We start from the raw sequence: 57,671 nt of genomic DNA on the forward strand, positions 1-57,671 counted from the left end.
GATTGCCATAGAAAGCTTGGATGGCATAATTCTAACAGGTGGTACTGGGATTGCTAAAAGAGATGTATCTATCGAAGTCGTAGCTTCGTTATGTCAAAAAGAAATTCTCGGCTTTGGTGAATTATTTAGGTATCTTAGTTATACCGAAGACATTGGAACGCGCGCTATCGCTTCGAGGGCTATGGCGGGTGTTTGTGATAATGTATTATTATTTTCTTTGCCTGGTTCCGTAGGTGCTGTTACTCTCGGTGTTAATCGATTAGTATTACCTGAAATACGTCATTTAGTGTATGAAATCAATAAATAGTAACGTTAATAGATGGTAGTTAACAATATGTATTAAATTTACACAATATATAATGTACTCATATAAGAATATGCTTTTTGCATACAAGGAACAATAGAAAATAGGTATTTGATGTGCTATAATTAGAACGTGCGTTTATTGTAATTCGTTAATTATTAACGAATCCATCACGAGTTATGGAGGATATTATGGCTTTTAATTTAAAAAGCAAGGAAGAAAAATTTTTCAATATCTTGAACAATCATGTTGAGCTATGCCATGACGCATCCATTCTTATGGAACAGGCGTTTAAAGGTGAAGTAGAAAAAGAGGAAGCACTACGATTAATCGATCAAAAAGAAAAAGAAGCTGATGAATTAGTCAATCAGACTATCGAACGTTTACGTTCAACCTTCATTACTCCTATGGATCGTGAAGATATTCAATTGCTTATTGAGCAATTAGACACGACCATTGATAGCATGAAAGACATTATGGATAAGATGTGTATGTACAATGTGGGTGAACCAACAAAAGGGGCCATTCGTTTAATTGAAATTGTACAAAAATGCTTGAAACATATTACTAAATCTATTTCCTATATGAATAGTTTAAAGAAAAATCATGTGAAAGTTGAAGGCCGTGTGTTAGAAGTTCTTCGGTTAGAAGAAGAAGCTGATGCTGTATATCATGAAGAAATGGCCGTATTATTTAGAGATTGTAAAGATCCTATTGAAATTATCAAGTGGAAGGAAATTCTCAACTCCATGGAAGATGTAATTGATGGCTGTGAGGATTTGGTTGGTACATTCCGCCGGGTTGTTCTGAAGTATGCTTGATCATTGGTTTGTCTGGCTAGTAGTATTTTTAGCCTTAGCATTTGATTATATTAATGGGTTCCATGATACGGCTAATGCCATTGCCACATCTGTATCGACACGGGCTATAGATCCTAAGAAGGCAGTAATGATGACAGCTGTTCTTAACTTTATAGGGGCTCTTGTTAGTACTGGGGTTGCTAAAACTATTGGTGGTGATTTAGTCACTTCGGCTAGTTTAATTAATGCAGAAGTTATTAGTGCAGCTTTATTAGGTGCTATTATATGGAATCTAGTTACTTGGTGGTATGGTATTCCTAGTTCCTCATCACATGCTTTAATTGGTGGTGTTATTGGTGCCGTTATGGTATCAGTTGGTTATGAAGCCTTAAACTTTACAGGGATTGGCCGTATTTTCTTATCCTTAGTATTATCGCCTATCGTTGCTATGATTTTAGGCTATATTATTATGCATATTTTATTGCTATTATTTGGTCATTTTTCACCGATTACACTTAATGATCGATTCCGTAATATGCAATTATTATCTGCTACCTTAATGGCTTTTTCTCATGGGTCAAATGATGCGCAAAAAGCGATGGGGATTATTACACTTACCTTGTTAAGTGGTGGTTATATTGATACATTAGATGTACCAACTTGGGTAAAAATAGCCTGTGCTTCTGCGATGGCATTAGGTACTGCAGCTGGTGGTTGGCGTATTATTAGTACCATGGGGACTAAAATTTTTAAATTAGAAACAATTAATGGCTTTGCTGCCGATTTAAATTCAGCGATTACTATTTTTACAGCAACCTTCTTACATTTACCTGTATCAACTACACATGTAGTGAGTGGTTCGATTATGGGGGTAGGGACAGCTAAGCGTGTTAAAGCGGTTAACTGGGGTGTAGCGCGCTCTATGGTTCTTGCTTGGTTTGTAACAATTCCATTAAGTGCTATTATGTCGGGGATTGCGTACTTAATTATTGATGGTATGCGGGGTATTTTATAAAATCTCTAAAGTAGCGCATAATAAACATATTTAATAAAAATTCTCAATATATAAATATATCATCTACAAAACTAATAAGGAAAGATAAAGACTATCGTTATGGTAGGAATTGTAGTGCTGTTTAGGCATAAGTATCTTTAGCAAAATTAGTAATATGTTGTTGCAATTCCTGCAACTATTGACTATAATGTAGATAAACAGAAAAATGCTCAGGTTACGAGCATTTTTTTATGACTGCAAAGTATACTAAGATTGTGATGTTCAATGAAACATTTATAAAATCGAATTATTTCGAAATGGTTTATATTAGGTATTAGGGGGCAGTTATGAAACTTAACCAAGCAACTGATTATGCATTCCGTATGGTATTGCATATGTCACTCTTACCGAATGGGACTAAAATAACCGGTGGTGAGTTGGCAAAAGCTCAGAAAATTCCAGATCGTTTTTTATTAAAAATTATGCGTAATTTAATCTCTGGAAATATTATGCAATCCTTCCGCGGAGTAGATGGTGGATTTGCGTTAGCACGTAGACCTAAAGACATTACTTTGTTGGATGTTATTGAAGCTGTTGAAGGGGCAACGTATTTACAACGTTGCTTATACGATAATGAAACCTGTTCCCGTGGTTGTCACGGTAATTGTTCCGTCCAAGAACGATTTGGTCAAATTCAACATAATTTGATTAAAGAATTGAAGGCGGTAGATTTTGAATCCTTGGCTAAGCGTGAACGAGAAATTCATTTGCAGAGAGTCTGTCCATCTAAAGCGCAAGCGCGCGATTAATAAGTGAGGAGGTTTTAAGTATGATGGAAGCATTACTGTTAGCTCGATGGCAATTCGCCTTGACATCGATCTATCACTGGCTGTTTGTTCCTGTAACCCTAGGGATGACAGTTGTCGTAGCAATTTTAGAAATTACCTACGTAAGTACAAACAATGAAGTGTACAAAAAAATGGCAAAGTTCTGGGGGAAATTATTTTTAATCAATTTTGCCATGGGCGTTGTAACTGGTATCGTACAGGAGTTCCACTTCGGTATGAACTGGGCTGAATATTCCCGTTTTATGGGGGATATCTTTGGTGCTCCTTTAGCACTAGAAGCGTTAACAGCGTTCTTCCTTGAATCCACATTTATGGGTGCTTGGATTTTTGGTTGGGACAAGTTGTCTGCTAAAGCTCATGCTGTAGTAGCTGTATTAGTAGCAATTGGTACTAACTTATCTGCTTTCTGGATTTTGGTAGCAAGTTCCTTTATGCAACATCCAGTTGGCTATGTGATTCGTAATGGTCGTGCTGAAATGGAAGATTTCGGAGTTATTTTATCTAATGGGTACGTACCAGGACAATTTGCTCACATTTTCTTTGATGGTCTAATGACCGCTGGTGTTATTATTGCAGCCGTTAGTGCTTGGCACTTACTTCGTAATAATGCGGTGGATTTCTATAAACGTTCCATTAAATGGGGCTTAGTATTCACTATTATTGGTGGCGTGTTAGTAATGGGTGCTGGTCACTTACATGGCCAATACGTAACTAAAGTACAGCCTATGAAGATTGCTTCTGTAGAAGGTCTTTGGGAAACAACTAAAGGGGCTCTATTCAGCTTGTTTGCTTCTATCGATGAAAAAAATCAAACAACTAATAGTGCTATTGAAATTCCAGGTTTGTTAAGCTTTGTAGCTATGGATGATTTCAATGGTGAAATGAAAGGTATGAAAGACCTTCAAAAAGCAGATGAAGAAAAATATGGCCCTGGCGATTATGTACCACATGTAACATCTATGTACTGGTCTTTCCGTGCTATGGTATTCTCTGGTGTATTAATGTTCTTAGTGGCTATCGTAGCATTCGCTATGAATCGCGCTGGTAAATTGGAAACATCTCGTGGTATGCTAAATACTGTATTCTGGATGTTACCATTTGCTTACATTGCCAATGCAACTGGTTGGTATGTAGCTGAAATGGGTCGTCAACCATGGATTGTTTATGGTTTACAAAAAACAGCTGATGGTGTATCTAGCACGGTAACAGCTGGTGAAGTTTGGACGACAATTATTGGTTTCTCTGCCGTATATATTTTAGCGGCTATTGCTGCTTTATATTTAGCTGTGAAACATATTAAAAAAGGTCCAGAAGGCAATCCATCTCAGGATATTAGAGAGGAGGCAGCATTATGGAAGTAATTTTACAGAATTTAGACGTAGTGTGGTTCATCCTCGTATGTGTATTATTTGCAGGGTTCTTCACACTTGAAGGCTTTGATTATGGTGTGGGTATTTTGCTTCCATTCTTAGGTAAAACTGATGTAGAACGTCGTCAGATGATTAACACAGTAGGTCCTGTATGGGATGGTAACCAAGTTTGGATGATTACGGCTGGTGGTGCTACTTTTGCATCGTTCCCACATGTATATGCTACTTTATTTAGTGGTTTTTATTTAGCTTTATTCTTAATGCTAGCAGCTTTAATTGCTCGTGGTGTTGCTTTTGAATTCCGCAGTAAAGATAAATCGTTAGCTTGGCGTAAAACTTTTGACTATTGTATTTTCTTTGGATCTTTGATTCCAGCACTCCTTTGGGGCGTTACTGTTGGTAACTTAATTCAAGGTACACCAATTGATGGTCAGATGAACTTTGTAGGTGGCTTCTTTGATTTACTTAGCCCTTATACAATTCTTTGTGGGTTAGCATTTATCTTAGTATTTGTTTACCATGGTGCTTTGTATACAGCTATTAAGACTGTTGGGCCTATCGCTGAACGTGCTCGTGCTACCGCTTTAGTAGAAGGTGTAATTACGGCAGTTGGTGCTCTTGTATTAGTCGGTGCTACTTATTACTACACTGATTTATTCAATAGTATGATTGCTACTGTAGCATTTGCACTTTGCATTGTGTTTTTCCTTCTTTCCTGGGGCTTTACTCGTGTACGTCGCCCAGGTGTAGGTTTTACATTTAGTTGCTTAAGCATTATCTCTGTAACAGCTGCTTACTTTGCTGGTTTATTCCCACGTATTATGGTTTCCAGCTTGGATCCAGCTTGGAGCTTAACTATTAAAAATGCATCGTCCTCTGAATATACCTTAACATTAATGACGATTGTAGCGCTTATCTTTGTGCCAATCGTATTAATTTACCAAGGTTGGACGTATTGGACATTCCGTCATCGCATTGGTCCAGATGATTTGCATTACTAATTAAATAAGCCTGTATATGCTAATTTAGCAATTACAGATGTAAAAAGCGTGCTTTCGGGCACGCTTTTTATAATGCTCTTACAGGGGTCAGTTTTTTATGGTATGATAAAAAAAGAAGTTATAATTTACAAACTGTGGAGCTTCATTTTAATTAAAAAGATGATTAATTTTGAAATGATTAGTTGCAGAGTGGATTCTATTGTTGAGAGTTTGAGAGGAGTGGCCAATATGAGTACCTATAAAAGTATTGCCTTTGCTAATGACAATCGTGATCGCTTTATAACGTTGCGTCGTGATTTACATCAACATCCTGAACCAGGCTGGTTGGAATATCGGACAGCAGCGATAGCAGCTGATCGATTAACAGAACTTGGTTATGATCTAAAAGTAGGTAAAGAGGTTATTCATGCTGAATCTCGTATGGGATTACCTAGCGAAGAAGCTATGAAGCAAGCTATGGAGCGAGCGATTAGTGAAGGGGCTAATCCTAAATGGGTAGAGGCTATGGGGTATGGCTTTACTGGTATGGTCGCTACTTTGCATATTGATGACCAAGGGCCCGTTGTGGCTTTTCGTGCGGATATTGACTCCAATGATGTAGTGGAAGCACAGACAGACGATCATTTACCAGCGAAAGAAGGATTTTCTTCGAAGCATGATAGAGCGATGCATGCGTGTGGACATGATGCTCATTTAACAATGGCACTAGGGCTTGCCGAGTATATTATAAGCCATAAAGAGGCGTTACATGGCACGTTTAAATTGATTTTACAGCCCGCTGAAGAAGGTGTTCGCGGGGCTAAAGCAATGCGTGATGCTGGCGTAGTTGATGACGTGGATTATTTCTTTGGCATGCATATTGGCATTAATAAGGCTATTGCTAATTGTTTAGCTTGTATGAATTTTGGGTTTTTAGCAACTACCAAATTAGACGTAGAATTTAAAGGATATTCTTCGCATGCAGGCGCATCTCCTGAATTAGGTAAAAATGCGTTATTAGCAGCTTGTACAGCAGCGTTAAATCTTCAAGCTATATCACGCCATTCGAAGGGTAATTCCTGCATTAATGTGGGCGTATTAAATGCAGGTACAGGCCGTAATGTCATTCCTGATACTGCATATTTGCAAATTGAAACCCGTGGTGAGACAGGTGACGTTAATGAATATATCCGTAAACGTGCTTATGAAGTGTTACAGGGTGCGGCGGCTATGTATGATAATGAAGTTATTATTAGAGAGATGGGCAGTGCACCGGCTTGCGTGAATTCTGAAGCATTAGCTAAAGAAGTACAAGTCTTAGCAAAAGATATGGGTTTATTCCGTGATGTGCCATTGACTAATACGGGTGGTGGCAGTGAAGACTGTGCCTACTTTTTAGAGCGAGTTATTGAACATGGTGGTCAAGCAACGTACATGATTCTTGGCTCTGATATTAAAGCGCCACATCATAATCCACGCTTTGATATTGATGAAGCCGATATGATTAATGGCATTGCTGTAGCTGGGGCTATTGTTGAAACGTATTTAAATAAAACTAAATAAGTTCTTATAGTGATACAAGGAGAGTTAACATCTCTTTAAGTGTTTAAGTATTGAGCTACTAGATAAAAACACCTCAATTAGGTTAAAACCTAATTGAGGTTGTTTTTTGGGCATATTAGGTGATATAGCCGGTTATTGAAAGCGCTTAGATTGTAAATACATAACACGCCAAATATATAATACACCAGCTAAACCAACGCCACCAAGTAAACCTAGCCATACACTATATGGCCCTAGATCTGTTAGATACATGAATCCTAGGGCAATAGGGATGCAAGCGCCCCAGTAGGTAGCTATCGCAATTTTAGAGATGATAGCTACATCTTTATAAGCACGTAAAATACCTTGTACAGGTGTTCCGAAGGCATCAATGATAATGAAGAAAGCCGCGTAACTCATAAAAGAGGCTATAATATTAACCATGTCAGGATCGTTCGTATAGAAGCTAGCGAAAAGAGGTAAATTGGTGAAAATAATAATACTCATCAGAGCGGCTATGGTAATTGCGGTTCCTCTTGCAATATAAGACATATGGGTAGCTTCTTTATAGTGCTTAGCTCCTATTTGGTATCCGACGACAATAGTACTAGCCATGCTAATACTAAGTGGAATCCCATAGAATAAATTAACAAAACTAATGGCCGCTTGATGAGCTGCAATGACTTGGGTGCCATAATAGGTAATAGCAAGTCCTGCTAAACTGAAAATACTACTTTCACAAAAAACAGCAATGCCAATAGGGATCCCAATTCGTAATTGCTCGCGTAATGGTGTCCAGTGAATTTTGAAAGATTGTTTACTGATTTGATAGTGTGAAAAAGGTTTTTTATAGAGGAGTACGCCTAAATAGGCTAAACAGTTAAACCAATAAGCAATAGCTGTGGCAATGCCAGCCCCAAGACCACCTAAGGCGGGACAGCCAAAATGACCAAGGATTAAGGCATAATTTAAGGTCACATGAATCAGTAAACCAATACTCATAATTATCATGGAATAACGAGTGTAGCCATGGCAGTCAACAGTATTACGCAATGTACAGGTGAGGATAAGTGGTGGTAAGGCAAAGGCAATAGCCGTCATATATTGAAGACAGATTTCATAAGCGGCAGGCTCTAAGGCAAGATAGTGAAGGAGCGGTTTTAGAAATATTAGACCACTAAAGATAAGGAGTGCACTAAAGAAGAGGGCCAACCATACACCATGGATAATGACGGTAGGAATATCCTCTGTCTTATGTGCTCCCAGTAATTGAGCGATAATGGGGGCAATGCCTAGGAGAATACCAAGTACGCCATAATAGCAAGCAATCCAAATATTGAAACCCACAGAAATACCAGCTACATCAGTCGTACTATATTGACCGGTCATAACAACAGAGAAAAAAGATCCGCCTGTTAATGCAAATTGTGTAATAATAATAGGAATGGTTAATTGAATAAATTGTTTTATTTTACCCATTAAGGATGGCGCTGTATTTGTCATAAAAACTCCTTTCTTAATAAAAAAACATCAAACACTCTACCTTCAATGGCCTACGATAGAGTATTTGATGTTCTTTCTTTTATCCGGCGACAAAAGTCATCAGCATATAAAATTATAAAGCGATAATATAGAGTTTAAAAAGTCTATATTAGTGTTACATTAGCGTTACATTAGCAATCAATTTTTTGACTGATATGTATTCTAACATTATACATAATGCCTGTCAAGTTTTCTAATTATAGAGTCTGGTATTGTTTAAAGGTTTTATGTTGAATATACCAGACCCGCCAGGTAAAGAGTAAGGCAGCAATTAAGGTGCTACCTAAGAGGCCAATCCAAATAGCATAAGGGCCATAATTAAAGAGAAAAGTGAAGATTGCTGCAATAGGAATGCTAGTACCACAGAAGCTTGATAAGGCGATAATGGAAATAATACGCACATCTTTATAGCCTCTTAGAATGCCTTGGATGGGCGTACCCAACGCATCAATGACTGTAAAGAAGACGGCATAACTTAAGAAGCTTCCAATTAAATCAACCATATTAGGGTCGTTTGTATAATAACCAGCAATGGTAGGCAGATGGGTAAAGGTATAAAGGCAGATCGTCATAGCAAGAACAACGGCTAATCCACGAGCAATATAAGAGTATATTTTAGCTTCATGGAGGTCCTTAGCACCAACAGCATAGCCCACAGTAATAGTGGCAGCAATACCAATACTTAAGGGGACCCCATAAAAGAGGGAGGTGAAACTTAAGGCCGCTTGATGGGCGGCAATAATACTTGTACCATAGGCCGTGGCAGCGATGCCTGCGAGACTAAAGATACTACTTTCAGCAAAGATAGCGAGACCAATGGGAATACCTAGTCGCAATTGCTCCTGAATATAGGTGAAGTCAAAGGTAAAACAACGGCGGAACAAGTGATAGCTTTTGAAGGGCTTGCCTAGTACTAATACTAATAAAAAAGCTAGAAAGTTAAACCAATAGGCAATGGCAGTAGCAATGCCGGCCCCTAAACCGCCGAGTGGGGGAAAGCCAAAATGACCTAGAATGAGCGCATAGTTTAAAAAAATATGGAGGCCTAACCCGCAGAGGATAATATACATAGTGTAGTGTGTATAGCCGTGACAGTCTAAGGTATTGCGTAATACACAAGTTAGAATCAGTGGTAATAATCCAACTGCGATAGCTTTTAAGTATTGCCAACATATTTCATAAGCAGCTGGCTCTAATTGTAAATGTGTTAAAATGGGATCTAAAAGTGTAACGCCTAGTAGCAACATTAGCAGAAAGAAACAAAGAGATAAAATGAGACCATGATAGATAATGGTTGGAATGTTATCTTTCTCGTTTGCGCCCAGTAATTGAGCAATAATTGGTGAAATGCCTAGATGAATCCCAATGATACCATAATAACAGGCCGTCCATAGATTAAAGCCTACCGAAATTCCGGCTAAATCCACTGTGCTGTATTGCCCGGTTAATACAACTGAGACAAAGGAACCGCCTGTAATGGCAAATTGTGTCAAGATGATTGGTATTGTTAAGGCGATAAAATGTTTAATTCTACTAAGCGTACTCATTTGACGTATTGTATTCATATATGTTACCTCAAAAAAAGCACCAAATTATCTATCTTCTAAGACCTGCGATAGACTCTTTGATGCTACATACCTATATCCGGTGACCTAGGTATGGCTTTCTTGTTAAATGTAATTAATAAATAATATATTTTTACTGTAACATAGAACATGAGAAAAGTCCATATAGTATAGCTATATGGCATATGATAACCATGAAAAGACGATATTAAAAGTCAATAGGAAAAGATAGTATTAAAAGCGATGGTATTAAAAACGACCTGCCATTGGCAGGTCGTTTTAGTTATATGTGATTAATTATAAGCCATTATTGTTTAGCGGCTTCAATAATAATTTGAGTCGCTAAGCGTGCTGAATTATATAAATCTTCTTCTAATAAACATTCATCTTTGGTATGTACATTCGTCATGCCCACACCAAGAACGGCTGTTGGTACACCATAGGCATTGAAGAAGCTAGCATCACTACCGCCACCAGATTCCACTACGTTTACAGGGAAACCTAATTCTTCTGCTGCTTTACTAGCTAATTTAATCGTTTCAGAATCAACAGCTAAATCAAATGGATCATAAGCAGGTAATACTTTTACATCGACCGTTGTATTTGTCTCTGTAGCACCGGCTTCGAAAATCGCTACTACATCAGCTGTTAATTTGTCGAGTTTCGCTTTATTGCGGCTACGGGTTTCTAAAAGAATGGTGGCTTCATCAGCTACGATATTTGTGGCACGACCACCGCTAATAGTACCAATATTGCAAGTTGTTTCTTCATCAAGACGACCTTGTGGTAATTTAGTTAACATATGGCCCGCGGCTACAATAGCATTAATCCCTTTTTCAGGAGCATTGCCTGCATGAGCAGCTTTACCTGTAATAACGGCGCGGACTTTGTTTTGGCCTGGTGCTTTGTGTACAATACGACCTGGGGCACCAGAGGTATCAAAGGTAAACCCTAATTTAGCTTTTAACAAGGAGGAATCCATATTTTTGGAGCCATTAACGCCACCTTCTTCAGCGATAGTAAATACAACTTGAATATCGCCATGAGGTAAATTTTCCTCTTTGACAACGCGTAATGCTTCTAAAATAGCGACTACACCGGCTTTATCGTCGCCACCCAACACAGTGGTACCATCTGATGTAATGAGACCATCTTTAAGTTGAGGTTTAATATTTGCACAAGGTTCTACGCAGTCCATGTGAGCTGTTAACATAATCATAGGTGCTTCTGGAACGGTACCTTTACGAGTAGCTACTAAGTTGCCTGTATTACCGCCTAGTTTTTCACCAGCATTGTCTTCTTCTACTGTGAATCCTAAATCTTCTAGTCGTTTGGTAAGTAGATCAGCTACTACCCGTTCGTTTAATGTGGAGCAAGGAATCTGAACAAGCTCAAAGAATTCGTCAAGGACACGCTTTTCTTGAATCATGAGAACCTCCTTAAGAAAATAGAAATATATAAATTAAAATATATAAAATGGAACTACTTAGTACCTAGTGTATATAGTAATTGTAAAACTATAAAGTCTGTTAATAGATTCTTTATAGTGCGGTTAGGAACAGACATTAGAATAGAATTAAGAATGTAATAACACCGGCCAACATAGGAATAATGTTGCGTTTGGCTAATTCCATAGGGCTTACTTTAGCGAGGGTTGCACAGATAATGGCAGCGCCTGCTACAGGGGACGTGGAACGACCAATCGCCCCAGAAATTTGAGCTAAGGAACCAAGATCGACCATGTTCATACCAAAGGTAGCTGCATGTGGTGTAATGGCACCGTTGAATGCCAAAGCCGCTGCATCACCAGAACCACAGAGAATAGCAATGATGAAAGGTCCAAAGCTACCTGCGATTTTAGCAATTGATTCGGAGTCTTTCATATAAGTAAGTAAAGCATCTGTAAGGCCCATGGCTTGCATACCTTGGGTAAATACGGCCGCTGCAATGATAAGGCCAATAATACTACCATAGGCTTCGCCCATACCTTTGAAGAAATTTTTAGTAACTTCTTGTGGGTTAGCGCGTGCAATGAGTAAAGCGATAACACAGCCAATAATCATGGCTGCTGGTACACTGACTTTAGAAATGCCCATAGCCTTAATCATAGGCAAGTTTAAGTTGGTAACAACTAGAATGACTAATGGAATAATAGGAGCTAATGCTTTTAATGGATTTACTTTTAATTTAGCTGTTAAAGAAGCATCGCCTTCGGATTCTAAAGCTTGTTGACGTGCTTTAGAAGGGCCTTCTTTTTTTACGGCAGCTACTAATGTAAGAGCAATAGCTACGACGAAAGAAGCAATAATAGCTGGAACAGCTGTTTCGAGTACAACGTACATTACATCAACACTAGCCATTTTGGAAATAAAAGCCACATGCGTGTTACCAGGGCTAATTGTACTGCCCCAAGTACCCGCCAATATAGCGGCTCCAGCCATTGCTGGATGCACGCCTGCTGCGATTAATGCTGGAATTAAAATACTGCCAATGGCAGCTGCAGCACCAGCAGCACTGGTTACGGCAATGTTAAGCCACCAAGTGACTAACATAGCTAACGGAATAATTACAGCATGGCTTTTGGAGATAAGTCCAGATAAGGCATGTACCAAATGCTGATCACATTCAGTGTGTTTCATAACGAAGGCAAAGCCCATAACGGTACAGATGGTAGGTACTAATGAGCCATGAATCATGGTTTTAACAAAGGAATCCATAAATTGGCCCATCACACCGCCGATTAAGCACATTAAAGCCCCTGCGATGAGTAAAACTGTACGTGTTTCATACTTGCGAATGATGGCGGCAAAGGCGACAATAACGATTACCCCGCCTAGTAGTTGCATCATAGGTAAATACCTCCTTGAAAATAAAACCGCTTACTATATAACATGGTATAATACTAATATATGCGAAATTCAGAAAAAATACCATGGATTTATGTAAAATAATTAATTTTATTATATCAATTTGACATACTACATGATTTTTGTAATAGGAGAAGACATATGAATGAACAGGTAGGACAATGCATTTGGGCCAGTCGTAATGAACTAGAACAAATTTATCATGATACCGAATGGGGCGTGCCACTCCACGATGATAATAAATTATTCGAAATGTTAATTTTGGAAGGGATGCAAGCTGGTTTAAGTTGGACAATTATTATGAAACGACGTGAAGCTATGCGTGAGGCTTTTGATGGATTTAATATAGCTACTTTAGCACAATATACGCCTGAAAAAGAAGCAACCTTATTAGAAAATCCTAATATTATTCGTCATCGTCTTAAAATAGCAGCGTTACGAAAAAATGCACAAGCTTTTCAGAGAGTGCAAGCTGAATTTGGGTCGTTTGATGCGTATATTTGGCAATTTACTGAAGGGAAATCAATAGTTGGGCATTGGCAACGTCAAGAAGATGTGCCGGCTACAATTCCTTTAGCAGAGAAGATTAGTAAAGATTTGAAGAAACGCGGTTTTACTTTTGTAGGGCCTACCATAGTATATTCATTCATGCAGGCAATTGGGATTGTGAATGATCATATTGTGACCTGTCCTTGTTATAAACGGTTGCTTACTATGACTGACAGTGTTGAATAAAGCGGGGCAGTATTTGTTAAGAGTCAATATAAAAATGTGTATGTCAACAGGTAGGAGGTACTATGGATTTTTTTAACTATGCTTATGACCATGGACATATTCAATTTAGTCAGTATATATATCGCATTGGTACCTATCACTATAATTGGCACCCTGAAATTGAAATACTAGTGGTGCTTCAAGGGCGTGTTGAAGTATGTCATGATAGTGAATATACTAACTTAGGAGTGAACGATATTATTATATTACCGCCACAATGTGGTCACGCTACGTTGGCTTTGGAACCAGATACAATGGCAATGGTCTTGCATTTACATCCAAGTATATTGGCTCAATATGATAGGGTATTTCGTCAATCTACTTTCTTTGTAACAACAGATGAAGGCACTCAAAATTTGCCACTATACGTAGCGTTGCGTGAGCAATTAGGCCGTTTGATTTTATTGTTAGCCAAGGTGCAAGAGGATCAATTTGATATGGCGAGTTTAAATAAGTCTAATAATCGTTCTTTTAATGCTACTACATTAATTGATATACCTAATTTAAGTATTGAGCATCTGTTTTTGCAAGTATTAGAAACATTGACTGCTATATTATTGCCTCATACACATGAGCCACAAGGGAATCCTGTAGCAATACAACAGGAAGCGACTTTTGAAAAAATGATTACTTATATAGATAAGCATTATAAAGAATCCATTACTTTAGGAGATATAGCCTCTATTGGGGGTTATACTGAGAGTTATGCGTCTCAATTTTTTAAGCGTCAATTAGGTATATCTTTTAAAACGTATCTGTTACGTATGCGACTGCGTGATGCGGCGGTGCAATTAGTAAATACAAAGCAACAAGTGGTAGATATAGCCAATCAATGTGGTTTTTCTGATGTGAAATCCTTTAATACGGCGTTTCGAAAACATTTTCATACAACGCCTTCTGAGTATCGACGAATTGCTACAAAAGTAGAGCGACAAACGATGATGGATAATTGGAAGGAGTATATTGCTTCTGATGATGTAAGTATTAATCAATGTTTACAGCTGTATATAGCCCCTATCGAAGTTGATAAAACGGAGCGTATATCTGAGCACGATTTATCTTTGGCAACGGTTCAGCAGATTAAAAGTCAATTAGAAGATACCTTGAAGCAGTTAGATATGGCTTTAAATTCAAATAAGGGATAGTTTTAATGCTATCTAATAAAAAGAGAATTAGGTATTTTTTTAGATTAAAATTAACATATTAAAAAGATAAAATATTATGAATTCTATAAATGACTAGCTTTTTATAAATTGTGGCTAGTCATTTTTTTATATGAAAATAAGAGTAAACATAAATAATATAGTAGAAAATCAAATAAATGAAAATTGTTTTCATAGCATAAATTGGATAGCTGATTTTCTACATATGCGTATAATGAAACTATCGAATGCATTCACAGTATCACCAACGTGTATAAGTTAACGAGAGGAGTTCTTTATGGATGGTGTTATTGTAACGTTAGTTTTATTAGTTTTTGCCATTGTTATGTTTGTTTGGGAAAAAATTCCCCTTTCAATTACAGCTATGACTGTGGCAGTTTGTTTAACCTTGACGGGTGTATTAACCCCAAAAGAAGCCTTTTTAGGCTTTGTCGATTCTAATGTGTTATTATTTATGGCTATGTTCATTGTGGGAGCAGCTTTTTTTGAAACAGGTGTAGCTCATGCTGTAGGGGGCTTAGTTAATCGTTTTGCCAAGACAGAACGGCATGTTATTATTGCAGTTATGGTAATTACAGGGACTATGTCAACGTTTTTATCTAATACGGGTACAACGGCTGTGTTAATTCCCGTAGCTATGGGCCTAGTACAGCGAACCGGTATTAAAGCTACTAGATTATTAATGCCTTTAGCTATTGCTGCTTCAGCTGGTGGTAATGTAAGTTTGATTGGTTCCCCAGGCAATATGATTGCTCAGTCAGGTTTAGCACAACAGAATTTAGCTTTTGCATTTTTCGACTATGCGCTGGTAGGACTACCAGTATTATTAGTAGGAATTGCGTACTTTGCATTGATTGGACATAAACTTTTGCCAGAAACACCGACTCATCAAGTGGATACTGAATATAATACTGAGGCTGATTATAGTAAGGTAGCTATGTGGCGTAAAGTGATTGCTGCAGCAACTTTAGTAGGTACTGTGCTAGGTATGATTTTTGAATCACAATTGGGTATTAAACTGCATGTGATTGCTTGGATTGGAGCTCTGATTCTTGTTGCGACGCGTACGATTTCTGAAAAAGTAGCAGTTAATGCTATTGATATGAAAACAATCTTATTATTTGTAGGCTCTTTAGCGCTTGCCAAAGCATTGGTTAAGACGGGGGCTGGTGTGATGATTGCCGATACAATTATTAAAAGTTTAGGGGATAATCCATCACCATTTATGTTATTAGCGGTTGTGTTTATTATTGCAGCGGTACTTACACAGTTTATGTCGAATACAGCAACGACGGCTTTATTAGTGCCTATCGGACTGGCATTAGCACAGCAAGTAGGAGCTGATCCTAAAGCCGTATTGATGGCTACCGTAATCGGTGGTTCAGTAGCGTTTGCTACACCTATAGGCTGTCCACCAAATACGATGGTATACAATGTAGCTGGCTATAGTTTTATGGATTATGTAAAAGTGGGTGGACCATATTTAATTCTATCCGCCATTACATCGTTAATTTTATTACCAATTTTTTTCCCATTCTATCCGTAAGTAAGGACATTTTTTAAGGAGGCCATTATGGAACAGGTTACTCAGAGTCAAGAAATGACTCGCATTATTGCAGATTTTGTAGGCTATATGTCGAAAGTATTGCCTGATGATGTAGATGCAAAAATTAAGGAACTCGCAGCTGACGAAAAGAATCCACTAGCTAAAACGATTTATGACACAATGCATACGAATATGGAATTAGCTAAAGAACTAAGTCGTCCTTCTTGTCAGGATACAGGGGTTTTACAGTACTGGGTAAAATGTGGTGCTAAATTCCCACTAATTGGTGAATTGGAAAGCATTTTGCGCGAAGCAACTTTAAAAGCGACGCAAGAAACACCATTACGTCATAATAGCGTTGAAACATTTGACGAATTTAATACAAAGAAAAATATTGGGTTAACAGCGCCTTATGTATTCTGGGATATTGTACCAGATCGTGATGATGTTGAAATTTTCCCATACATGGCAGGTGGCGGTTGCTCCTTACCTGGTAGTGGTAAAACTTTGATGCCTGGTGAAGGGTATGAAGGGGTTGCTAAATTTGTGCTTGATTTGATGACGTCTTATGGCTTAAATGCATGTCCTCCATTGTTAGTTGGGGTTGGTATTGCTACCTCTATTGATACAGCGGCTTTATACTCTAAAAAAGCACTTATGCGTCCAGTAAGTTCTAAAAATCCAAATGAAAAAGCAGCTTATATGGAACAATTATTAGAAGATGGCATTAATTCTCTTCATTTAGGACCACAAGGTATGGGTGGTGATAAATCGGTAATGGGTGTAAATATTGAAAATGGTACCCGTCATCCATCTGTATTGAGTGTAGCTGTTAATGTAGGCTGCTGGAATCATCGTCGTGGTCATTTAGTATTTACTAAAGATGGTAAATGTACTGTATTATCTCATAGTGGGGTGGCATACTAATGGAAAAGAAAATTTTAACAACACCAATTTCAGCAAAAGATCTTGAAGGCATTAAAGCAGGCGATATTATTTATTTAACTGGTCATATTACAACTTGTCGTGATGTAGCACATCGTCGCTTGATTGAATATGGTCGTGAACTTCCTGTTGATGTACGTGATGGCGCTATCTTGCATGCTGGGCCAATCGTAAAAGCTGTTGATGAAGCTAATGATAAATATGAAATGATTTCAGTAGGGCCGACTACAAGTATGCGTATGGAAAAATTCGAATACGACTTTGTTAAACATACTGGCGTACGCCTTATTGTAGGTAAGGGCGGGATGGGCCCTGGCACACAAAAAGCATGCCAAGAATTTAAAGCATTGCATTTAGTATTCCCTGCTGGTAATGCAGTATTAGCGGCTACAGAAGTAGAAGAAATTGAACAAGCTAATTGGAAAGAATTAGGTATGCCTGAAACATTATGGACTTGCCGTGTTAAAGAATTCGGTCCTCTTATCGTGTCCATTGATACCTACGGCAATAACTGGTTTGAACAGAAAAAAGTTGAATATAACGAAAATAAAGAAAAAGCATTAGAAGAAATTAATAAACATGTAAGCTTTATTAAATAAGATGTTGTAATCATAGAGGACTCGCTATATGGAGAGCAATAAAAAACCACTTGTTATTGTAGCTGGCAAAGTTCGGGTTGATGGGTTGGCTAAATTAGCTGAAGGCGCTACGATTAGACAATGGCAAGAATCTACACCTATGCCACGTGAAACACTAAAAGAATGGCTTCGTGATGCGGTAGGGCTGTGGAGTAGTAAACATATTAAAGTCGATGCCGATTTATTAGCTAGTGCGCCTAATTTAAAAGTCGTTGCTCAAGATTCGGTAGGGTATGATAATATTGTCATTTCCGATCTCACCGCTAAAGGAATTCCCCATGGTAATACACCGCATGTACTTACTGATACGGTAGCGGAATTAGCTTTTACCTTACTGGCCGCAGCTAGTCGGCGGATAGTAGAAAATGTGGAATTTGTTAAACAAGGATTATGGACTAAGCAAAGACCAATTCACATAGGACGAGATTTAAAAGGAACTACATTAGGTATTATAGGATTAGGTGAAATTGGTTTAGCGATTGCCAAGCGAGCACAAGCCTTTGGCATGCATATTTTGTATCATAATCGGACACGACGTAAGGATGACGTAACGCAAAATTTAACATATTGCACTAAAGAGGAACTATTGGCTAAAAGCGATACCGTATTAGTTATGACCCCTTTAACGGATGCCACACGAGGGATGATTGGTAGTGCAGAGTTTGCGTTGATGAAATCAGAGGCTTTATTTGTAAATGTAGGGCGTGGTGCTGTTGTTGATACATCAGCGCTAGTCACTGCGCTTGAAACAGGGCAAATTGCTTATGCTGCGCTTGATGTAGTTGATCCAGAGCCATTGCCTAAAGAACATCCTTTATTAGCAACGGGTAAAGTAATGATAGTGCCTCATATTGGTTCGTTTACGAATGAAACACGGCATGAAATGGCCTTATTAACAGCTAATAATTTAATGGCAGGAATTCATGAAGAGCCACTACCTGCTTGTGTTAATGAAGAAGTGAATTATAAATAAACACTGATAATAAATGTTACGATTAATAGTTTTATGGCTTACTTGAATATAGTATACTAAATATATAATTAAAACAGAGTTATGGTATTTATTTAGGAGGACTATATGAGTATTCAAGTTGGCTTGCGGGGCGAAGCTGTTGTGACGGTGACGGAAGCAAATATAGCTAAAACGATGAAAAGTGGCGCGTTACCAGTGTTTGCAACACCGGCTATGTGTGCTTTAATGGAAGAAGCGGCTGTAACGGCTGTAGCGAATACATTGAGTGAAGGGGATGGTACCGTAGGTATTTCATTGAATATTACGCATGATAAACCGTCGCCAGTAGGGGCTACTATTCGTGCAGAAGCTGAAGTAATCGCTGTAGAGGGGCGTAAAATTTCCTATCGAATAGCAGCTTATGAAGGGGAAGCTTGTATTGGTCAGGGGACTCATGAGCGCTTCGTGATTAATAACGAAAAGTTTATGAGTAAGCTAAAATAAAATTGAATGATTTTCTCAAAATAATTGTTCGAATGAAGATTTTTGTGACTGAGGCTACCGTTTTTTTAGAGGATGAGGTATACAATAAAGATACCCCATCCTCTTTGTATTATATGAGAATACTAAGGTGACAAGGATATCGAAAAGTATCGTTTGAGTAGGTGGTATATAGGATTTGTTAAAATATCATAAATGAAAATAATTGTCATTTATATTGACAGATACCTACTTTGATTGTATGATGAATGAAGAAGATAGTTAGCTTAATTATTTTTCGCCAAGTAGATAGTAGCTTGGTTGGAAGCTACTATTTATTAAATCCGGATTTACTAGTATGACAGCCTTGAGAGCAAGTGTTCTCCTGAAAACAATGAGAGGCAGGGTAAACTATGGTAAGCGAGATAGATTCTATTATCGGTTATCATTGTGCGCCGGCAATACGGGGCATCAAGGTGGCGAATCTTGTGGCGATTCCACGGGATAAGGATATACATTTGACAACGGCTTTGTCGGCGTATAATGAGATGTTTAACGATCGTGGCTTATTCTTTTATGAATTATGTCACTGCGACCAACGAAGATTGTTGTTAGTGTTCCGCAAACGGATGTTAGAGGACTATTTACGGCGACCAGAGCATCAGAACTTTTTAAGAATGTATGGCTATTTGCCAACGGAGTCACTAGATGTTTGGTTTGAACGCCTAAAACGTCGTTTAGAAGAACGACAAGATTTTCCTCATGAAATAGGTCTGTTTTTGGGCTATCCCATCCACGATGTACGTTCTTTCATTCGGTTGAAAGGTAGCGGGTATAAACTTTGTGGCGAATGGAAAGTGTATGGTAATCCTATGTCTGCCATGCATTCGTTTCACTGTTTTCGGGCATGCAGAAATTACTGTCATACCCAGCTTTTAAATGGTAAACAATTAGAGTCTTTAGTAGCCGTAACGGCATGCTAGTAGGAGGTAATCACATGATTGGTGTAATTTATTGGTCTGGTACAGGTAACACAGCAGCTATGGCAGAAGCGATTGGTAAAGGTATTGCTGATGCAGGTCAAGAAGTAGTAGTAAAATCCGTTTCTGAAATTACGGCTGATGAAGCAGCTGCTTTTGACAAATTAGCTTTGGGTTGCGCTGATATGGGTGCAGAGCAGTTGGAAGAAATGGAATTTGAACCATTCTATACAGCCTTAGAAGGTAAATTGTCTGGTAAACAAGTTATTCTTTTCGGCTCCTATGGTTGGGGTGGTACTTGGCTTGATGATTGGGCAGAACGTGTAAAAGCGGCTGGTGCCAACATTGTAGCAGATAACCTTCCTGTATTTGGTGCGCCTGATGATGCAGCTATTGCTGATTGTGAAGCGCGTGGCAAAGCATTGGCTGAAGCTTAATCGATAAAGATACATAAAAGATATATAAAAGGGACTGTAGCCTGAATGACGATGAGTCATAGGGTTACAGTCCCTTTTGGATTAGTTATAGGGTTTATAATTTTTAAAATGGGGATAGGAAGATTTATTTTACCCTATAGTTCTATATAGTTCTATTTTTTCAAAGTTTCTATAAAACGTTCAATTCGTATTAATGCTTCCTGAATTGTTTCACGCGAAGAGGCGTAGGAGCAACGGATACGACCTTTACCACATTCGCCAAAGGCAGATCCGGGCACAACGGCTACATGTTCTTGTTGCAATAATTGTACAGCAAAATCAAAGTCATTTAAGCCACAGCTAGAAATGTCAGGGAATACGTAAAACGCTCCTTCTGGTACAGCAATAGGCAAGCCCATTTTTTGAAAACCGGCGACAATAAGGTCACGACGTGCTTGATATTCCTCACGCATAGCAATAACACTTTCATCACACTCATTGAGGGCTACAATAGATGCATGTTGGATTGGCGTAGCTGGAGCGACAATGCTATATTGGTGAATTTTAATGGCTTGGGCAATTACTTCTTCTGGCGCTAATAGGAAGCCAATACGGAGCCCAGTCATTGCATAAGCTTTTGAAAAACCATTTAAAATAAGTGTACGTTCTTTCATGCCTGGTAAGGATGCAATGCTAGTATGTGTTTGTCCATAGGTTAATTCAGAGTAAATTTCATCACTGACTACGATAAGGTCATGTTTAATAGCAAATTCTGCTATGCCTTTTAAATCAGCTTGGTTTAAAATAGCCCCAGTGGGGTTACTGGGATAGCCCATGAGTAATACTTTTGTTTTAGGCGTTACTGCTTTTTCAAGTTCAGTAGGCGTGATTTTAAAGCCTTCCTCTAGCCGTGTTGGTACCATAATAGGGGTGCCATGATTTAATTTAACTTCTGCAGCATAGGCCACGTAGGAAGGATCTGGAATGAGGACTTCATCGCCTTCGTTAAGGAGTACGCGCATAGCAAGGTCAATGGCTTCACTGGCACCAACAGTGAGCATCATTTGGTCTTCTGTATAGTCTACGCCATAGCGTTTGTTATACCAATTGCGAATCGCGGTACGCAAAGGCAATAAACCCGCATTACTTGTATAGTTTGTTTCTTTGTTTTCAAGACTTTTAATGGCTGCTTGCAACACTTTTTCAGGTGGCGCATAGTCCGGTTCACCTACACCGAGGGATAAGACATTATCCATAGCTAATGCCATTTCCCAAATTTTACGAATCCCTGAGGCAGGGAGTTCTTGTGATGTTCTTGAAATGTAATTGTTCCAGTTCATACTCTCTCTCCTTTGCACATTAAGTGCTTTTAGTTTAATAGTTATAAAGGCACCTTATGTATAGTCTATCTGTGTTTAGTGTATCACAAACAGCTTAATACTTATAGTTAAATTTTAACTCTAAGAGAAGGGACTATAAAGCTTAATAATAAAACTTATTACAATTTACGAGTCCTTGAAAAAGATTGTTCGCAAACTTACTGGCATTGCGTTAAAGTATCTTTGTGCTATGACTTCAGCTGATGTGTTTTTATCGAATAGGAGCCATTCTCGAGATATACCTACACAGCCATAACAGTAGAAACGGATATCAAATTGTAGTTCTTGATTTAAGTTTGAAGTAGCAAGTAATTCTTGGGCTTTTTGGGTATATTTAGCAACAAAATAATCAAACATATACTTCCATAGGGGTGTTTGAGAAGTATCTTCATAGGCTCTTTTATAAAATAAAAAATCTTGTTTCATAGTTGCTAAATTTTTGGCAATTGACTCAGTAGATAAAATGTTTGTATTTGTAATTGTATTGAAAAAAATCCAAGATACAAGGTCATATTTATCTTTAAAATGATAATAAAAAGTAGGGCGCTCGATATTTGCAATTTGGCAAATTTCAGTAACTCGAATTTTATCTAGTGATTTTTGAGTCATTAATTGGCGCATGGCCTCTGCAATCCACAATTTTGTTCTGTTTGACATAGAGAACTCCTTTTACAAAAATATAATTTTGTAATATATTTTTACAGTATTATACTTTTGTAAGTATGAAAAAGCAAGAGAATTTTGTAAAATAATCTCATAAAATTAATTGTGGAAAATTTAATTTGTGACAATTTTATTATTGGATTAATGGCATAAATTAAATATGTAGTGTATAAAGGAGTTATATTGTTTATGAAACGTAAAATAAAAGAAATTTTAGGAATAGATAAACCAATTATTCAAGGCCCGTTAAATTGGTTGACTGATGCTCATTATGTAAGTGCTGTTAGTAATGCCGGTGGTTTAGGAGTGTTAGGCTTAAACGCGGGGGAGAGAGAGTCTGCCAAAAATATGGAAGAACGTATTAATAATATGCGTCGTGAAATCCGTAGAGTACGAACTATGACTGATAAACCATTTGGGCTTAATGTAGCGCCTCAATCTAATGATCCAGCGTTGGACAAATATACAGAAGCTTGGTTGCAATTAATGGTGGAAGAGGAGGTCAAGATTGTTATTTTAGTTGGTGATTTAGCTCCTTATTGGATAGGTAGATTTAAAGATCATGGTATAGTTGTAGTTTTTAGAGCATTACAACCAACAGTGGATAATACTAAGGCGGCTATAGATGCTGGGGCAGATATTATTGTTGCTACTGGCTTTGATGAAGGGGGTACCGTGCCATATCAGGGAATCGGAACTTTTTCTATTGTACCATTAATTGTAGATGCCGCTGAAGGAAGAGTCCCTGTATTTGCAGCAGGAGGCATAGCCGATGCTAGAACAGCTAAAGCTGCATTTGCCCTAGGGGCTGATGGTTTATACGTAGGGACAGCGTTCATGATGGCTATAGAATCACCATTAGCGCATGGGATTAAAGTATTAGCTGTAGAAGCTAATGCTAATGATTTAGTTATGTATCGTACGGTGCCTGCTTTTTATCGGTCTTTACCAGGGGAGTTACCTAATAAATTATTGGCGATGAGTAAAGCGGGGGCTACTGAAGAGGAACTCTTTGAGGCGCAAAATACGTATGTTGGTATGAGAGATGGTATGCTTTTTGGCGATCTATCCAAAGGATATGCGTCTTTTGGTTTAGGGATTTCTGTAATTCATAGTATTAGACCCGTAGCAGAGATTATTGATGAATTAATGAAGGGGGTTCCTGCATAAGTAGGGTATGTCTAAATGAGATAAAAGATAGCTACTTTGTGTAGCCACTATTATAGAAAAAGAGTATATTACACATATAAAGAATACAACGATAGAGAATAGGCGAGTCTTATCGTTGTATTTTTTTATGGGGCTATAAAGCCGCTATACTATTAGTGGTAATTTGCCAATGAAGTTATATGTTTTATTCAATTATGAGTAACTTTCTTATAATTATTACTAATTTAGGTACAATTAATACGCAATTTATAGTAAAATAATGACTTGTAAGATATGTGTAAAAGGAGGCACTGATGAAGAACTTATGTAATGAACGGTTCGTAGTGACCTATCAAATAGAGGCCCCTACGTATGAAGAAGCAAAAGGGATTGCTTGGGGCATACAAGTGGAACAGACCATTGAATTTCCCTATGATTTTTTACAGGATGAGGATATTAAGCGCGATATTGTAGGCCACTTAGAGTCGTTAGAACCAGCTAATGATGGTGTGCATTTTATAGCTAAGATTTCATATGGTGTGGAATGTACCGCTTTAGAAGCAACCCAATTCTTAAATGTTGTGTTTGGAAATTCATCTTTGCAACCGCATATTTGGGTGGTAGATATTGAAATTTCACCGACATTGGCCACTACTTTTAAAGGCCCTCGTTTTGGGCTGGATGGGGTAAGAGCACTGACTGGAACAATGAGTCGAGCATTTATTCAAGCGGTTATTAAACCTATGGGGACATCGGCAACTACCTTAGCTAATATGTGTCGTGCTTACGTATTGGGGGGCGCTGATGTTATTAAAGATGATCATGGCATTACGAATCAGTTTTTTTCACCCTTTGAAGAGCGTGTGAAACGTTGCGCTGAAGCAGTAGCAGAGGCTAATGCGCAATCTGGGCATCATACGCTTTATGCGGCCAATGTGTCGGCTGATAGCGAAGCGCTCTTAGAACGGGCTTATATGGCTAAAGAAGCAGGTGCTACCGCTCTTATGGTGGCCCCGGCCTTAGTTGGTTATGGATGGCTTAATCGTTTGGCAAAGGACGAAAATTTAGGGCTACCTATTATTTCTCACCCAGCTATGATGGGCGGTTTTGCGTTACCTGGTGTATCAGGAATTGCCGATTATTTATGGATGGGCCTTTTGCCTCGCTTATTTGGTGCTGATATGTCTATCTTTGTGTCGTATGGTGGTCGTTTTACGTTTACGGCTGACCAATGTAAACGAATTCATCAGTATTGTACGAAACCTGTAGATGGAATTAAGGCAACGTGTCCATCGCCTGGTGGCGGTGTAACAGAACTTCGTTTACCTGAGTTACTTGACTTATATGGTAAAGATACGATGTTTTTAGTGGGGGGCGACATGTTCCGTCGCGGCCCTGATTTGGCAGCGAATATGAAAGTGTTCGTGGACATTACTAAACAATATAGTTATCGTAATTGAAGGTATTTAACTTACTATGTTTTAAAAAGAGAAATTGCTAAAAGAGAAATTTGCGAAAAGAAAAATATTGTGAAAAGAGAAAAGAGACGGATATTATGTTAAGTACAGACTTACAAACAAAATTAGAGAATTTAGAGGCTACTTTACAGCAAATGGGGAGTGCTGTTGTAGCTTTTTCTGGTGGGGTAGATAGTACCTTTTTGGCTGCTGTAGCTCATAAAGTATTAGGTAGTAAGGCACAGGCCTTTACGGTTAGCTCACCAACCTTGCCTGCTGAAGAAATTGAAGATGCCAAGCGCTTTGCTAAAGCTATTGGCATTACTCATACTATTGTAGAAATCAATGAATTAGAAATGGAAGATTTTACTCGTAATGACCCAGACCGTTGTTATTATTGTAAAAAAAATCGCTTTCAGAAGTTGATAGATTGGGCCGCAGCTAAGGGGATTCAAGGTGTGCTTGATGGGGGGAATTTGGACGATAAGAAAGATTATCGTCCTGGCATGCGCGCTTTAGAAGAACTGGGAACGGTGCGTAGTCCTTTATTGGAAAATGGCTTTACCAAAGAGGATATTCGTGCGGTGGCGAAAGAATGGGACCTTGAAGTGTGGGATAAGCCAAGTTCGCCATGTTTAGCGACCCGCGTACCCTATAATCATGTGATCACAGGTGAAGCCTTGACTATGATTGAAAAGGGTGAGAAATATTTACATCAATTCATTGACGGCCCTTTGCGCGTGCGTTACCATGAAGGTATGGCTCGCATTGAAGTGAGTGAGTCTGATTTTCAAATTTTTGCTGATGCCAAACGTCGGGCTATGATTTGCAACGCCTTTGAAGAGTTTGGTTTTACCTATGTGAGTGTAGATTTGCAGAGTTTTAAAAGCGGTAATTTAAACCGTGAAGTGAAATAGAAGGAGTTTTTATTGAGACAACGTGCCATAGAAGAAGCAGTGAATAAATTACAAATGAATATAACTCAGTTGGCACCGAGTGAAACTTCTGCGCCTAGTGCTGATGGAACCGCCTTAGCGGCTCATGTACTGGCGAGTGGGAGTCAAGGCAACGCCACTTTAATTACTTATAAAGATACCTGTATTTTAGTAGATGCGGGGATTAGTGCCCGGCGTATTACACAGGGCCTTAAAGAGTTGGGGCTAGGACTTGACCAGTTGGCTGGAATTTGCATTACTCATGAACATACAGATCATATGGCTGGTTTGCCACAATTACTGAAACAGTGTGCTGTACCTGTGTATACACGAGCGGGGACGATGCGTGAGATTGTAAAACGCAAAGGGTTAGATACAAAAGCATTTACAGTGATTACTAAGAGTAGTTTTACTTTGGGTGATTTGCAAGTGGATACCTTCCGTACGAGTCATGATGCGGCTGATCCTATGGGACTTTGCTGTTATGGTGGGGCACATAAAGTTACTTTTATGACGGATACAGGTGTCGTAGATGATACGATGTTAAAACACATGGACGATAGTCATTTGCTTGTGTTAGAGGCAAATTATGATCCTCAGATGTTGAAATATGGCCCCTATCCTTATGATTTGAAGCAACGGGTGGCTAGTCCCTATGGTCATTTAGGCAATGAGCAGGCGGCGCAAGCGCTACTTATGATGAAGCGGCCAGATCATTTACAAGTGATTTTAGCTCATCGCTCGGAAAAAAATAATGCACAACCAGTCGTAGCTGATACAGTTATGACCGCATTACAAGCAGAAGGGCTACGAGTGAGCGAAGATATTTGCTTATATCATGGACAGCCTAAGGAAAAAGTATCTATTCATGCATAACTGAGGTATTCGTTAGGAGGTTTTACGATGGATAGTAAAAAACGTGGCTTATTTATTATATTAGCCATTGTATTGATTATTGTTGGGGCTGTTGGAGGCTATGTAACTAATGATTTTTATAGCAATACCAAGCGCACTACTACAGAAACAACAGCTCTAACGAGTGAAGGAACCAAGAAAAACATACCTTTATCAGATAATCGGAATACCGCTATTGTAGAAGCGGTGAAGAAGGCAGGCCCTGCGATTGTAGGAATTACAACAAAGGTATATGATCGCAATATCTTTGACCAACAAGTTTTAGTTGGTGAAGGGGTGGGCTCGGGTGTTATTATTGATAAAGAGGGCTATATTGTAACGAACTATCACGTAGTCGCACAGGCTAGTAATAAGAAAGTTACCGTTTCTTTGAGTGATGGTTCTTCGCAAGAAGGGACTGTAGTAGGTATAGATCCATTAACTGATTTAGCAGTTGTTAAAATTACGCCACCTGATACTATGCCCGTGGCTACACTCGGTGATTCAGACCAGTTACAGGTCGGCGAGCCCGCTATTGCTATTGGTAATCCTTTAGGCTTAGAATTCCAAGGGTCTGTTACAACCGGTGTTATCAGTGCCTTGCATCGTACGGTGAATATGGAATCACAACGATTTCCTCTCATTCAAACAGATGCCGCCATTAATCCAGGTAATTCTGGTGGTGCTTTAGTCAATGCTGATGGTGATGTTATTGGTATTAATAGTGAAAAAATTGCTCATACCGGCATCGAAGGTATGGGATTCTCTATTCCAATTAATGAAGTTAAACCAATTGTAAAAGAATTGATTGAAAAAGGTAGAGTGGTTCGCGCCTATTTAGGTCTTGGACTATTAGATAAGTCAACGGCGGCTAAATATGGATTACAACTTAAAAAAGATGGTTTATTAGTAGCGCGTGTCTATAGTGATGGACCAGCAGCTAATAGTGATATTAGCGAAGGGGATTTGATTACAGCTGTTGGAGAAAAATCAATTACAAATTTAATAGAATTAAAACAAATTTTAGATGCGCATAAACCAGGTGAATCGTTAGAACTGACCGTGCTTAGTAATGGGGCGGAACGAACGGTTACATTGGAATTAGGTACCATGCCAGAAGCAACTAATTAATCAATGGATTGGAAGTTGTTATAAATTGATAGGTTGGCTGTAGTATAGCTATACAGTTACTATACTTCGGCCTGATGGATATGTAATGTGTTAGGAGGTTGAAGTGTTACGTAATGAAGTTTACTATATTGGCTATAGGCAAATTAAAAACAGCGTATTTGCGTGAAGGCGTTGCAGAATTTGTGAAACGACTCACCGTATATGGGGGCGTTACGATTACAGAACTGGCCGAAAGCAAATTACCTAGTGCGGATGATAGTAAGCGTCAAGCGATTGTAGCTGAAGAAGGGGACCGACTTCTGAAACAAGTGAATCCTAAAAGCTATGTAGTTCTGTTAGATGTAAAAGGAAAATCCTTATCTTCAGAAGGTTTGGCTGAAAAGATTGCTGATTTAGAAGTGCAGGGAATCAGTGAAATGACCTTTATTATTGGTGGTGCTTTTGGTGTTTCAGAAGCATTACGAAAGCGTGCAGATTTTCGATTATCGTTTAGTCCGATGACATTTACCCATCAAATGGTTCGTTTGCTATTAGTGGAGCAAATTTATAGAGCTTGTAAAATTAATCGTCATGAACCGTATCATTGGTAATTAAGTGTATAGAGTGGTGTAAAAAGAATAAATGGAGGTAGTAAGGTGACAACAAATGCAACCAATTTTACTGGTTTGCCGAGTCTTGAAGCGTTGTGGCAAGTACAACAGCAACAGGGGAGTGATGGCTTCTATGGAGTATATGGGGAAGCTACGGATACGGCGCAAACAGTAATTCAAGGTAATTTAGATTTATTGACGGCTCAAATTAATCAATTAAAGGAGTTAGTAGAACCTTTTGATGATGCGGATACATTGGTTAATCAGTTGCGTGAACGTGTGACATTTTTAGATAAGACCTTGGGTGAAATTAGTAATACGACTCGTATTGTGAATTCAACCTTAGGTGCTTATGGCGATGCCTCTAAAATGGTGCAAACCTTAGAAAAAGGCGGCTTTGCTCAAGATTATATTGTACATCGTAAAGAAGAACTGGGGCTGCAGAATAAAGAGTTAAATACTTTGTTGATTGAGTTTAGTCGTTATGCACAAACTTTATTAGATGCGCTTAATAATGAAACAAAGACAGCTCAGCGTTTACAGGCCGAGGAAGCCATTACTGATGTGAATCACAGCGTGTTAATGGCGTTATATCAATCATGGTTAGAGCGAAGTTTTGCCGTAAATAAACTATTAGAAGCACGATTAGTGTTTATCAGTGGTTTATTAGAGTCATTGCGTAAGGACTTAACAAGTCTACAAGTGCATAAGATGGAGCAAGATGTACAAGAACGTGCTCGGCAAGTGGCTGCTCGTCGTTATAAAGCAAAAGTAGAAGACGTGACTGACTATGATGATTTAGAAGGTCAGTATCGTCATCGTTATGATGAAGAAGGCAATTTAATTGGCATTGAAGAAGGTGGCCAAGGTGGCAATCGTCGCGGTTGGCAAGTTGTGATTGTTAGCGCTATTATTGTGGCAGCTATTATTGCCTATTTTGTTTTAAAAGGGTAAAAAACTATAAAATAAGCAGGAGTTTCAAGACTCTTTGTCTAACATATACTATATAACAGAGTAGAGAATACAATTGGCAAAGAAAGTATATACGAAGATGAAGCTTACTATTCTCTTTGTCATTTGTATAGGGACGTAGTAAAAGCACTGTTTAGATAGTGTGTAAAAGGAGGTAATCCTATGTTAATTGCTGAAGCTATGAATAAGTATCCTGTAACTGTTACTAAAGATACATCTATTAATGAAGCAGCTAAGCTATTAGTAAAATACAAAGTGGCTGCTCTTATAGTCGTTAATGAAGAAAATAAATTAGAAGGTATTATTACGGAAGGCGATTTATTATATAAAAAAGTACGCCCTCATGCACCTCATTATGTCAATGTACTAGGCGCTAGTATTTATTACAGTGGCATTGGTGAATATAATGCACAATTTAAAAAATTATTAGCAGTTCATGTAGAAGAACTTATGACTAAAGAAGTGATTACTTGCGGGCCTAAAGAAGAAGTAGAACCAGTGGTAGCCACTATGTTAGAAAAGCATTTAAAAACCATGCCTGTATTGGACGACAATGACACTGTGATTGGTGTATTTAGCCGTCGTGATGTAGTGGAATTAATTGCTAAAGAAAGTTAATAGCATAATATATTGAAAAAATTTAGAAGAAAATGACTTACTTTATCATATAAAATTGCATACATTCAAATTTTATGATAAGATAAGGAATGCAATATTAAAAAACAGAAATTTTGGGCATTTAGCCCTCAAGGAGGACATATTTTCATGAATGCAACTGTAACCCCTGTTGATCAACATAAGGTAACCTTAACTATTGAAGTTCCAGCAAAAGACGTAACGAAAGGTATTCAGCAAGCTGTAAAACGCATTGCTGGTCAGGTAAACATTCCTGGTTTCCGTAAAGGTAAAGCACCTCGTCGTATTTTAGAAATGAACTTCGGCAAAGAAGCTATTTTAGAAGAAGCATTTGAAACAATCGCTGGTCGTGCGTATCAGGAAGCTCTTGTAGCTAATGAAATCGTACCTGTAAGCGAACCAGAAATCGAACGCGTAACGTTTGAAGAAGGCAAAGATTTAGTGTTTAAAGCAACTCTTACTAAACGCCCAGAAGTAACACTTGGCGATTATAAAGGCTTAGAAGCTGAAAAACAAGAAGCTAAGGTAACTGATGAACAGATTCAGGAACAGTTAGACAATATTCGCAATCAGCAAGCTAAAATGGTAGTTGCTGATAAAGATGCAAAATTACAGAAAGATGACTTTGCTGTTATCGATTTTGCTGGCTCTATCGATGGTAAACCATTTGATGGTGGCGAAGGCAAATCCTACCCACTTCAAATCGGTTCCGGTAGCTTTATCCCAGGTTTTGAAGATCAATTAATTGGTCATGCTGCTGGTGATGATGTAGAAGTAAAAGTAACCTTCCCTGAAGATTACTTTGTAAAAGAATTAGCTAATAAAGAAGCTGTTTTCAAAACTCATATTCATGACATTAAACGTAAAGAATTGCCTGAATTGAATGATGAATTTGCTAAAGAAGCTAGCTCTTATGAAACAATTGAAGAATTAAAAGCAGATCTTCGCAAACAAATGGAAGAAGATGCTACTCGTCGTGCTATTGATGCATATAATGCGGAACTTATTGAAACGGCCGTTAAAAATGCAACAGTAGAAATCCCAGAAGTTATGGTAGAAGACCGTGTAGAACAGATGATTCAAGAAATGGCTATGAATTTAGAAAGCCGTGGTTTGAAATTAGAAGACTACTTGAAATTCTCCAACAAAACAATGGACGGCTTAAAAGAAGAATACCATGCAAATGCGGCTGAAAATGTACGTGCTGATTTGGTATTAGAAGCAGTGGCTAAAGCTGAAAACATCGAAGTAACCCCAGAAGATATGAATATCGAAATTTACACGATGGCTCAGCAATTTGGCGCCGATCCAAAAGAAGTTATGAATATTATTGTTAAAGAAGGCCGTGTAGCTATGTTGAGAAATTCTGTAGCTCGTAAAAAAGCAGCTCGTTTAATTATTGAGCAAGCTAAAGGCGCAGAATCCCAGGAAAAATAATCCACGGGCTATATAGGTACATGGACATGAGGTGTAGTTTATGTATGTACCAGTAGTAGTAGAACAAAGTGGACGTGGTGAGCGTTCCTATGATATTTACTCTCGTTTATTAAAAGATAGAATTGTGTTCTTAGGTGGCCCTATTAATGATGATGTGGCTAATCTTGTAATTGCACAATTACTATTCTTAGAAGCAGAAGATCCTGATAAAGATATTCATTTGTATATTAATAGCCCAGGCGGTGTTGTTACTGCTGGTATGGCCATTTATGATACGATGCAATATATCAAACCAGATGTGTCTACTATTTGTGTAGGCTCTGCAGCTAGTATGGGGGCAGTGCTCCTTACGGCTGGTGCTAAGGGCAAACGTTATGCGTTGCCTCATGCACGGGTTATGATTCACCAACCATTAGGTGGTGTACAAGGTCAGGCTTCTGAAATTGAAATTCATGCACGTGAAATTTTACGTATGCGTGAAGAATTAAATGGCTTACTTGCTTCTCATAGTGGTCAACCAATTGATGTTATTGCTCGCGATACAGATCGTGATAATTTCATGAGTGCGCAAGATGCTGTTACCTATGGTTTAATTGATGAGGTATTGACTAGACCTGTAGTAACTAGTAAATAATTAGGAGGACTAAGCTTGAAGAAAGACGAGAAAGAAACGTTGCGTTGTAGTTTTTGTGGACGCACCGGTGAGGAAGTTCGCAAGCTAGTGGCAGGTCCTAATGTATATATTTGTGATGAATGTGTAGAAGTTTGTCAAAATATTATTGATGAGGAACTCGGTCAAAGTGATGAAGTAGGTTTTGCTTTAAAGCATGTGCCTACACCTCACGAAATTAAAGAATATTTAGATGAATACGTAATCGGTCAAGAGGAGGCGAAAGTCTCCTTGGCCGTTGCTGTATATAATCATTACAAGCGTTTGCAAGTAAATAATACTGTGGATGATGTAGAATTGCAGAAAGCCAATGTATTATTTATTGGCCCTACGGGGAGCGGTAAGACATTACTTGCTCAAACCTTGGCCAAAATGTTAGAAGTGCCGTTTGCTATTGCAGATGCCACTAGTTTGACAGAAGCTGGTTATGTTGGGGAAGATGTGGAAAATATCTTGCTTAAACTTATCCAAGCAGCTGATTATGATGTAACAAAAGCAGAACGTGGTATTGTCTATATTGATGAAATCGATAAGATTGCCCGCAAGTCGGAAAATCCATCGATTACACGTGATGTATCTGGTGAAGGTGTGCAACAAGCACTTTTAAAAATCTTAGAAGGGACTGTTGCTTCCGTACCTCCGCAAGGGGGGCGTAAACACCCGCACCAAGAATTAATTCAAATTGATACAACCAATATTTTGTTTATTTGTGGCGGTGCCTTTGACGGTCTAGAAAAAGTGATTTCTAAGCGCACAGCGAAGAAAACTTTAGGCTTCGGGGCGGATATTCAAAAGCAAGAAGAAAAAGATGTGTCTGCTATTTTGAAGGAAGTTGTGCCTGAAGATTTACAAAAATTTGGCCTCATTCCTGAATTCATTGGTCGTTTGCCAGTTATGGTAACTTTGGATCCATTGGATAAGGAAGGGTTAATTCGCATATTAACAGAACCTCGTAATGCATTGACTAAACAATATGAAAAAATGTTGTCCTTAGAAGATGTAACATTGACATTTGAGAAAGAAGCATTAGAGGAAATAGCATCGGAAGCTATGAAACGAAATACGGGAGCTCGTGGATTACGATCCATCATTGAAAAAGTAATGAAGCAGGTTATGTATGATATTCCATCTCAGGAAGGGGTTACAGACTGCATTATTACACGTGATGCTGTGAAAGGCACAGCAGAACCGATACTCAAGAATGAGTCTACCGTTACAGGTAAGAATTAATTGTAAGTCTAAGAAACTCATTTCCTTTGGAATGAGTTTCTTTTTATAAATATAAACTTGAAAAGGAGCCTATATGAGTGAAACGAATTTTTCGTTGCCCTTAGTGCCACTTCGGGGCATGGTAGTATTTCCTAAAGTAGAAGTACGACTCGATATTGGTCGTGATAAATCCATTCGCGCTGTTGAAGAAGCTATGGCTAATGAACGTTTATTGGCCGTTTCTGCACAGTTAGATGATGAAGTGGAAAATCCAACGCAGCAAGATATTGCTGAAGTGGGAACGATTGTTAAAATTAAACAGATGCTTCGTTTGCCAGGTGGGCTGGTACGAATTTTAGTAGAAGGGATTACCCGTGCTAAAGTAGTGGATATTGACGAAAGTGGTACCTACTATCGTGCTACGATGGAAACGTTAGTTTCACAATATGATGATCAAGTGGAAACAGAAGCTTATCGTCGTTTAGCACAATCTAACTTTTTGAAATGGGCAGAAGAAACGAAGATGGTTACTGACGATGAAATTCGTCGCGTTATGGAACGTACAGAGCCATCGGAAACGGCTGACCAGATTGTACAATTTTTACAAACAGAATTAGTAACGCGTCAGAGTTTTTTAAGTGAACTTAACGTATTACGTCGTTTAAATATGGTAGTAGGCGCGCTAAATATGGAGTTACAAATCTCTGATTTGGAAAATTCTATCAATAATCAGGTGCGCCAGCAAATGGAAAAAGCACAGAAAGAATACTTTTTGCGTGAAAAAATTCGCGTGATTCACAATGAATTAGGGGATAAATCAGACCCTGATGAAGAAGCAGAAGAATTACGTGAACAGCTTAAGAAGCTCAAAGTATCAGACGAAGTACGGGAACGAATTGAGAAAGAAATCAGTCGTTATAGCCGTATGCCGGCTATGATGCCAGAAGCCAACATTTTGCGTAATTACTTAGATTGGGTACTTTCCTTACCATGGGATAAAGAAAGTGAAGACCGTCTTGATATTGCGGAAGCGGCTAACATTCTTGATGCAGATCACTATGGTCTTAAAAAAGTAAAGGAACGTATTTTGGAATTCTTAGCTGTTCGTAAATTATCGAATGCGCAAAGTGGATCTATTCTTTGTTTAGTAGGACCACCGGGGGTTGGTAAAACATCCTTAGCGACTTCAATTGCTAAAGCAATGAATCGTAAATTTATCCGTGCTTCACTTGGTGGCGTTCGCGACGAAGCTGAGATTCGCGGTCATCGTCGTACCTATATTGGTGCGTTGCCAGGACGTATGATTCAAGGGCTTAAGAATGCTGGTACTCGTAACCCTGTATTCTTGCTTGATGAAATTGATAAATTAGCCTCTGATTATAAAGGGGATCCATCCTCTGCCTTATTAGAAGTGCTAGATCCTGAGCAAAATTCTACGTTTAGTGATCATTTTATTGAAATTCCATTTGATTTCTCTGACGTATTTTGGATTACAACAGCTAATGTACCTGGTAATATTCCAGCGCCCTTAATGGATCGTATGGAAGTTATTGAACTTACCAGCTATATGGAAGATGAGAAATTAGAAATTGCTAAACGTTATTTAGTACCTAAACAAATTAAAAAACATGGCTTAACAGGTCATTCTGTTAAATTGTCTGATGCAGTGCTACGTAAAATTATTAGCGAATATACTCGAGAAGCGGGTGTTCGTCGTTTGGAAAAAACGATTGCTAAAGTATTCCGTAAATTGGCCTTTGAAATTATTGGTGGTTCTGAAGCAACACCTAAAGTAACGGTTAAGAATTTGTCTAATTATTTAGGGGCCCCTATTTATTTAGAACAAGAACGTGAAAAAAATGCACAAGTCGGTCTTGTTTGTGGTCTTGCGTGGACTTCTGTAGGTGGTGTAGTATTACCTTGTGAAGCAACAACTATGGCAGGGACTGGCAAATTATCCTTAACTGGTAGCTTAGGTAAAGTTATGCAAGAATCGGGTCAAGCAGCCTTGTCCTATATTCGTCATAATGCTAAAGAATTAAAAATTCCGGAAGATTTCCATAAGACGATGGATCTTCATGTGCATTTACCAGAAGGTGCGACACCTAAAGATGGTCCTTCGGCCGGTATTACTATGACATTGGCTATTGTATCAGCTTTGACAGGCCGTAAAGTACGTTCTGATTTGGCTATGACTGGTGAAATTACCTTACGTGGTCGTGTATTACCGATTGGTGGCTTAAAAGAAAAATTATTGGCTGCTTTACGTTATGGCATTAAAGAAGTTTTAATTCCCCATGGTAATATTAAAGACCTTGAAGAAATGCCAACCTCTGTCATTGAAGGGTTAACAATTACGCCAGTTAAAACGATGGATGAAGTATTAGCTAGAGCATTTGTGAAATGATGAAACAGAAGAAGAAATCAGTTAAAAAACCACAACCTATATATACGCGCAAAGAACCAAAGGGGCCACGTATTATTGCATCTAATTACGTGGCATCAGCGGTGCGTCCTGACCAGTATCCTGAAGGGGATACAGTAGAAGTTGCTTTTTTAGGACGTTCTAATGTAGGCAAATCATCCCTTATTAATTCCTTGTGTAATCATCGTGGCTTGGCCTTAGTAAGTGGTCAGCCAGGTAAAACTAAGACGATTAACTTCTTTACGATTACGTCTAAAGAAGATCTTAGCGAAACTGAAGAACGTCGCTATGAATGGTTCTTAGTTGATTTACCTGGGTATGGCTATGCTAAGACAGATAAAAGTAATCGCAATATTTGGTCATCTTTTATTGCCGATTATATTTTAAATTCAGAGCGATTAATGTTGCTCTGTTTATTAGTAGATGGTCGCCATCCTGAATTGCCGATTGATCAAGAAGCTTTTAATTGGTTACGTCAGGCAGGGGTGCCATTGCAGATTGTAGTAACTAAAATTGACAAATTAAACAGCAAAGAACGGCAACAAAATATGCGTTTTATTAAAGAGAATTTCCCTTGTGAAACGCCAGCCATTCCGTATAGTTCGTTAAAACATACAGGCCGTGAGTTGCTATTGAGTCGTATTAATCAAGTGATTGTAGGGGGCGAAGAATGAGTTTGATGAGAGAGATGGCGTTAATTGAACAAGTAAAAGCTGACCTCATTAAGGTGGAAGCCTATTTGGCGGACTCCTTAAACACAGGCTCAGAAGATTTTAATCAATTAATTCGCCCCATATCAGCAGCGGGTGGTAAGCGTTTACGGGCACGCCTATGCTTATTGATTGCGGGATCAGGTAATGCACCGGAAGAAAAACGAATTCCCATTGCAGCGGCTGTGGAAATGCTACATTTAGCGACATTAATTCACGATGATGTACTCGATCAAGCGGCTGTCCGTCGTGGTGCACCAGCTATTCATTGTAGTAAAGGCAATAAAGTAGCCATTTTAAGTGGTGACTATTTATTTGCCAAAGCCTTTGATGTAGTGGCACAGATTGAATCCGTAGCGTGTTTAAGGGTATTCTCCTTTATTATTTCTGCATTAGTAGAAGGGGAATTTATGCAAATGGAAGATGTATTTTGCATTACCCAAGGGACAGAGCGCTATTTAACTAAGACACAAAAGAAAACTGCTGACTTTATTGAAGCTTGTCTAGAATTAGGCGGTATTTTGGGTGATTGGACGTCCGAAGAAACCACATTGTTGAAACAATATGGTCATGGTCTTGGTATGGCATTCCAGATTACCGATGACATTATGGATTACTGTGCGACATCGGATACCACGGGTAAACCGGTAGGTAAAGATTTGCGAGAAGGGCTCATTACGTATCCGTTATTATCTATCATTACAAAAGAGAATGAACAATATATTACAGATACTGTGCATGCCATTGCAGGAGGCCAAGCGGCTGATGAATTGATTGAGTATGTAACGGCTCAAGGTGGTGTGGCTAAGGCAGAAGCTTTAGAAGCTACTTATCGTGAACAAGCGACGACCGCTTTAGCTGCATTGCCGGAATTTGCTGGTAAGTCAGTATTATATGAGGTATTAGATTCGTTGGCTCATAGAAAGGTGTAAATTATGGAATCGTTTCAGGTACGAGATTTTAATGACCCGAAACGAAAGCCTTCCTTGAATAGTGTGTTGGCGCAAAAAGAACGCCTCAAAGCGGCAGAGCGAGTTCGCCTCGGAGAAACGGTGGAAACTTCGCCGGAAAATAAAGCCATAGCCGATGTAGATTTAGAAGCTATAGAGCCACAGTATACGCCCTTAGAAGAGCAAATTATGGCTGAGAATAAGGCGATGTCTTTGGTTGGGCACTTAGGTGAACTTCGTAAACGAATTATTATTTCTGCTATCGCTATTTTGGTAGGCTTTTGTGTAGCCTATTATTATGTAGATGATATATTGGCTATCATTATAGCTCCAGCGGGTAAACTGTATTATATGAGACCAACTGAAGCCTTTTTTACCTATATGAAAGTCGCTTTAGTAGCGGGGCTTATTGCAGCTTCACCAATTTGGTTATATGAAGTGTGGGCCTTTGTCATTCCGGCCTTAACCAAACAAGAAAAGCAATTGACGAATTGGTTTTTACCATTTGCTATTATATTATTTATTATGGGAATTTTATTCTCTTATGCGTTGGTATTACCCGTGGCGATTCAATTTTTTATTGGCTTTGCTACCGATGAATTGCAACCTTTATTTTCCATTGGTCAATATATTGATTTTGTCATTGCCTTTGTTTTGCCGTTTGGTTTAATTTTTGAATTGCCAATTGTCATGATTATTATGGCAAAATTAAATTTGATTACCTCTGCCTTTTTGCGGTCTAAACGTAAAATCTTCTTATTTTTATCCTTTGTTATTGGTGGTTTAATTTCACCGACTCCAGACATGTTCTCACAGACTATGATTGCTATGCCGATGATTATTCTTTATGAAGTGAGTCTGTGGATGGTAGCGAAGGTGATGAAAAAATAATTAGTCACACATGATTAGGAGAGTCTGTTTGATTACTTTTGAAAAGTAAATTGACAGACTTTCTTTTTTTAGTTATTATGAGAGTTAGAAATACTCTTATATAGAGCAAGCGTCGATGAGGAAAAATCTTCTCCTAGCGTGGCAGAGAGCGTTGATAAGGTGAGAGCAACGTACGTGAATAGAAGAGGGTAGCCTCGGAGCTGATGAGATGAAGTTACATGGATGCGTAAGTGAATGTATTGTATATATTATAAGTATAAGTAGCTTACTTTGAGCGTTGTAATGCGTAGTTTTGTCCGGCTAACCCCGTTAACGGTAATGAGTGATTGCTACGGCAATAATCTAGGTGGTACCGCGGAAGTTAAGCCCTTTCGTCCTAATGGACGAAAGGGCTTTTTTATATACGATATAGGAGGAATTTGTGATGAGTGAGTTTAAAAATTTAACAACTTACAATCCAGGAGAGATTGAACAGAATTGGTATGAATTTTGGGAGAAACAAGGGTACTTCCATGAAGAAGTAGACAGCAATAAGAAACCATATAGTATTGTATTACCACCACCAAATGTAACAGGACAATTGCATATGGGGCATGCCCTAGATAATACCTTACAAGACATTTTGATTCGTTTCAAACGTATGCAAGGTTATAATGTTCTTTGGATGCCAGGGACTGACCATGCCGGGATTGCAACTCAGGTTAAAGTTGAACAAAATCTTATGAAAGAAGAAGGCAAAAGTCGCTATGATTTAGGGCGCGAAGAATTTGTTAAACGTGTGTGGGAATGGAAAAAAGAATACGGTAGCACAATTGTTAAACAAATTCGTAGTTTAGGGGCTTCTTGTGACTGGTCTCGTGAACGCTTTACCTTAGATGATGGCTATTATAAAGCGGTTCGGGAAGTATTTGTTAGCTTATATGAAAAAGGCTTAATTTATCAAGGCGAACGTATTACGAATTGGTGTCCAAGTTGTCATACCGCACTTAGTGATATTGAAGTAGAACATAGTGATGAAGCAGGTCATTTATGGTATGTAAATTATCCGGTAGTAGGTGAAGACGGCCGTTATGTAACGGTAGCTACGACTCGACCTGAAACAATGTTTGGTGACGTAGCTGTGGCTGTTAATCCTGAGGATGACCGTTATAAAGATATCATTGGTAAAACCTTATTATTACCATTTGTTAACCGTGAAATTCCAGTGATTGCTGATGATTATGTAGATCCTAGCTTTGGTACTGGTTGCGTAAAAATTACACCAGCCCATGACCCTAATGACTTTGAAATGGGGCAACGTCATAATTTACAGTCCATCATTGTTATGAATCTTGATGGCACTATGAATAGTGAAGCGGGGCATTTTGAAGGTTTGACTCGCGAAGTAGCGCGTAAACAAGTGGTAGCTGAATTAAAAGAACAAGGCTTACTTGTAAAAATTGAAGACCATGATCATAGTGTTGGTCATTGTTCTCGTTGTAATACGATTGTAGAACCGCTTGTATCAAAACAGTGGTTTGTAAAGATGGGACCTATTGCAGAACCAGCGCTTAAAGTTGTACAAGATAAAGCCATTGAATTTGTGCCAGAACGTTTCACGAAGACATACACTAACTGGTTAGAAGGCATTCGCGATTGGTGTATTTCTCGTCAATTATGGTGGGGGCATCGAATTCCTGCTTGGTATTGTGATGATTGCGGTGAAATTACCGTATCTCGTGAAGATATTGATGTATGTCCTAAATGTGGTGGTCATGTACATCAAGATGAAGATGTATTGGATACTTGGTTTAGTTCTGCTATGTGGCCGTTTGCGACTATGGGGTGGCCAGAAGAAACAAACGAACTTAAACACTGGTACCCAACGAGCGTGTTGGTAACAGGGTATGACATTATCTTCTTCTGGGTAGCGCGTATGATTTTCATGGGCCTTGAATTTAAACAAGAAATTCCATTTAAACATGTATTTATTCATGGGCTAGTTCGTGATAGCCAGGGCCGTAAGATGAGTAAATCTTTGGGCAATGGTATTAATCCACTTGACGTGATTAATGAATATGGTGCTGATGCTTTACGTTTCACTTTAGTAACAGGCAATACACCAGGTAATGATATGCGCTTTTATATGGAACGTGTAGAAGCTAATCGTAATTTTGCAAATAAGATTTGGAATGCCTCTAAATTTGTTCTTATGAATTTAGATAATTATGATCCTAATTTTGTACCTACAGAAGACGATCTCACGTTAGCTGATCGTTGGATTATTGATACATATAATCAAGCAGTAGCAACCATTACTGCGAACCTAGATAAATTTGAATTGGGTGAAGCGGCTTCTGCTGTATACGACTTTATTTGGAATAGCTATTGTGACTGGTTTATTGAATTGGCTAAACCACGTCTTTATAATAAAGAAGGTGGCCGTGACCGTGCTGTAGTACAGTATTTATTGGTTACAATTTTACGACATATGCTTGAATTATTACATCCATTTATGCCATTTGTTACCGAACATATTTGGCAACACTTGCCACATGAAGGTGAAAGCATTGTTGTTGCGCCATGGCCTACAGCCTTGCCGTTTGGTGATCAAAGTGCTAGTGCGGCTCAAATGTCTATTATGATGGATGCCATTAAAGGAATTCGTAACATGCGTGCAGAAATGAATGTACCAATGGGTAAACGAAGTGCTGTTATTTTAGCGCTTACTGACGAATCGTTGCGTGATGTAGTGAATAATCATCAAGATTACTTTAAAACGCTTGGTTGGGCTGAGACAGTTACTGTATTAGGCGTTATGGATGCGAAACCAGAAAATGCAACCGTTACTGTAGTTAATGGGCTTGAAGTATATCTATTACTTAAAGATTTAATCGATGTGACTAAAGAACGGGAACGTTTGACAAAAGAAAAAGAAACATTGAAGAAAGAAATTGCCCGTTTAGAAGGTAAATTAGGCAATCCTGGCTTCGTAGCTAAAGCACCAGCTGATGTAGTCGCTAAGGAAGAAGCGAAATTAGCTGAATATAAACAGAAACAGCAAGCCGTAGCAGAACGCGAAGAATTTCTTAAGACCTTATAGGAGGAAAGCATGACATATGCAGAGGCAGTAGCCTATTTAGATAGTTGTGTTCCCTTTGGAATTAAGCCTGGTTTAGAGCGCATTGAGGCGCTCTTACAGGCGATGGATAATCCTGAAACAGCATATAAAACAGTTCATATTACAGGGACTAACGGTAAAGGATCTGTAACAGCGTTGATAGATTCTGTACTCACTCATAGTGGTCGTAGAGTTGGTCGTTTTACGTCGCCTCATTTGATTAGTTACACAGAACGAATTTGTGTGAATGGTCGCTCTATTACGGAAGAGGCCTTTGGTGAATTGATTGCCAAAGTAGCTGAGGTAGTAACGAAGCTGGTTGATGGTGGTTTAGAGCCGCCCACTCAATTTGAAGTATTAACAGCGGCAGCCTTTCTGTTTTTCCGTGAGCAAGAAGTGGATTATGCCGTTATTGAAGTGGGCCTAGGTGGTTTATTAGACTCTACTAATGTAATTACCCCAGAAGTGGCGGTAATTACCAATGTTACCATTGATCATCAAGCTTATTGTGGCAATACGGTAGAAGAAATTGCCACTCATAAGGCGGGGATTATTAAACCGAAGGTACCCGTTGTGACAGCGGCACAAAGCAGTGCATTAGAAGTAATTCGAAGTAAAGCCAAGGAATTGAAATCTCAAATTTTGGTCTTTAATGAAGACTTCTCGATTAAGAGTCGTAGTGCTATGCCTGAAGGGCAGATGATTACGCTTGAAGATAAAGCAGGGCATAAGGATATGCTCTTTACTACCTTAGCTGGGGTTCATCAAGCGGTTAACTTAGCTTGTGCGGCTGAAGCATTACGAGTACTTATGAAATCTGATTCAGCTATTAGTGAAGAAACATTGCGTGAAGGCTTAGCACGGGCTAAGTGGGCTGGTCGTTTTGAAATTGTGAAACGATTAGATCGTCTCTTTATCTTTGATGGTGCTCATAATGCCAATGGGGCTGAAGCATTTCATTTGACCTATACAGAGTTATTTAAAGATAGAGCAAAGACGATGATATTAGCCGTCTTAGCTGATAAGGAAGTACAGGCTGTTGTGGATCAATTAGTAGGGTCAAAGGATTCTGTCATAACGGTACCAGCTCCGACACCACGGTCTTGTACACCTGAAGAATTGGCGAGTCATATTCATAGCGAAGTTTCAACAGCTAGTTCTGTAACTGAGGGCTTAGAGAGAGCCATGAAGACTACAAAAGCGGGGGACATTATTGTAGTCGCTGGTTCGTTATATATTTTAGGGGAAGCTGAGCAATGGTTAAACGCTCAGTAATGGTGTAATATGCCTAGCGCAGTTTGCCTCGATAGGGGCCAAGAGTTGAAACAATATATTACTAGACTCCTATATGCGATTGTCTTGGTTATGCCTTTGCATCAATTATTAGGTGATATTTTGGTGGTATTGGCTTTAGTACTCAGTATTTGGGATACAGTACGGTATCGTCCATTATCAAAGCCCGCTTCTTGGTTACAATGGTGTGTGTTGGGTTTTATGGGATGGAGTTTATTATCCTCTTTGGCTTCAACCCGGCCGATGTTTACCGCTTTTAGTTGGCTATATAATGTGGGGATGTATGGAGCCATTTATTTCCTTACCTATCGCTATTTAAGGGAGCCTGAACAATGGCGTACATTTTTGCGGATTTTTATATGGTCTGCCTGTATTGTATGCATTGTAGGGGTCTATCAGTACATGACTATGTCTATGGATTTGTTGCAGGAATGGGTAGATGCTAAACATTTTCCACTTTTGAAACGGCGTATGTTTGCAACTTTGCAAAATCCAAACTTATTTGGTGAGTACTTGCTCATTGTATTGTCTGTTGCTGGAACAGGTATATTCCAAGGGCTAAAGGAGAAGCGTTGGCGTCTATTGGCCTGGATGGTACCTTTATCATTATTCTTTTTAATTTGCATGACATTAACCTACTCACGAGCGATTTGGATTAGCTTTGCTTGTGTAATTATTTATTGGGGAATCGTAATCGATCGACGATTATTGCTTTCTTTATTAGCTATTCCAGCTATACTCTTTTTCTATCATGGTGAAGTGGCATCACGGCTGTGGTCTTTGTTTGACGGTAATGATACATCTGCTGTATTGCGTTGGGCCTTGTGGGATAGTACGACTTATATGATTGTCGATTATCCTGTATTAGGCATCGGTTGGGATGCGTTCTGGTTTGTATACCCTCACTATAATTATTATATTCAGGCACCGGATGTGGTTATTTATCATGCTCACAATATGTTTCTAAATGTTTTGGCTGAAATCGGGCTTCCTGGGGCGCTGTTCTATTTTGCAGCTATTTATGGCCATGCTGTGTATGCTTTGCGATTGCCAAAAGCAACAATTAGCAATATTGTAAAATATGGTATGGGCGCTGTTGTAGTAGGGGTTACAATAAGTGGTCTTTTTGATCATGATTTATTCAGTCACCAAGTATCGGTTATTTTCTGGCAACTATTAGGTTGGGCTTCCGCTGTCTTATATACTTATAAGAAAAATAACTATAAGACTTCGTAAATACCGATAGAATAGACCTTTGAAAACTTTTTGTGATTGATGTAAGTTAACAATTTAATATGATTTTTAATAGGTATCATGATTTAATATCATGATACCTATTTTCTTTGCGTATGAAATGCCGTTTAATCATATTGGTTGACAAAGGGACTTAATTCTTCTAATATTAGCCATAGTTTGAAGTATAACTCTCTAATCAATATCTAAATATGTCGATAAAAGGGAAGTTTTTCGATACAGTAAAATGTTGGTAAAAATAAAAAAATATTCACAAAAAAAGAGGATATTTTAAACTTTTGTCGAATATGTATAGTGTTGGAATGCGGAAGTACAATTTAATGTCATTCAAACTTTAAAAGGAGATGGTAGTGATGATTAACATCCTCGATCGCGTGCAAGGTGAAGCTCTTCAAGCAAAAATTAAAACTGCAGAAGAAGCCGCTTTGTTGATCAACCCTGGTGACCATGTTGGGATTAGTGGATTTACCCCTTCTGGTTATCCAAAAGCAGTTCCTTTGGCATTGGCAAAGAGAATGGAAAGTGATCCATTCAAAATTGACTTGTGGACTGGTGCCTCTGTTGGTGATGAAGCCGATGGTGCGTTAACTCGTGTTGATGGTATTGCTCGTCGATTCCCATATCAGACGAATGGCGATATGCGTAAAGCACTTAATGCAGGCAAAGTTCGTTACAGCGATATGCATCTTAGTCAAACAGCTCAAAACGTACGCTATGGTTTCTATGGCGATTGCGATATTGCTATCGTAGAAGCCGTATGCATCCGTGAAGATGGTGGGATTGTTCCTTCTACATCAGTAGGTAACACACCAACTTACATTAGCCAAGCAAAAAAAGTTATTGTTGAAGTCAACGTAAGTCAACCAATGAGTTTGGTAGGCATGCACGATATCTATGAACCATTGGATCCACCATATCGTCAGCCATTACCAATTACGGCAGCTGGTAATCGCGTAGGGACTCCATACATCCCATGTGATCCAGAAAAAATCGTAGCTATTGTACCATGTGACATTACTGACAAGACTCGTCCATTAGCACCAATTGATGATGATGCTAAGAAAATGAGCCAACATTTAATCGAATTCTTCGAAAATGAAATCAAACATGGTCGTTTGCCTAAGAATTTATTGCCATTACAATCTGGTGTAGGTTCTGTAGCGAATGCTGTAATTACAGGCTTGGCTCAAGGTCCATTTACTAATTTATCTATCTTTACTGAAGTAATTCAAGATGGTATGTTTGACCTTATTGATGCTGGTAAAGTAGAAGTATGTTCAGGGACCGCTCTTTCCCCATCACCTGATGGATTAAAACGTTTTTATGACAACGTTGATTTGTACTCGAAGAAAATTATTCTTCGTCCGCAAGAACTTTCGAACAGTCCTGAATTAGCTCGACGTCTTGGCGTTATTGCTATGAATACAGCGATTGAATTTGATATCTTTGGTAATGTAAACTCCACTCACATTATGGGTAGCAAAATGATGAATGGTATTGGTGGTTCTGGCGACTTCGCTCGAAACGCTTATATCTCCATCTTCTGTACAAACTCTGTAGCCAAAGATGGTGCAATTAGCTCTATCGTTCCAATGTGCTCTCACATTGACCATACAGAACACGATGTAATGGTATTCTGTACTGAACAAGGTATCGCTGATTGCCGTGGTTTAGCTCCGGAAGAACGCGCTCGCTTAATTATTAAGAACTGCGCTAATCCAGAATATAAACCAATGTTAGAAGATTACCTCGAAAGAGCTTTGGTGGCAACGAAACACGCCCATACACCAATTTTGCTTGATGAAGCTCTTTCTTGGCATAAACGTTTCCTTGAAACAGGAAGCATGAAGAAGTAAGGTATTTTTAGGAGGATGATGAAAACTATGGCTAACGAAGCTCTAAAAGCTAATCTTGCCAAATATGAGGCAGAAGTTAATGAAAAAATTGCGAAATTCCCAGAACGCAAAAATTTGAAGTATAACCGTTTATACACTCCACTTGATATTGAAGGTTTTGACTATGAAAAAGATTTAGGGTTCCCTGGTGAATTCCCTTACACTCGTGGTGTACAACCTACAATGTATCGTGGTCGTTTCTGGACAATGCGTATGTACGCTGGTTTCGCTACTGCTGAAGAATCCAACAAACGTTACCGTTACCTTATCGAATCTGGTGCAACTGGCCTTAGCTGCGCATTCGACTTACCAACTCAGATTGGTTATGACTCTGACGACGCTATGGCAGAAGGCGAAGTTGGTAAAGTAGGGGTAGCAATCGACTCCTTAAAAGATATGGAAATTCTTTTCGACGGCATTGACCTTGGTAAAGTTTCCACATCTATGACAATTAATGCACCTGCATCTGTACTTCTTGCTATGTACATTGCAGTAGCTGAAAAACAAGGCGTACCTGCTTCTGCATTGATGGGTACTATCCAGAACGATATTCTGAAAGAATATGCTGCTCGTGGGACTTACATTTTCCCTCCAAAACCATCCATGCGTTTGATTACTAATATCTTCGAATATTGCTCTCAGAATGTACCAAAATGGAACACAATCTCCATTTCCGGTTACCATATCCGTGAAGCTGGTTCTACAGCTGCTCAGGAAATCGCATTTACAATCGCTGATGGTATCGCTTACGTAGAAGCTGCTTTAAAAGCTGGCTTAGACGTTGATGCTTTCGCTGGTCGTTTATCCTTCTTCTGGAACGCTCATAACAACGTACTTGAAGAAGTTGCTAAATTCCGTGCATCCCGTCGTTTATGGGCGACTATCATGAAAGAACGCTTTGGTGCTAAAAAAGCTAAATCCATGATGCTTCGTGTACATACTCAAACAGCTGGTTCCATGCTTACTGCACAACAAGTTGATAACAACATCGTTCGTGTAGCATTGCAAACGGCTGCTGCTGTAATGGGTGGTACTCAGTCCTTACATACTAACTCCCGTGACGAAGCGTTAGCACTTCCTACAGAAGCTTCCGTACAGGTTGCTCTTCGTACTCAACAAATCGTTGCTTACGAATCTGGTTTAGCTGACGTAATCGACCCATTGGGCGGTTCCTACTATGTAGAAGCTATGACTAATGCTATTTATGATGAAGCTGCTGAATACATTCGCAAAATCGACGAAATGGGCGGCGCTGTAGTAGCTATTGAAAAAGGTTACATCCAGAAAGAAATTCAAGAATCTGCATACAAATGGCAGATGGAAGTTGAATCTGGCCTTCGTACAATCGTAGGGGTTAACAAATTCCAGGTTGAAGAAAAACCAGTTGAAGGTCTTCTTCGTGTAGATGCTTCCGTAGGTGTTAACCAAGCTAAGAAAACTCAGAAAGTTCGTGAAGAACGCGATAACGCTGCAGTAGAAAAAGCATTGGCAGCACTTAAAGAAGGGGCAAAAGATGAAAATGTTAACCTTATGCCATTAATTCTTGATGCAGTTCGTACATATGCAACATTGGGTGAAATTTGTAACGTATTACGTGAAGTATTTGGTGAATACCAAGCTCATTCCACGTTATAATTTCTAGGTAAAGATAGCGTAACGATTAGTTCGGAGGTAATATATCATGGCAGAAAAACGTATTCGTGTATTAGTAGCAAAACCAGGTCTTGATGGTCATGACCGTGGTGCCAAAGTTGTAGCTCGCGCACTTCGCGATGCAGGTTTTGAAGTAATTTATACTGGTCTTCGTCAGACTCCAGAACAGATTGTTGAAGCTGCTTTGTCTGAAGACGTTAATGTAGTTGCACTAAGTCTTCTCTCTGGTGCTCACAACACATTGTTCCCTAAAATTGTTTCCATGTTAAAAGAAAAAGGCATGGATGATGTACTTGTAGTTGGCGGTGGCGTAATTCCTGATGCTGATATCCCAGGTCTTAAAGAAGCTGGCGTAGCAGCTGTATTTACACCAGGCACACCAACTGGCGACGTAGTTGAATTTATTAAAGCTAACGTTAAATAAGATGTTTTAGGAGCAGGCTCGGATTCATTAGGTCTGAGCCTGCCACTATACTAAGAAGGCGGTGTAACCCATGGATTTAGTCAAAGAACTGTTAAATGGTTCCCGACTGGCCTTGGCGCGAGCCATCACTGCAGTCGAAAGCGAATATGATGATGCAATCGACATTATGAAAGCGATTTATCCTAAAACGGGCCGAGCTCGTATCTTAGGGATTACTGGTGCTCCTGGTGCTGGTAAGAGTACTTTGACTGATAAAGTAGTTAAACAATACTTACAGCAAGGTAAAAAAATCGGTATCGTAGCGGTGGATCCGACCAGTCCGTTTTCCGGTGGTGCCATCTTGGGCGACCGTATTCGTATGAATGATTTAACATTAAATGAAAATGTATTCATTCGCAGTATGGGTACTCGTGGTAGCTTAGGTGGTCTGTCTAAGAAAACATCTGACGTTGTAAAACTAATGGATGCATTTGGCATGGATTTAGTTATCATTGAAACCGTTGGGGTAGGGCAATCGGAAGTTGACATTGTAAAAAATGCTGATAGTACGCTTGTTGTACTTGTACCAGGTTTAGGTGATGACATTCAAGCGATTAAGGCTGGTATCTTAGAAATTGGTGATGTATTCGCCATTAATAAAGCCGACCGCGATGGCTGCGATAAACTAAATGTTGAAATTGAAATGATGTTGGACTTAGACTCCCGTGAGTTAAAGTGGCGTCCGCCAATTAAACGAACTATTGCAAGTAAAGATGTTGGCGTAGATGAACTTGTTGAAGCATTGGATGAACATTTTGAATTCCTCGAAGATAGCGAAGAATTAGCCGTTCGTCGTAAAGACAGAACGCGTGATGAAATCATTGCAATGATTAATGAACAAATCGGTCGACGTGTTGCTAATGTAGTCGTTAATAGCGACGAATTTACTAACCAAGTCAATGCTGTTAATCAGCGTGAAAATGATCCATATACAGTGGTGAATAAAGTCTTGGCAGATGTGTTGAAAATTTAATTGATTACTAACCTAGATGGTGTATCAGTTGAAAAAAAGGAGATTTTTATTATGGCATTTAAAGTATTGAACGTAGATCATATCGGTATCGGTGTTACTGATTTAGCATCAACAAAAGAATTTTACAAAAATGCATTAGGTATTGAACATCTTCCAGAAGATGAAGTAGTTGAAGAACAAAAAGTAAAAGTAAGCTTCTTCCCATGTGGCGATGCTGAATTAGAATTCTTAGAATCTACAACTCCAGATGGCCCTATCGGCAAATTCATTGAAAAAAATGGTGGTCGTAATGGTATTCAACACGTTGCACTTCGTGTAGACAACATTGAAAATGCAATTGCTGACTTAATGGCTAAAGGGATTCGCATGATTGACGAAAAACCTCGTTATGGTGCGGGCGGATCTGCTATTGCTTTCATTCATCCTAAAGCAACTGGTGGTGTTCTTCTTGAACTTTGCCAGAGAATGAAGTAATATTAAGATATATAATTTATTTATATAAAAACTTTATGGAGGTGTAGTAATGGCAACAGTCCAAGAAAAGATTGAGTTGTTACACAAGAAGTTGGAAGTTGTGAAACTTGGCGGCGGCGAAAAACGTATTGCGTCCCAGCATAGTAAAGGCAAAATGACTGCCCGTGAACGTATTGCTAAGTTATTTGACGAAAACAGTTTCGTTGAATTGGATCAATTTGTAAAACATCGTTGTGTAAACTTCGGCCAGGAGAAAAAAGAACTTCCTGGTGAAGGTGTAGTAACTGGTTTTGGTACTATCGATGGCCGTTTAGTGTATGCATTCGCTCAGGACTTCACTGTAGAAGGTGGTTCCCTTGGTGAAATGCACGCTGCTAAAATCGTAAAAGTACAACGCCTAGCAATGAAAATGGGTGCTCCAATTATCGGTATCAATGATTCCGGTGGAGCTCGTATTCAGGAAGCTGTTGATGCATTAGCTGGCTATGGTAAAATCTTCTTTGAAAATACCAATGCTTCTGGTGTAATTCCTCAGATTTCCGTTATCATGGGACCTTGTGCTGGTGGTGCAGTATATTCTCCTGCATTAACAGACTTTATCTACATGGTAAAAAATACATCCCAGATGTTCATTACTGGTCCTGCAGTAATCAAATCTGTAACAGCAGAAGATGTTACAGCTGAAGCTCTTGGTGGTGCAATGGCTCACAACAGTGTATCTGGTGTAGCTCATTTTGCTGCTGAAGATGAAGATGATTGCTTGCAACAGATTCGTTACTTGTTAAGCTTCTTACCAAGCAACAATATGGAAGATGTTCCTCTTGTTGAAACTGGTGATGATCCTGCTCGTGAATCTGAAGAACTTAACACATTGTTACCTGATAACAGTAACATGCCATATGATATGTTAGATGTTATCTCCTCTGTTGTAGATAATGGTGAATACTATGAAGTACAACCATTCTATGCAACAAACATCATTACTTGCTTCGCACGTTTTGATGGTCAAAGTGTTGGTATTATTGCAAACCAACCAAAAGTTATGGCTGGTTGTCTTGATATTAATGCATCTGATAAATCTTCTCGCTTTATCCGTTTCTGTGATGCATTCAATATTCCAATCGTTAACTTTGTTGACGTTCCTGGTTTCTTGCCTGGTACTAACCAAGAATGGGGCGGCATCATTCGTCATGGTGCTAAAATGCTATATGCGTACTCTGAAGCAACAGTGCCTAAGATTACAGTTATTACTCGTAAAGCATACGGCGGTTCTTATCTCGCTATGTGTTCTCAAGACCTCGGTGCTGACCAAGTATATGCATGGCCAACTTCTGAAATCGCAGTAATGGGCCCAGCAGGGGCTGCTAACATTATCTTCAGAAAAGACGAAGATAAAGAAGAAAAAACTGCTAAATATGTAGAAGAATTTGCTACACCATACAAAGCAGCAGAACGTGGTTTCGTTGATGCTGTTATCGAACCAAAAGCTACTCGCCCAGCGGTTATCAATGCACTCGCTATGCTTGCAAGTAAACGCGAAACTCGGGCACCTAAAAAACATGGTAATATTCCATTATAATTTTTAATAAGGTAAAACTTAGTTTTTGATTTGGAGTATCACAATTCTTATTCTTTGTATTAATTAGAAAGAGGAATTTATTATGGGAGGAAACGAAGGTACTATGAACCCGTGGCTATTTATGACAATTAATATGGTTGTCGTATTTGCCGTGTTGGCTATGTTAGGTTTAATTATGGTCATTACTCATAAATTAGACCCTACAAAAAAAAAATCTAAAGAGCCAGTAAACGTAGCACCAGCCGCTGCTCCTGTGACTGCAGCAGCGCCAGTGGTAGCCAATGATGAACCTGTAGTAGCCGCTATTACAGGAGCCATCGTAGCTATGGGTTACTCATCAGATCAAATTGCATCCATTCGTCCAAGCGAAACAAGTCGCAATTGGAGACTAGATGGCAGACTAAGTGGTAGAATTTAGTCAAACTTCTAGGAGGTGTAAACATGAGCAAGGCAGAGAAGAAGGCCGTTAATGATGAAGTAGTTGCTGTAATCGCTAGTGCTATTAGTGCTATGGGCTATTCGGTCGGTCAGATTGCTAGTATTCGTCCAAGTATCAATAATCATAATTGGAAATTGGATGGTCGCTTGCGCATGAGTCGTTAATTGTAATATGGTGAGAAGGAACATATTACATTGAGAAATTTAAGTTTGGAGGATTATAAAATGAAAAAATTTAACGTAACTGTAAATGGTACTGTATATGATGTTGAAGTTAATGAAGTAAAAGCAACTGGTGCAGCAGCTCCAGCACCTGCAGCAGCTCCTGCTCCTAAAGCAGCTCCAGCACCTGCAGCAGCTCCAGCACCTAAAGCGGCAGCAGCTCCAGTAGCAGCTGGCGCACTTACAGTTAAAGCTCCAATGCCAGGTAAAATCTTATCCGTTAACGTATCTGCTGGTCAGGCCGTTAAAAAAGGTGATACTTTGCTAGTTCTTGAAGCTATGAAAATGCAGAATGAAATCGCTGCTCCACAAGACGGTACTATCGCTGAAGTACGCGTAGCAGCTAACCAAACTGTATCCACTGGCGAAGACATGGTGGTATTTGGCTAATAGCTATTTTGTAGTGAAATGTTGATTAAATCGTTATTTTTGTTCTCAATTATGAAAGGGGATCACACATGGATGCATTTATCGTGGCGGTCACTTCAGTTTGGACAGACAGCGGGTTCGTAAACTTCAACTGGGGTAATGCTGTTATGATTTTAGTAGGTTTACTATTATTGTACATGGCATTCGCTAAAGAATTCGAACCATTATTGCTTTCTCCAATCGCGTTTGGTTGTATTCTCGCCAATATCCCTCGCAATGGCTTTGAAGAAGGGGTTATGGCTCTTATTAGTGCTGGGGTTGCTAATGAAATTTTCCCTCCACTTATCTTCTTAGGTGTAGGTGCAATGACTGACTTTGGTCCATTAATTGCAAACCCTAAAACATTATTCTTAGGGGCAGCAGCACAGATTGGTGTATTCGTTGCTCTTGCTGGCGCTATGATGATCGGTTTTACCGCTCCTCAAGCAGCTGCAATTGGTATTATTGGTGGTGCCGATGGTCCTACATCGATTTACCTTGCTACTAAATTGGCTCCTGAATTATTAGGTGCTATTGCCGTAGCGGCCTATTCCTATATGTCCTTGGTACCATTGATTCAGCCACCTGTTATGAAATTATTCACGACACAAAAAGAACGTGAAGTAGTTATGGAACAGCTTCGTGAAGTTTCTCGCTTTGAAAAAATTGCGTTCCCAATTCTTTCTACTATTTTCATTTCTTTATTGTTACCATCCATCACTTCCTTATTAGGTATGTTAATGTTAGGTAACTTGTTCCGTGAATCTGGTGTAACAGAACGTTTATCCGATACATCTCAAAATGCGTTGATCAATATCGTTACTATCTTCTTAGCAACTGGTACTGGTCTTACAATGAATGCTGAACACTTCTTAACATTCGAAACTATTAAGATTATTATCTTAGGTTTAATCGCATTCATCGCAGGTACTGCTGGTGGTGTATTGTTCGGTAAACTTATGTACTACTTAGATGGTGGTAAAACTAATCCGCTTATTGGTTCTGCTGGTGTATCCGCGGTGCCAATGGCAGCGCGTGTATCTCAAGTAGTAGGGGCTAAAGCTAACCCTGGTAACTTCTTGTTAATGCATGCTATGGGTCCAAACGTAGCTGGTGTTATTGGTACAGCTGTAGCAGCTGGTACTATGCTTGCAATGTTAGGTTCCAAGTAAAATTTTATATGATAACTACTATGGGGAGGATTCTCCCTCCCCATAGATAGTTTATTACTTGTCGATTTACAGTAATGTGAAGACATACTTTGACAATAAGGTTCTGCTCGAAGTATTCTTTGGGGATTGTTAACACTATATCGATAAATCGTATTGCATTTATAGTTAGTAATGTAGAGGTGATTTTGGTTTGTTCTCCTTAGAATTGAAAATTTTGATTTGTTTCGTGTGGGCTCTTATTGTTTTTTTAGTAGTTGCTTTAATTATTGGACCAGAACGAAAAGCGTTATGGTTCAAACGTCGAGAAAAGTATTCTTTCTTTAATCGACGGGGGTTTATTAGTGAAATCTTATTTTATGGCTATCCAAATACTAAGGAAGGTATTTTTTTAACGACAGGTATGGCACTCGCAATTGCTGTAGTTGCCTATATTCTTTATCTTTTGTAGTCCTTAGTATAAGATAGAATTTATGAGATTAAATAACTGTAACTAAGCTAAATTAATCATTCATAAAATAGGATGCTTATTAATACAAATCGTGAATATTGTTGTATTAAAAGGAGATGACTAATATGGATGTAGCAGTACAAACGTTGATCGTACTCGCTATTATGGCGGTTTTCTTTGTAACTGAAATTATTCCACTTGCTATTACCTCCTTAGGTGGCGCTATTGCGTTAGCTTTGATGGGAATTATTAGTTCTAAAGAAGCTTTTTCTGGTTTATCTGATAGTACAGTAGTATTATTTGCCGGTATGTTCGTTGTTGGTGGTGCTTTATTCTACACTGGTTTGGCTCAAAAAATCGGGGAAACTGTTGTATCTAAAGCAGGGACTAGTGAAAATGGTTTGATGTTTGCTATCATGGCTGTTACAGCAGCTATGTCTGCATTCTTATCGAACACTGGTACAGCCGCTGCTTTATTACCAGTAGTTGTTGGTATTTGTGCCGTTGCTAAGATTCCTGCAAGCCGTCAGTTAATGCCATTAGCATTTGCTGCTGGTATCGGTGGTATCATTACAATGGTTGGTACACCTCCAAATATTATCGTTAATGGTGCCTTAGCTAAAGCTGGTATCGAACCTTTTGGTTTCTTTGAATTTGCTTGGATTGGTATTCCTTTGACTGTAGCGACTATCGCTTTCATGATGTTCATTGGTAAATATTTCTTACCTAAACATGAAATTACTGATGCTGGTGAAGTAGAACAAGAAGTATCAGCTGAAGATGTTTCTAACGATCCTAAGAAACAATTATACTCTGGTTTAATTTTAGGTGCCGTTATCTTATTGATGATTTTAGGCGATCCTTTAAAAACATACTTTGGTATTAATTTACCATTAAGCTTAGTAGCTGTTATGGGTGCTATCGCTTGTGTATTAACTGGTTGCTTAAAAGAAAAACAAGCTTACACATCTATTGACTGGGTAACAATTTTCTTATTTGCAGGTATGATGCCAGTTGCTGGTGCTATGGACAAATCCGGTGCCGGTCAATTAATTGCTAATGCAGTTCTTGGCGTAATGGGTTCTGATCCTAGCCCTTACTTTGCAACAGGTGTATTATTCTTATTATCTTGCGTAATGACTCAGTTCATGTCTAATACTGCATCTTGTGCCTTGTTAGCACCAATTGGTATTGCTATTGCAAAAGGTATGGGCGCTGACCCTCATGCAGTATTGATGGCTATCGGTGTTGCTGCATCTTGTGCATTCGATACACCTGTAGGTACACCTCCAAATACATTAGTTCTTGGCCCTGGTCAATACAAATTCATGGACTATGTTAAAGCAGGCGTTCCATTGATTATTGTATGCTTCATCGTAAGTATTTTAATCATTCCAATGGTATGGCCTTTCTTCCCAGGTAAATAAAAATCTGGTTGAGATAATTGCTTTTAATACCTTATAATAAATGTTGAGGTGGTACATTAGTACTGCTTCAACATTTATTTTTTTATCTGAATTAAAAATTTAGGAGTTCATACAATGCATGTAATTTATAAGGAGCAATCAAAGCGAAGCAGTAGTGCCAGTATAATTGTAGGAATTTTTGTCATCGCATTATTAGGGGCCATGGTTTGGACAACCATGCGTAGTATTGAAAAAGGTGCTATTATTTTAGACGAATATTTTGTTGAGATTGTAGCCTTACTTGTTATTTTAAAATCAGCTATTGCACAGTATACATATCTTGTAACCGATGATAAATTAGTGATTGTAGAGAATGTATTATTTTATACTAAAAAAATGGAAATCCCATATGCCATGATTGATGGTGTATATGCACATAAAACAGAATTCATTAGTAAATTCAAATTGCGTTATAAATATCGCAAAAGTTCCACTACGGATAGCCGTCCTACGTGGGCGTTGATTTATTCCATTGTAAAGGGAAAAAAGGTACAAAATGCACGTGTCCTTATTAAAGCCGATACAGCATTTTTTAAAGCCTTAGAGGAATTTGTACCTAATCGTATTTGCGCACCACAGGGGGATGTTGTACTCTATGCATATGCTAGGCGTGATGCGATTATGCATGGTGAAAGTGTTGAAGAATATTTTAAATCATTTGCTGCCGATCCAGAGGAGGAAATATTGGTTCAAGAAGACACAGCCAAGCGCTCTGCTACGATTATAAATAAGACTGAAAGGAAATAATAAAGATGGATAAAACAGCATTAACGCATAAGCGAGATGACTTAATAGAACAAAGAGCTCGTTGTGTAAAAGAGTGGCAAACACTAGCAAAACAACCGGAACATCCGTCTACAACGTCTATGTTAAGTGCCTTTGTTCTTATTGGGGCAGCCACTATTTTGTCGTTTATAACGGATACACCTAATATTTATGATCCACAATTTTTGATTGCTGTTATACTCATGTTAGTGGGTGTTGCTGTCTTTTTTAATAGCAAAGTGACTGTAGATAATCGCCGTAAGAAAATTGATAAATTACAAGGGCTTGTAGCTGAAATTAATGAAGAACTGAAAGACGTATCTAAAGAATTAGGCGTCCCATTTCCTAAGATTAAATTACCAAAATCTCGTAAAAGTAAAAAATAGCATACGAAATAATTGAGAATAAAATTCATTTGTTGTTTTTGTGAGTTATGACTGTAAATGAGAATACAAGTGACATGTGTGATTCCTTTTTTAACGGCTATTATCATATTGAAAACAACTATCAAATATCTAAGAAGTGGCGTATTTACTATGTAAAATAGTCATTTAAACTTGCGGAAAAATAATAAGAAATCATTATCCATAAGTTTGACAAGAATAAAAAAACGTGCCATAATGAGAATATAAAGTTAAGGTAAGTTCCTTAAGGAATTGATAATCAAGAAATTATCTAGTATATTTTGCGGAGGTGTCCAATAATGAGAGTTATCGGTGACGAATGTATTAAATGTGGTTCTTGTGCTTCTGTATGCCCAGTAGGCGCTATTAGCGAAGGCGAACTTAAATACGAAATTAACGAAACTTGCATCGACTGCGGTTCTTGCGAATCCGTATGCCCAGTAGGTACTATTCATCCAGCTGAATAATCAACGGATGCCAAAGCCCTCTAGTAGAGGGCTTTTTTTATTTGCCATGGTTTGCTATTTAGCTTTATAATAGAGAGTAATAAACTATAAGAAGGATGAGAAGAGATAGATGGCAATTATATATGTAATTATTGGAATTATTTGGTTAGTCATAGATCAAGTGACAAAATTTTGGGTACAGGAGGGCATGTCGTTAGGACAATCAATCCCGATTATTCCTAATGTATTTCATTTGACCTACATTTTAAATAAAGGAGCGGCTTTTGGAATATTAGCCAACCAACGACTGTTCTTTTTATGTATTGTGATTGTGCTCTTAGCGGTGCTTTGGTATTTTAGGCGATATATTGTGGCTGGTGATGCCTATACTAAGTTAGGAACAACCTTACTGGT

Annotated in this window: 56 protein-coding genes and 1 other annotated feature (2 of these 57 only partly in view); of the genes, 50 read left to right on the forward strand and 6 right to left on the reverse strand. The window is 38.7% G+C overall.

What is annotated here, in order from left to right; genetic code table 11:
- From DYE54_RS09275 to DYE54_RS09305, 7 genes are all read left to right on the forward strand, one after another.
- Window positions 1-307, forward strand: the 3' portion of a protein-coding gene (locus DYE54_RS09275; RefSeq protein ID WP_115310953.1) for a MogA/MoaB family molybdenum cofactor biosynthesis protein. Its footprint begins 191 nt before the window's first position; only the last 307 of its 498 coding nucleotides appear in the window; the start codon falls outside the window, past its left edge; it ends in the stop codon at window positions 305-307.
- A 188-nt stretch (window positions 308-495) separates the two neighbouring features.
- Complete coding sequence (locus tag DYE54_RS09280; RefSeq protein WP_115310954.1) at window positions 496-1,125, forward strand: DUF47 domain-containing protein; 630 nt, start codon at window positions 496-498, stop codon at window positions 1,123-1,125.
- A complete protein-coding gene (locus DYE54_RS09285) occupies window positions 1,118-2,119 on the forward strand; it encodes an inorganic phosphate transporter (RefSeq protein ID WP_115310955.1) in 1,002 nt (333 codons plus the stop codon). Before DYE54_RS09280 ends, DYE54_RS09285 begins: the two co-directional genes overlap by 8 nt.
- Before the next feature lie 326 nt (window positions 2,120-2,445).
- Complete coding sequence (locus DYE54_RS09290) at window positions 2,446-2,907, forward strand: RrF2 family transcriptional regulator (protein WP_115310956.1); 462 nt, start codon at window positions 2,446-2,448, stop codon at window positions 2,905-2,907.
- A gap of 20 nt (window positions 2,908-2,927) precedes the next feature.
- Window positions 2,928-4,307, forward strand: coding sequence for a cytochrome ubiquinol oxidase subunit I (locus DYE54_RS09295; RefSeq protein ID WP_115310957.1), 1,380 nt, complete (start codon window positions 2,928-2,930; stop codon window positions 4,305-4,307).
- Entirely contained in the window at window positions 4,298-5,317 is a 1,020-nt protein-coding gene (gene cydB / locus DYE54_RS09300; protein WP_115310958.1) for a cytochrome d ubiquinol oxidase subunit II, read from the forward strand. The genes DYE54_RS09295 and cydB overlap by 10 nt, the downstream gene beginning before the upstream one ends.
- Window positions 5,318-5,545: 228 nt before the next feature.
- Window positions 5,546-6,859 (forward strand): amidohydrolase, encoded by a 1,314-nt coding sequence (locus DYE54_RS09305; protein WP_115310959.1) that lies wholly within the window; start codon window positions 5,546-5,548, stop codon window positions 6,857-6,859.
- A gap of 132 nt (window positions 6,860-6,991) precedes the next feature.
- On the opposite strand, the gene DYE54_RS09310 is transcribed toward DYE54_RS09305, so the two are convergent.
- The 4 genes from DYE54_RS09310 to dcuC all read right to left on the reverse strand — a co-directional run bounded on the left by DYE54_RS09310 (window position 6,992) and on the right by dcuC (window position 12,794).
- Complete coding sequence (locus tag DYE54_RS09310; RefSeq protein ID WP_115310960.1) at window positions 6,992-8,341, reverse strand: MATE family efflux transporter; 1,350 nt, start codon at window positions 8,339-8,341, stop codon at window positions 6,992-6,994.
- Window positions 8,342-8,577: 236 nt separating this feature from the next.
- Window positions 8,578-9,945, reverse strand: a complete 1,368-nt coding sequence (locus DYE54_RS09315) for an MATE family efflux transporter (protein ID WP_115310961.1) — start codon at window positions 9,943-9,945, stop codon at window positions 8,578-8,580.
- A 307-nt stretch (window positions 9,946-10,252) separates the two neighbouring features.
- Window positions 10,253-11,374 (reverse strand): M20/M25/M40 family metallo-hydrolase, encoded by a 1,122-nt coding sequence (locus tag DYE54_RS09320; RefSeq protein ID WP_115310962.1) that lies wholly within the window; start codon window positions 11,372-11,374, stop codon window positions 10,253-10,255.
- 136 nt (window positions 11,375-11,510) lie between these two features.
- On the reverse strand, window positions 11,511-12,794 hold the full coding sequence (gene dcuC, locus DYE54_RS09325) for a C4-dicarboxylate transporter DcuC (protein WP_245935715.1): 1,284 nt from the start codon (window positions 12,792-12,794) through the stop codon (window positions 11,511-11,513).
- A 159-nt stretch (window positions 12,795-12,953) separates the two neighbouring features.
- On the opposite strand from dcuC, the gene DYE54_RS09330 reads away from it, so the two are divergent.
- The 9 genes from DYE54_RS09330 to DYE54_RS09370 all read left to right on the forward strand — a co-directional run bounded on the left by DYE54_RS09330 (window position 12,954) and on the right by DYE54_RS09370 (window position 20,727).
- A complete protein-coding gene (locus DYE54_RS09330; RefSeq protein WP_115310963.1) occupies window positions 12,954-13,547 on the forward strand; it encodes a DNA-3-methyladenine glycosylase I in 594 nt (197 codons plus the stop codon).
- 62 nt (window positions 13,548-13,609) lie between these two features.
- Window positions 13,610-14,731 (forward strand): AraC family transcriptional regulator, encoded by a 1,122-nt coding sequence (locus DYE54_RS09335; RefSeq protein WP_115310964.1) that lies wholly within the window; start codon window positions 13,610-13,612, stop codon window positions 14,729-14,731.
- Between the two features lie 295 nt (window positions 14,732-15,026).
- Complete coding sequence (locus tag DYE54_RS09340; protein WP_115310965.1) at window positions 15,027-16,295, forward strand: SLC13 family permease; 1,269 nt, start codon at window positions 15,027-15,029, stop codon at window positions 16,293-16,295.
- 27 nt (window positions 16,296-16,322) lie between these two features.
- Window positions 16,323-17,222, forward strand: a complete 900-nt coding sequence (gene ttdA / locus DYE54_RS09345) for a L(+)-tartrate dehydratase subunit alpha (RefSeq protein ID WP_115310966.1) — start codon at window positions 16,323-16,325, stop codon at window positions 17,220-17,222.
- Window positions 17,222-17,839, forward strand: a complete 618-nt coding sequence (ttdB, locus tag DYE54_RS09350; protein WP_115310967.1) for a L(+)-tartrate dehydratase subunit beta — start codon at window positions 17,222-17,224, stop codon at window positions 17,837-17,839. The genes ttdA and ttdB overlap by 1 nt, the downstream gene beginning before the upstream one ends.
- 28 nt (window positions 17,840-17,867) lie before the next feature.
- On the forward strand, window positions 17,868-18,851 hold the full coding sequence (locus tag DYE54_RS09355) for a 2-hydroxyacid dehydrogenase (protein WP_115310968.1): 984 nt from the start codon (window positions 17,868-17,870) through the stop codon (window positions 18,849-18,851).
- A gap of 105 nt (window positions 18,852-18,956) precedes the next feature.
- Entirely contained in the window at window positions 18,957-19,334 is a 378-nt protein-coding gene (locus tag DYE54_RS09360; protein ID WP_115310969.1) for a thioesterase family protein, read from the forward strand.
- 389 nt (window positions 19,335-19,723) lie between these two features.
- Window positions 19,724-20,293 (forward strand): DUF3793 family protein, encoded by a 570-nt coding sequence (locus DYE54_RS09365; RefSeq protein ID WP_115310970.1) that lies wholly within the window; start codon window positions 19,724-19,726, stop codon window positions 20,291-20,293.
- A gap of 14 nt (window positions 20,294-20,307) precedes the next feature.
- On the forward strand, window positions 20,308-20,727 hold the full coding sequence (locus tag DYE54_RS09370; protein WP_115310971.1) for a flavodoxin: 420 nt from the start codon (window positions 20,308-20,310) through the stop codon (window positions 20,725-20,727).
- Window positions 20,728-20,879: 152 nt separating this feature from the next.
- Here DYE54_RS09370 and DYE54_RS09375 read toward each other — a convergent pair whose 3' ends face one another.
- Window positions 20,880-22,046 carry a pyridoxal phosphate-dependent aminotransferase gene (locus DYE54_RS09375; protein WP_115310972.1) on the reverse strand — a complete coding sequence of 389 codons (1,167 nt, stop codon included), beginning with the start codon at window positions 22,044-22,046 and terminating at the stop codon, window positions 20,880-20,882.
- 165 nt (window positions 22,047-22,211) lie between these two features.
- Window positions 22,212-22,742, reverse strand: coding sequence for a TetR/AcrR family transcriptional regulator C-terminal domain-containing protein (locus DYE54_RS09380; RefSeq protein ID WP_115310973.1), 531 nt, complete (start codon window positions 22,740-22,742; stop codon window positions 22,212-22,214).
- A gap of 195 nt (window positions 22,743-22,937) precedes the next feature.
- On the opposite strand from DYE54_RS09380, the gene DYE54_RS09385 reads away from it, so the two are divergent.
- The 34 genes from DYE54_RS09385 to lspA all read left to right on the forward strand — a co-directional run.
- Entirely contained in the window at window positions 22,938-23,918 is a 981-nt protein-coding gene (locus tag DYE54_RS09385; RefSeq protein ID WP_115310974.1) for an NAD(P)H-dependent flavin oxidoreductase, read from the forward strand.
- 293 nt (window positions 23,919-24,211) lie between these two features.
- Window positions 24,212-25,357 (forward strand): RuBisCO large subunit C-terminal-like domain-containing protein, encoded by a 1,146-nt coding sequence (locus DYE54_RS09390; protein ID WP_115310975.1) that lies wholly within the window; start codon window positions 24,212-24,214, stop codon window positions 25,355-25,357.
- A gap of 95 nt (window positions 25,358-25,452) precedes the next feature.
- The gene (gene larE, locus DYE54_RS09395; protein ID WP_115310976.1) at window positions 25,453-26,271 is read left to right on the forward strand and encodes an ATP-dependent sacrificial sulfur transferase LarE; all 819 of its coding nucleotides are present in this window, start codon (window positions 25,453-25,455) and stop codon (window positions 26,269-26,271) included.
- Window positions 26,272-26,283: 12 nt separating this feature from the next.
- Window positions 26,284-27,165, forward strand: coding sequence for an MBL fold metallo-hydrolase (locus DYE54_RS09400; RefSeq protein WP_245935716.1), 882 nt, complete (start codon window positions 26,284-26,286; stop codon window positions 27,163-27,165).
- A gap of 27 nt (window positions 27,166-27,192) precedes the next feature.
- Window positions 27,193-28,314: a S1C family serine protease gene (locus DYE54_RS09405; RefSeq protein WP_115310977.1), complete on the forward strand. Its 1,122-nt coding sequence runs from the start codon at window positions 27,193-27,195 to the stop codon at window positions 28,312-28,314.
- A 113-nt stretch (window positions 28,315-28,427) separates the two neighbouring features.
- Window positions 28,428-28,904, forward strand: a complete 477-nt coding sequence (gene rlmH / locus DYE54_RS09410) for a 23S rRNA (pseudouridine(1915)-N(3))-methyltransferase RlmH (protein ID WP_115310978.1) — start codon at window positions 28,428-28,430, stop codon at window positions 28,902-28,904.
- 45 nt (window positions 28,905-28,949) lie between these two features.
- Window positions 28,950-29,858: a hypothetical protein gene (locus DYE54_RS09415; protein WP_115310979.1), complete on the forward strand. Its 909-nt coding sequence runs from the start codon at window positions 28,950-28,952 to the stop codon at window positions 29,856-29,858.
- A 180-nt stretch (window positions 29,859-30,038) separates the two neighbouring features.
- Window positions 30,039-30,494 carry a CBS domain-containing protein gene (locus DYE54_RS09420; RefSeq protein WP_115310980.1) on the forward strand — a complete coding sequence of 152 codons (456 nt, stop codon included), beginning with the start codon at window positions 30,039-30,041 and terminating at the stop codon, window positions 30,492-30,494.
- Window positions 30,495-30,641: 147 nt separating this feature from the next.
- Entirely contained in the window at window positions 30,642-31,949 is a 1,308-nt protein-coding gene (gene tig, locus DYE54_RS09425; protein WP_115310981.1) for a trigger factor, read from the forward strand.
- A 40-nt stretch (window positions 31,950-31,989) separates the two neighbouring features.
- Window positions 31,990-32,583 (forward strand): ATP-dependent Clp endopeptidase proteolytic subunit ClpP, encoded by a 594-nt coding sequence (clpP, locus tag DYE54_RS09430; RefSeq protein WP_115310982.1) that lies wholly within the window; start codon window positions 31,990-31,992, stop codon window positions 32,581-32,583.
- A 15-nt stretch (window positions 32,584-32,598) separates the two neighbouring features.
- Window positions 32,599-33,849 carry an ATP-dependent protease ATP-binding subunit ClpX gene (gene clpX, locus DYE54_RS09435; protein WP_115310983.1) on the forward strand — a complete coding sequence of 417 codons (1,251 nt, stop codon included), beginning with the start codon at window positions 32,599-32,601 and terminating at the stop codon, window positions 33,847-33,849.
- Between the two features lie 73 nt (window positions 33,850-33,922).
- Window positions 33,923-36,235, forward strand: a complete 2,313-nt coding sequence (gene lon / locus DYE54_RS09440; protein WP_115310984.1) for an endopeptidase La — start codon at window positions 33,923-33,925, stop codon at window positions 36,233-36,235.
- Window positions 36,235-36,927: a ribosome biogenesis GTP-binding protein YihA/YsxC gene (gene yihA / locus DYE54_RS09445; RefSeq protein ID WP_115311135.1), complete on the forward strand. Its 693-nt coding sequence runs from the start codon at window positions 36,235-36,237 to the stop codon at window positions 36,925-36,927. The genes lon and yihA overlap by 1 nt, the downstream gene beginning before the upstream one ends.
- Entirely contained in the window at window positions 36,924-37,895 is a 972-nt protein-coding gene (locus DYE54_RS09450) for a polyprenyl synthetase family protein (RefSeq protein ID WP_115310985.1), read from the forward strand. The genes yihA and DYE54_RS09450 overlap by 4 nt, the downstream gene beginning before the upstream one ends.
- Window positions 37,896-37,898: 3 nt before the next feature.
- Entirely contained in the window at window positions 37,899-38,804 is a 906-nt protein-coding gene (gene tatC, locus DYE54_RS09455; RefSeq protein WP_115310986.1) for a twin-arginine translocase subunit TatC, read from the forward strand.
- Between the two features lie 103 nt (window positions 38,805-38,907).
- Window positions 38,908-39,186: a binding site (T-box leader), on the forward strand.
- 42 nt (window positions 39,187-39,228) lie between these two features.
- The gene (locus DYE54_RS09460; RefSeq protein ID WP_115310987.1) at window positions 39,229-41,886 is read left to right on the forward strand and encodes a valine--tRNA ligase; all 2,658 of its coding nucleotides are present in this window, start codon (window positions 39,229-39,231) and stop codon (window positions 41,884-41,886) included.
- A 9-nt stretch (window positions 41,887-41,895) separates the two neighbouring features.
- The gene (locus DYE54_RS09465; RefSeq protein WP_115310988.1) at window positions 41,896-43,179 is read left to right on the forward strand and encodes a bifunctional folylpolyglutamate synthase/dihydrofolate synthase; all 1,284 of its coding nucleotides are present in this window, start codon (window positions 41,896-41,898) and stop codon (window positions 43,177-43,179) included.
- 45 nt (window positions 43,180-43,224) lie between these two features.
- Window positions 43,225-44,433, forward strand: coding sequence for an O-antigen ligase family protein (locus DYE54_RS09470; RefSeq protein WP_340148305.1), 1,209 nt, complete (start codon window positions 43,225-43,227; stop codon window positions 44,431-44,433).
- A gap of 371 nt (window positions 44,434-44,804) precedes the next feature.
- On the forward strand, window positions 44,805-46,307 hold the full coding sequence (locus DYE54_RS09475) for an acetyl-CoA hydrolase/transferase family protein (RefSeq protein ID WP_115310990.1): 1,503 nt from the start codon (window positions 44,805-44,807) through the stop codon (window positions 46,305-46,307).
- 27 nt (window positions 46,308-46,334) lie between these two features.
- The gene (locus DYE54_RS09480) at window positions 46,335-47,981 is read left to right on the forward strand and encodes an acyl-CoA mutase large subunit family protein (protein WP_115311136.1); all 1,647 of its coding nucleotides are present in this window, start codon (window positions 46,335-46,337) and stop codon (window positions 47,979-47,981) included.
- A gap of 46 nt (window positions 47,982-48,027) precedes the next feature.
- Window positions 48,028-48,423 carry a cobalamin B12-binding domain-containing protein gene (locus DYE54_RS09485; RefSeq protein WP_115310991.1) on the forward strand — a complete coding sequence of 132 codons (396 nt, stop codon included), beginning with the start codon at window positions 48,028-48,030 and terminating at the stop codon, window positions 48,421-48,423.
- Between the two features lie 70 nt (window positions 48,424-48,493).
- Window positions 48,494-49,435 (forward strand): methylmalonyl Co-A mutase-associated GTPase MeaB, encoded by a 942-nt coding sequence (gene meaB, locus DYE54_RS09490; protein ID WP_115310992.1) that lies wholly within the window; start codon window positions 48,494-48,496, stop codon window positions 49,433-49,435.
- Window positions 49,436-49,486: 51 nt separating this feature from the next.
- Complete coding sequence (gene mce, locus DYE54_RS09495; protein WP_115310993.1) at window positions 49,487-49,909, forward strand: methylmalonyl-CoA epimerase; 423 nt, start codon at window positions 49,487-49,489, stop codon at window positions 49,907-49,909.
- 49 nt (window positions 49,910-49,958) lie between these two features.
- Window positions 49,959-51,488 (forward strand): methylmalonyl-CoA decarboxylase subunit alpha, encoded by a 1,530-nt coding sequence (gene mmdA / locus DYE54_RS09500; RefSeq protein WP_115310994.1) that lies wholly within the window; start codon window positions 49,959-49,961, stop codon window positions 51,486-51,488.
- A gap of 82 nt (window positions 51,489-51,570) precedes the next feature.
- Window positions 51,571-51,906, forward strand: coding sequence for a methylmalonyl-CoA decarboxylase subunit delta (mmdD, locus tag DYE54_RS09505; RefSeq protein ID WP_115310995.1), 336 nt, complete (start codon window positions 51,571-51,573; stop codon window positions 51,904-51,906).
- Between the two features lie 23 nt (window positions 51,907-51,929).
- Window positions 51,930-52,091 carry a methylmalonyl-CoA decarboxylase subunit epsilon gene (mmdE, locus tag DYE54_RS10180; protein WP_172460590.1) on the forward strand — a complete coding sequence of 54 codons (162 nt, stop codon included), beginning with the start codon at window positions 51,930-51,932 and terminating at the stop codon, window positions 52,089-52,091.
- A gap of 60 nt (window positions 52,092-52,151) precedes the next feature.
- Window positions 52,152-52,538 (forward strand): methylmalonyl-CoA decarboxylase subunit gamma, encoded by a 387-nt coding sequence (mmdC, locus tag DYE54_RS09510; RefSeq protein WP_115310996.1) that lies wholly within the window; start codon window positions 52,152-52,154, stop codon window positions 52,536-52,538.
- Window positions 52,539-52,606: 68 nt separating this feature from the next.
- Window positions 52,607-53,728, forward strand: a complete 1,122-nt coding sequence (mmdB, locus tag DYE54_RS09515; RefSeq protein WP_115310997.1) for a methylmalonyl-CoA decarboxylase subunit beta — start codon at window positions 52,607-52,609, stop codon at window positions 53,726-53,728.
- A gap of 190 nt (window positions 53,729-53,918) precedes the next feature.
- A complete protein-coding gene (locus DYE54_RS09520; RefSeq protein WP_115310998.1) occupies window positions 53,919-54,176 on the forward strand; it encodes a hypothetical protein in 258 nt (85 codons plus the stop codon).
- Between the two features lie 125 nt (window positions 54,177-54,301).
- A complete protein-coding gene (locus DYE54_RS09525) occupies window positions 54,302-55,603 on the forward strand; it encodes an SLC13 family permease (protein WP_115310999.1) in 1,302 nt (433 codons plus the stop codon).
- Between the two features lie 114 nt (window positions 55,604-55,717).
- Entirely contained in the window at window positions 55,718-56,389 is a 672-nt protein-coding gene (locus DYE54_RS09530; protein WP_245935717.1) for a PH domain-containing protein, read from the forward strand.
- A gap of 5 nt (window positions 56,390-56,394) precedes the next feature.
- A complete protein-coding gene (locus DYE54_RS09535; RefSeq protein ID WP_115311000.1) occupies window positions 56,395-56,793 on the forward strand; it encodes a hypothetical protein in 399 nt (132 codons plus the stop codon).
- A gap of 317 nt (window positions 56,794-57,110) precedes the next feature.
- Window positions 57,111-57,278: a DUF362 domain-containing protein gene (locus DYE54_RS09540; RefSeq protein ID WP_006555144.1), complete on the forward strand. Its 168-nt coding sequence runs from the start codon at window positions 57,111-57,113 to the stop codon at window positions 57,276-57,278.
- 118 nt (window positions 57,279-57,396) lie between these two features.
- Window positions 57,397-57,671 carry the 5' portion of a signal peptidase II gene (lspA, locus tag DYE54_RS09545; protein WP_115311137.1) on the forward strand. Its footprint extends 175 nt past the window's final position, so only the first 275 of its 450 coding nucleotides appear in the window; it begins with the start codon at window positions 57,397-57,399; its stop codon lies off the right edge, out of view.

The sequence above is a fragment of the Veillonella criceti genome, assembly GCF_900460315.1.
Classification (GTDB): domain Bacteria; phylum Bacillota; class Negativicutes; order Veillonellales; family Veillonellaceae; genus Veillonella_A; species Veillonella_A criceti.

Bases quoted from the DNA above. Each gene is read 5' to 3' on its own strand.
- tig (WP_115310981.1), top strand. From the start codon at position 30,642: ATGAATGCAACTGTAACCCCTGTTGATCAACATAAGGTAACCTTAACT.
- DYE54_RS09465 (WP_115310988.1), top strand. From the start codon at position 41,896: ATGACATATGCAGAGGCAGTAGCCTATTTAGATAGTTGTGTTCCCTTT.
- lon (WP_115310984.1), top strand. From the start codon at position 33,923: ATGAGTGAAACGAATTTTTCGTTGCCCTTAGTGCCACTTCGGGGCATG.
- DYE54_RS09535 (WP_115311000.1), top strand. From the start codon at position 56,395: ATGGATAAAACAGCATTAACGCATAAGCGAGATGACTTAATAGAACAA.
- DYE54_RS09310 (WP_115310960.1), bottom strand. From the start codon at position 8,341: ATGACAAATACAGCGCCATCCTTAATGGGTAAAATAAAACAATTTATT.
- DYE54_RS09375 (WP_115310972.1), bottom strand. From the start codon at position 22,046: ATGAACTGGAACAATTACATTTCAAGAACATCACAAGAACTCCCTGCC.
- DYE54_RS09285 (WP_115310955.1), top strand. From the start codon at position 1,118: ATGCTTGATCATTGGTTTGTCTGGCTAGTAGTATTTTTAGCCTTAGCA.
- DYE54_RS09290 (WP_115310956.1), top strand. From the start codon at position 2,446: ATGAAACTTAACCAAGCAACTGATTATGCATTCCGTATGGTATTGCAT.
- dcuC (WP_245935715.1), bottom strand. From the start codon at position 12,794: ATGATGCAACTACTAGGCGGGGTAATCGTTATTGTCGCCTTTGCCGCC.
- mmdE (WP_172460590.1), top strand. From the start codon at position 51,930: ATGAGCAAGGCAGAGAAGAAGGCCGTTAATGATGAAGTAGTTGCTGTA.
- DYE54_RS09360 (WP_115310969.1), top strand. From the start codon at position 18,957: ATGAGTATTCAAGTTGGCTTGCGGGGCGAAGCTGTTGTGACGGTGACG.
- mmdB (WP_115310997.1), top strand. From the start codon at position 52,607: ATGGATGCATTTATCGTGGCGGTCACTTCAGTTTGGACAGACAGCGGG.
- DYE54_RS09480 (WP_115311136.1), top strand. From the start codon at position 46,335: ATGGCTAACGAAGCTCTAAAAGCTAATCTTGCCAAATATGAGGCAGAA.
- DYE54_RS09530 (WP_245935717.1), top strand. From the start codon at position 55,718: ATGCATGTAATTTATAAGGAGCAATCAAAGCGAAGCAGTAGTGCCAGT.
- DYE54_RS09330 (WP_115310963.1), top strand. From the start codon at position 12,954: ATGAATGAACAGGTAGGACAATGCATTTGGGCCAGTCGTAATGAACTA.
- mmdC (WP_115310996.1), top strand. From the start codon at position 52,152: ATGAAAAAATTTAACGTAACTGTAAATGGTACTGTATATGATGTTGAA.
- mmdD (WP_115310995.1), top strand. From the start codon at position 51,571: ATGGGAGGAAACGAAGGTACTATGAACCCGTGGCTATTTATGACAATT.
- meaB (WP_115310992.1), top strand. From the start codon at position 48,494: ATGGATTTAGTCAAAGAACTGTTAAATGGTTCCCGACTGGCCTTGGCG.
- clpP (WP_115310982.1), top strand. From the start codon at position 31,990: ATGTATGTACCAGTAGTAGTAGAACAAAGTGGACGTGGTGAGCGTTCC.
- DYE54_RS09305 (WP_115310959.1), top strand. From the start codon at position 5,546: ATGAGTACCTATAAAAGTATTGCCTTTGCTAATGACAATCGTGATCGC.
- DYE54_RS09390 (WP_115310975.1), top strand. From the start codon at position 24,212: ATGAAGAACTTATGTAATGAACGGTTCGTAGTGACCTATCAAATAGAG.
- DYE54_RS09380 (WP_115310973.1), bottom strand. From the start codon at position 22,742: ATGTCAAACAGAACAAAATTGTGGATTGCAGAGGCCATGCGCCAATTA.
- DYE54_RS09460 (WP_115310987.1), top strand. From the start codon at position 39,229: ATGAGTGAGTTTAAAAATTTAACAACTTACAATCCAGGAGAGATTGAA.
- yihA (WP_115311135.1), top strand. From the start codon at position 36,235: ATGAAACAGAAGAAGAAATCAGTTAAAAAACCACAACCTATATATACG.
- DYE54_RS09485 (WP_115310991.1), top strand. From the start codon at position 48,028: ATGGCAGAAAAACGTATTCGTGTATTAGTAGCAAAACCAGGTCTTGAT.
- cydB (WP_115310958.1), top strand. From the start codon at position 4,298: ATGGAAGTAATTTTACAGAATTTAGACGTAGTGTGGTTCATCCTCGTA.
- DYE54_RS09420 (WP_115310980.1), top strand. From the start codon at position 30,039: ATGTTAATTGCTGAAGCTATGAATAAGTATCCTGTAACTGTTACTAAA.
- DYE54_RS09280 (WP_115310954.1), top strand. From the start codon at position 496: ATGGCTTTTAATTTAAAAAGCAAGGAAGAAAAATTTTTCAATATCTTG.
- mmdA (WP_115310994.1), top strand. From the start codon at position 49,959: ATGGCAACAGTCCAAGAAAAGATTGAGTTGTTACACAAGAAGTTGGAA.
- ttdB (WP_115310967.1), top strand. From the start codon at position 17,222: ATGGAAAAGAAAATTTTAACAACACCAATTTCAGCAAAAGATCTTGAA.
- DYE54_RS09315 (WP_115310961.1), bottom strand. From the start codon at position 9,945: ATGAATACAATACGTCAAATGAGTACGCTTAGTAGAATTAAACATTTT.
- DYE54_RS09475 (WP_115310990.1), top strand. From the start codon at position 44,805: ATGATTAACATCCTCGATCGCGTGCAAGGTGAAGCTCTTCAAGCAAAA.
- DYE54_RS09355 (WP_115310968.1), top strand. From the start codon at position 17,868: ATGGAGAGCAATAAAAAACCACTTGTTATTGTAGCTGGCAAAGTTCGG.
- DYE54_RS09450 (WP_115310985.1), top strand. From the start codon at position 36,924: ATGAGTTTGATGAGAGAGATGGCGTTAATTGAACAAGTAAAAGCTGAC.
- DYE54_RS09295 (WP_115310957.1), top strand. From the start codon at position 2,928: ATGATGGAAGCATTACTGTTAGCTCGATGGCAATTCGCCTTGACATCG.
- DYE54_RS09340 (WP_115310965.1), top strand. From the start codon at position 15,027: ATGGATGGTGTTATTGTAACGTTAGTTTTATTAGTTTTTGCCATTGTT.
- larE (WP_115310976.1), top strand. From the start codon at position 25,453: ATGTTAAGTACAGACTTACAAACAAAATTAGAGAATTTAGAGGCTACT.
- DYE54_RS09540 (WP_006555144.1), top strand. From the start codon at position 57,111: ATGAGAGTTATCGGTGACGAATGTATTAAATGTGGTTCTTGTGCTTCT.
- rlmH (WP_115310978.1), top strand. From the start codon at position 28,428: ATGAAGTTTACTATATTGGCTATAGGCAAATTAAAAACAGCGTATTTG.
- DYE54_RS09335 (WP_115310964.1), top strand. From the start codon at position 13,610: ATGGATTTTTTTAACTATGCTTATGACCATGGACATATTCAATTTAGT.
- DYE54_RS09320 (WP_115310962.1), bottom strand. From the start codon at position 11,374: ATGATTCAAGAAAAGCGTGTCCTTGACGAATTCTTTGAGCTTGTTCAG.
- tatC (WP_115310986.1), top strand. From the start codon at position 37,899: ATGGAATCGTTTCAGGTACGAGATTTTAATGACCCGAAACGAAAGCCT.
- ttdA (WP_115310966.1), top strand. From the start codon at position 16,323: ATGGAACAGGTTACTCAGAGTCAAGAAATGACTCGCATTATTGCAGAT.
- DYE54_RS09385 (WP_115310974.1), top strand. From the start codon at position 22,938: ATGAAACGTAAAATAAAAGAAATTTTAGGAATAGATAAACCAATTATT.
- mce (WP_115310993.1), top strand. From the start codon at position 49,487: ATGGCATTTAAAGTATTGAACGTAGATCATATCGGTATCGGTGTTACT.
- DYE54_RS09405 (WP_115310977.1), top strand. From the start codon at position 27,193: ATGGATAGTAAAAAACGTGGCTTATTTATTATATTAGCCATTGTATTG.
- DYE54_RS09370 (WP_115310971.1), top strand. From the start codon at position 20,308: ATGATTGGTGTAATTTATTGGTCTGGTACAGGTAACACAGCAGCTATG.
- DYE54_RS09365 (WP_115310970.1), top strand. From the start codon at position 19,724: ATGGTAAGCGAGATAGATTCTATTATCGGTTATCATTGTGCGCCGGCA.
- DYE54_RS09525 (WP_115310999.1), top strand. From the start codon at position 54,302: ATGGATGTAGCAGTACAAACGTTGATCGTACTCGCTATTATGGCGGTT.